This is a genomic window from Collinsella sp. AF11-11 (assembly GCF_003465485.1).
Classification (GTDB): Bacteria; Actinomycetota; Coriobacteriia; order Coriobacteriales; family Coriobacteriaceae; genus Collinsella.
Map to the genome: position 1 here is coordinate 1 of NZ_QSAS01000011.1, position 57,322 is coordinate 57,322.

The window sequence follows — 57,322 nt, forward strand, 5'->3', positions numbered from 1 at the left end:
CGCTGCATGAGCATGCCCTTCTGGCGCGAGGACCTCTAAGGTTTTCAGTTTCCGGTGCGGTTTCCCTACAGCCGCACCGGTTTCGCCCGTCAAACGGGCAACACTAATACTTACGTAATTCATTTCTTCGAAAGGAATCGAACCATGGGTGTTAACCTCTCCGGCCGTAGCTTCCTCAAGCTCCTCGACCTCACCACCGAGGAGATTGAGTACCTGCTCAAGCTCTCCAAGAACTTCAAGGACATGAAGCGTGCTGGCGTTCCGCACCGCTATCTCGAGGGCAAGAACATCGTCCTGCTCTTCCAGAAGACCTCCACTCGTACCCGCTGCGCCTTCGAGGTCGGCGGCATGGACCTGGGCATGGGCGTCACCTACCTCGATCCGGGTTCGTCGCAGATGGGCAAGAAGGAGTCCATCGAGGACACCGCCCGCGTTCTCGGCCGCATGTATGACGGCATCGAGTTCCGCGGCTTTGCCCAGGACGACGTCGAGGAGCTCGCCGCTAAGTCCGGCGTGCCCGTGTGGAACGGCCTGACCACCGAGTGGCACCCCACCCAGATGCTCGCCGACATCCTGACCGTCCAGGAGAACTTCAACTACGACATCAAGGGCAAGACCCTCGTCTTCATGGGCGACTGCAAGAACAACGTCGCTCGCTCCCTCATGGTTGTCTGCTCCAAGCTCGGCATGAACTTCGTGGCCTGCGGCCCCGAGGAGTGCATGCCCGCTGACGACGTCATCGAGGCCTGCAAGCCCATCGCCGAGGCCAACGGCTGCACCATCAAGCTGACCACCGACGTCAAGGACGGCGTCACCGGTGCCGACGTTCTCTACACCGACGTTTGGGTCTCCATGGGCGAGCCCGACGAGGTCTGGGCCGAGCGCATCGCTCAGCTCACCCCGTATCGCGTTACCTCCGAGGTCATGGCTATGGCCAACCCGGGTGCCATCTTCCTGCACTGCCTGCCCAGCTTCCACGACACTAACACCACGATTGGCGCCGAGAAGTGCGAGCAGTTCGGCATCACCGAGCAGGAGGTCACCGACGAGGTCTTCGAGAGCCCCGCTTCCAAGGTCTTCGACGAGGCCGAGAACCGCATGCACACCATCAAGGCTGTCATGTACGCTACGCTCAAGTAAGAGCATCTAGCATCTCGCTCGGGGTGCATTGCTGCGCACCCCGAGCACTTTTGTCTGGTAAAAATCTCGCACCGAACGACATGCACGGCACGGAAGAGCCGCTTCGGGCGAGATCAGTAAATGATTTATGAAGGGGGGATGAGAACTATGACTGAGACCGCTAAGAAAAAGCGCGGTATGCCTTCATCGTTCACCATTCTTCTTGCTCTGCTGGCAATCGTCGCGGTTGTTACCGTTATCGTCTCCGGTACGTCCGGTGGCGCGGTTGCCGCTGCCCGCTTGAGCGATTTCTGCACCGCCCCGGTCAAGGGCTTCGCTGACGCTCTGCCCGTCTGCCTCTTCGTTATGATCCTCGGCGGCTTCCTCGGCATGATGACCGAGACCGGCGCCCTGGACAACGGCATTGCCGTTCTGGTGCAGAAGCTTAAGGGCAATGAGATCATGCTCATTCCCGTGCTGATGCTCATCTTCTCCCTCGGTGGTACCACCTATGGTATGTGCGAGGAGACCGTTCCCTTCTACGCCCTGCTCGCCGCTACCATGATGGCTGCTGGCTTCGACCCCATGGTCGGCGCTGCAACCGTCCTGCTCGGCGCTGGCTGCGGCTGCCTCGGCTCCACGGTTAACCCGTTTGCCGTCGGCGCTGCCGTCGACGCTCTGACCGGCGTTGGCATTGAGGTCAACCAGTCCATCATCATCGGCCTCGGTGCCGTCCTGTGGATTGTTACCACCGCCATGTCCATCTTCTTCGTCATGAGCTATGCCAAGAAGGTCAAGGCTGACAAGGGTTCCACCATCCTTTCGATGCAGGAGCTCAAGGACGCCGAAGAGGCTCACGGCAAGGCTGCTTCCGAGGTTCACAAGGAGGTCAAGCTCACCGGTCGTCAGAAGGGTGTTCTGATCGCCTTTGCCTTCACCTTCGTCGTCATGATCGTCGGCTTCATCCCGCTGGCCGACCTTAACGAGGGCGTCGCCAACTTCTTCGATGCTGGCGCTGTCTATGACGCCGACGGTAACGCCATCGTTCAGGGCTGGTCTGCCCTGATCACCGGCCTGCCCATTGGTCAGTGGTACTTCGACGAGGCTTCCACCTGGTTCTTCCTCATGGCTGTCCTGATCGGTATTATCGGCGGCCTGTCCGAGAAGCAGATCGTCAACACCTTCATCACCGGCGCTGCCGACATGATGTCCGTTGTCCTCGTCATCGCCCTCGCCCGTGGTATCTCCGTCCTCATGGCTAGCACCGGCCTCGACGTCTACGTCCTCGACGCTGCCGCCAATGCTCTGGCTGGCCTGTCCGGCGTGATCTTCGCTCCCATGAGCTTCCTGGTCTACTTCGGCCTGTCCTTCCTGATCCCCTCGACCTCCGGTATGGCTACTGTCTCCATGCCCATCATGGGACCGCTGGCTGTTAAGCTCGGCTTCTCGCCCGAGGTCATGGTCATGATCTTCTCCGCCGCCATCGGCGTCGTGAACCTGTTCACCCCGACCTCCGGCGCCATCATGGGCGGTCTTGCCCTGGCCAAGATCGAGTGGACGACCTGGCTCAAGTTTGCTCTTAAGCTCATCGTCGCTCTCTCCGTCGTCTGCGCCATCATCCTGACCGTCGCTTGCGTGATGCTCTAAGTACCCCTTGGGTACCCCACGGAAACCATGACGATCCTATAACGGATCACCTGGTCATCGTCTGTCCGGTGGGGTAACCCCACCGGTAGACTCCTACCTTTGGCCCCCTCCCGTTCCGTGCGCGGGAGGGGGCGCACTTATGTTGCGCGGTTCTACGAACCACGCAACCAGTTGACGCTGCGCGCCGCCCAGGACGACAATTTGTCATTCAAAAGGCAAGGCATGACCAAAAGGTCTATGCCTTGCCTTTTTCATGCCAACTTGTACGTCCTGGACGGCGCTCGCTGACTTATGCTCAACCTGCGACGCTGTTATTGTTGGTGCAGGGGAACAGCTTGCCCGCTCTGGTGCCCGTTCGTTGACTTTGGCTCTGCCTGTGACGTTTCCATTGTTGGTGCGGAGTGACTTGGTTCCTGCTTCAAATTAGCTATCCCGGGTCCCCGGTGGTTGCGGTGGCGTGTTTGGTTGGTGCCTGTTGGTGGCCAGGCCCTTGCGAGAGGCAGGCTCCGTTATAATCGCCTAGAACATTAAATGGAAACGGGACGGGAGCCATACATGCGCCAGGGTTTCGACAACGCGAAGTATATCGAGCTGCAGGCTGCTCACATTAAGGAGCGCATCTCGCAGTTTGGCGGCAAGCTGTATTTGGAGTTTGGCGGCAAGCTGTTCGATGACTATCATGCCAGCCGCGTGCTACCGGGTTTTGAGCCGGACAGCAAGTTCCGCATGCTCAAAAGCATCGCCGACGATGTCGAGGTTATCATCGCGATCAACGCGAACCACATCGAGAAAAACAAGGCTCGTGGTGACCTTGGCATTACCTATGACGAGGATGTGCTGCGCCTGGTTGACCTGTTCCGCGGCAACGGCTTTGCTGTCGCGGCCGTGGTCATCACCCAGTACGCTGGACAGCCCGCTGCCGATGTGTTCCGCAACCGCCTGAACGCGCTCGGTATTCCCGCCAAGCTGCACTATCCCATCGAGGGGTATCCGCACGATGTCGATCTGATTGTGTCCGACGACGGCTATGGCAAGAACGAGTTTGTCGAGACCACCCGACCGCTCGTTGTCGTGACGGCGCCCGGCCCTGGCTCGGGCAAGCTAGCTACTTGCCTGTCTCAGCTCTATCACGAGCACAAGCATGGCACGGCCGCCGGCTATGCCAAATTCGAGACCTTCCCGGTTTGGAATCTGCCCCTTACGCATCCGGTCAATATTGCCTACGAGGCCGCCACGGCTGACCTCGACGATGCCAATATCATCGATTCGTTCCACCTTGAGGCCTACAACAAGACCACGGTCAACTACAACCGCGACGTCGAGGCCTTCCCGGTAGTCCGTGCCCTGATGGAAAAGATCCTGGGCAAGAGCCCCTACCAGAGCCCTACGGACATGGGCGTCAATATGGTCGGCTTTGCCATCACCGATGACGATGCCTGCCGCGACGCTTCCAAGATGGAGATCGTCCGCCGCTACTTTACCGCGGTCGAAAATGTGCGCCGTACCGGCGTGGGCGATGAGCAAGTCGACCGTCTCAAGATTATTATGAAGAAAGCCGGCATCGATAAGAACTACTCACCGGCGCGCTCAGCGGCCCTCACCAGGGAGCAGCTGACGGGTGGTCCCGTGGGTGCCATGGTCATGCCCGATGGCTCCGTGGTGACCGGTAAGACCTCCACGCGCCTGGGCGCCGCAAGTTCGCTCATTATGAACGCCCTAAAGCATGTCTCGGGCGTCGACCTTGAGCTCGAGGTCATTAGCGATGAGGCGATCGAGCCCATCAGCAAGCTCAAGACGCATTTCCTGGGCAGCAAAAACCCGCGCCTCCACACCGACGAGACGCTTATGGCGCTGTCGATCACCTCGGCCACGAGTGAGACGGCCGCTCGCGTCCTTTCGGGCCTGGAGCAGCTGCGCGGTTGCGATGCCTTCTTTAGCGTGATTATCTCGCCGACGGACGAGACGGTACTGCGCAAACTGGGTATCAACGTGTGCTGCGAGCCCAAGTTTGAGCGCCGCGGTTTCTTCCATCGCTAAGTTTGAAGCACCGCGGTAATTGCATTGCATTTTGGCCGTATCGGGTTAGCGCCCGGTACGGCTTTTTGATCAATAAAGCGCCTATTTCGGCGAAAAAATAGCCGTTTACCTGCCTATAAACAATTTGAGCGGTATACAATAACCGTAACTGTTTCATCCTTAGCGGGATGCCGCATGATGGATATTACCTGCCATCGTGAGGTGTGTCGGTCGCGCACGGCGCGTTAGATGCTCGTGCTCGGTTTGAGGAGGCTGCTATGGCGGGCAAGGGTCGTGCGAGTGTCAACGATATGAAGCGTGTCGAGGTGCTGGTGTTGATGGAGATCGACCAGCAAACCGAAGACAATGGCGGGCCGTATGGTTTCTCGCGCAAAACGCTTGCCGAGCGCGTGGGGGTTTCGCCGTATCGTGCCCGCGCCGCAATCGATCGCTTGGATTCCGAAGGCATGATTGATGTCGTCTCGCGTTATAGCGACGATGGCGGTCAGCTTGCAAATGGTATTTGCCTCACCGAACGTGGCGAGTGGTATCTTGAGGGCGTCCGGACCGGCATGCTCGTTCAGGAAATGCTCGAGGACGAGGTTGCTGATCGATAGCAGCATGTAACCCTTGCCATAGCGACGCCGTCTGGGAAACCGGGCGGCGTTTTGTTTCAAGATTGAGAAATGCAATCGCACGCGAGAAAAATTGCGAACGGTCCGCGGCACGAGTATTACAATGAAGACCCGTAAGATGTGGATAAACAACTTCTACGGGAAGCGCAGGTAACTCAATATGACCAAGCATGTGTTCGTAACCGGTGGCGTGGTTTCGTCCCTGGGCAAGGGTATTACCGCGGCCTCGCTGGGCCGTCTGCTCAAGTCGCGTGGCTACAAAGTAACGATGCAGAAGGCCGACCCGTATCTGAACGTCGACCCCGGTACCATGAGCCCCTTTCAGCATGGTGAGGTCTTTGTAACCGAGGATGGTTACGAGTCCGACCTGGACCTGGGTCATTACGAGCGTTTTATTGATGAGAACCTGACCCGCGATTCCAACTTTACGACCGGTGCCATCTACAAAAGCCTAATCGCCCGCGAGCGTCGCGGCGACTTTTTGGGCGGTACCGTGCAGGTGATTCCTCACGTCACCAATGCCATTAAGGACAAGTTTCGCCGCATCGAGGAGCAGACCGGCTCCGATGTAGTCATCACCGAGCTGGGCGGCACGATCGGCGACATCGAGTCCCAACCGTTTGTCGAGGCCATCCGTCAGTACCGCAAGGAGGCCGGCCCCGAGAACGTCTGCTACATCCACGTGTCGCTCGTTCCCTATATTGCCGCCGCCCACGAGGTCAAGACCAAGCCCACGCAGCATTCCGTCAAGGAGCTCCGCAGCTTTGGTATCCAGCCCGATATTATCGTTCTGCGTTCCGACCACCATATCGACGATGCCATCCGCGGAAAGATCGCAAGCTTCTGCGACGTCGACACCGATTGCGTCTTTACCAATGAGGACTGCGCGAGCATCTACGACGTGCCGCAGCTGCTTGCCGAGCAGGACTTTGACCTGCGTATTTGCGAGCGCCTGGGCCTGGACCCGCGTGAGCGCGACATGAGCGAGTGGAATGAGTTCCTGCGTAAGCAGAACCATGCCAACCATCACGCCGATAAGGTTAAGATTGCCGTCGTGGGTAAGTACACGCAGCTGCCCGATGCGTACCTGTCGGTTATTGAGGCCCTGCACCATGCGGGCGTCTTCTACGATCGCCATGTGGACGTCCAGCTGATCGACGGCGAGAGCCTCGACGAGCAGAATGTCTCCGAGGTTCTGGGCGACGCCTCGGGCATCCTGGTCCCCGGCGGCTTTGGCAAGCGCGCCCTGGAGGGCAAGATCCTCGCGGCCGAGTTTGCCCGTGAGCACAAGATTCCGTATCTGGGCATTTGCCTGGGTATGCAGGTCGCCGTGTGCGAGTTCGCCCGCAACGTCGTCGGCCTTGCCGGTGCCAGCTCCTCTGAGTTCGATCCGGACGGCCCGTTTAGCGTCATCGATCTGATGAGCTCGCAGGAGGACGTGACCGAGAAGGGCGGCACCATGCGCCTGGGCGCCTATCCGTGCAAGCTCGCCGCCGATACCCTTGCTCGCGAGGCATATGGCGAGGAACTCGTCTACGAGCGTCACCGTCACCGCTTTGAGTTCAACAACGCCTTCCGCGACCAGCTCGAGGATGCCGGCTTGGTTATCTCTGGCCTCTCGCCCGACGAGCGCCTGGTCGAGATGGTCGAGCTGCCGCGCGACGTGCATCCGTGGTATGTGGCAACCCAGGCTCACCCCGAGTTCAAGAGCCGTCCGACTAATCCGCAGCCGCTGTTCCGAGAGTTCGTGCGCGCTTCGATCGGCCAGCACGAGGGTGTCGACCGTCTGCAGGTGACGCCCATGAACCTCGCTACGGACTAAGGGTGCCGGCGAATAAGGAACATACCGAAGCTACTCCCTCGTCGCTCGCCGTGGCGGCGGGGGAGTATCTCGATTACCTCGCGGTCGAGCGGGGCTTGGCGCGCAACACGATTGTGGCCTATCGTCGTGACCTGACGACGTACTGCGCCTATCTGGAGCGGGCGGGTATTGTGTCTTTTGAAGAGGTGACCCGTCAGGTCGTGGAGGGCTTTGTCGCCGATCGCCGCGGCGGAGGCTATTCCGACGCCTCGGTGGAGCGTGCGCTTGCTGCCGTGAAGGGCCTGCATGCCTTTTTGGTGCGCGATGGGGCCGTGGCCCAAAACCCGACGGCGGCGTTGCGCCTGCCTAAAAAGGCTGAGCGTTTGCCGGAGTATCTATCAGTGGAGGATGTCTCGGCGCTGCTCGATCAAGATTTCCCCGAGGGCGAGATGGGCTTGCGCGACCATGCCATCTTGGAAGTGCTCTACGGATGCGGTTTGCGTGTGAGCGAGTTGGTGGGGCTCGATGTGGGCGATATCCATATCGACGATGGCTTTGTGCTCGTTCGCGGTAAGGGCTCAAAGGAACGCCTGTCCCCGCTGGTGGGAAGCGCGGCGCGAGCTCTGACGCTCTATGTAACTGAGGGGCGTTCTCGCTTGGCGGCCCATGCCCGCGGAACCGAGACCTCGGCGGTTTTTTTAAATAAGAACGGCCGCCGTCTGTCACGCCAGGGCATCCATGCCATCTGTGAGCGCTACGGGCGCCAGGTGGGACTGGTGGGACTCCATCCCCATACGCTGCGTCACTCCTTTGCCACCCATATGCTTGCGGGCGGCGCAGACCTCCGTGTGCTGCAGGAGATCTTGGGACATGCCGATATATCGACCACGCAGGTCTACATGCATGTCGATCGTACGCAACTGACCGAGGTCTATCTGGCGGCGCACCCGCTGGCGCATCGTTAGCACATCGCTGACCTGCAAATTTATAGGTATTTGAGGACGGGCCCCAGATTGCCGCGGCGTGCTTTTGCGCGCGCATGGGCAATCTGGGGCCTGTCCCATTTTTCGCCACTTGTCGTCGCGGTGGTGGGCCGTGTGTGCCGTGGGTGGGGGAGTTTGGGGGCGATGTGAACGGCGTGTAAAGGGACGTAAAAATCGCCTCAAGGTCAACTTGAAGGTTGAGGTTCGCGGGCGTGGTTCTACAGGTGGCATCCCGCCGTTGCTGCAAACACAACATATTGTGTTTTCGAACATATGCTCGGGGGTGTTTTACAACATATTGGGGGTGGAATGGTGGGGAGGGGTGGGGGAAGGTGTTGAAAAATGGGGCGATTCCCCATATTATTGATGACGTCGACAGGCGGGGTGGTTCCCCGCGTACGTGCCATCTGAGTAACCGAGGGGAGGGCGCACATGGGAATGACTGGTGCATACGAGCGCAATCTCGATGCAAAAGGTCGTCTGTCCCTGCCTGCACCCCTTCGCGAGGAGCTTGGAGAGCACGTTCGCGTGTTCAAAGCCCTGGATGTCGATGCTCTGTACGTGTTCTCTGCCGAGGCCTTCGATAAGTGGGTCGAAGGACTCTTCGCGGGTCGTGAGGGCCACGAGGGTTTTAACCCGCGCGACATCAACGACCAGAAGCTCATGAGGGCGATCAACAAGCGCACCACGTCGATGGATGTGGACAGCGCGGGTCGTATCGGTCTTTCTGAGTCTCTCCGCAAGCAGGCGAACCTCGACCGCGAGGTCACGGTTGTGGGCAACTACGACCACCTTGAGGTTTGGGATCGCGCCGCGGCCGATGAGGACGATGACGATGAGGCCCTGCTGGACCTCTTCTTCTCGTAAGGGCAAGGCACGGGTAACGGATGGAGCGTGGGATCTTGACACAAGAATATCGGCATGAACCTGTCATGCTCGGCGAAGTGCTTGAGTCGCTGCAGCTAAAGAGCGGCTCCGTTGTCTGCGATTGCACCCTTGGCGGTGCCGGCCATTCGGTAAAGATGGCCGCACAGGTGGGGGAGACGGGCCTTTTGCTCGGCGTCGATCAGGACGACATGGCCCTCGAGGCCGCTGGCGCCCGTCTGGACCGCGAGGTTCCCGGCGTTCCGCACCAGCTGCTGAAGGGCAACTTCGGCGACTTGGACGAGCTGCTTTGCTCGGCCGAGGTGCCCGGGGTCGATGGCTTCCTGTTCGATTTGGGCGTTTCGTCACCGCAACTCGATATCCCTGGCAGGGGCTTTTCGTATAACGAGGACGCCCCATTGGACATGCGGATGGATCCGGGCAATAACACCTTAAACGCAGCTGAGGTCATCAACACCTATAACGAACACGACCTCGCCCGGATTCTACGCGTCTACGGCGAAGAGAAGTTCGCCTCGCAGATCGCGCGCGAGATCGTGCGCCGCCGCGAGCAAGAATCGATCGAAACCACCGGCCAATTTGTCGAGATCATCAAGGCGGGTATCCCGGCTGCCGCTCGTCGGCATGGCGGACACCCGGCCAAGAAAAGTTTCCAGGCCATTCGCATCGAGGTCAATCACGAACTCGATGTGCTCGAACGAGGGCTTGATGCCGCCACCAGGTGGCTCAACCCGGGCGGACGTATCTGCGTCATCTCGTATCACTCGCTCGAGGACCGTATCGTAAAGAACCACTTTAAGGAGATGAGCCAGGGGTGCACGTGTCCGCCGGAGATTCCGGTGTGCGTGTGCGGCAACGTGCCGATACTCAAGGTCATCACCCGCAAACCCCTGGTTGCCCAGCCTGATGAGGTTGAGCGCAACCCTCGGGCGAGATCAGCCAAAATCCGCGTGGCGCAGCGTCTGTAGGCGCGACCGCGCGATATTGGACCTCCCGCTCGCACCATAAACGAAGCTTAAACACACTACCAACGTACTCGGGATGGGAGGCGGCATATCATGGGCTACAACACTTCAAGCGCAGCACTCGCCTATGATATGAACGCCATGCCCGCCTATCGTGAGACGCCGCAGGCCCCCGTTGCTCCCCGTGAGCAGCGCACGCCGCGCTTTGATGTCTACACGGGCGCGGGCCGTCAGGCAAACCAGGCGGTAAGCCCGGTTTTCATGAGCGTTCTTAAAACGTTTTGCATCATTGCGGCTATCTTCATGACGATCGGCGTCGCCCGCGTGGCGCTCGCCGGCGTTACGGCCCAGGTGCTCAACAGCAACGCCGAGCTTACCAACACGCTCGAAAAGGCGACCGATGAGAGCTCCGACCTAGAGGTCATGCATTCGGTCTATGGCGCCGACACGCGCATTCGCGACCTTGCGGGCGCTTATGGCATGGTGGAGCCCAGCGAGAGCGTTACACTTGACTTTACGCAGGATGCAGCCGCGGGCGCCAACGCGACCGCGACCGCTCAATAGCAAGACGGTAGCTGAGTATGACAAATGACTATCGCCGCGGTTCCGATGGGGGCCGCGGTTCTGGACGTCCCTCGTCGCGGGGACGTTCTGGTTATCAAGGAACGGGTCGGCAATCTTACAACGCCGGGCGGTCCCGTGGCAACGACCCGGCGTCGCGACTTCGCGGCTCGGGCGGCCCCCAAGTGCATAACACCAGGTCGCGCAAGAGTTCGTCGACCGAATGGCTCACAGGCACGCCTCTGCCTCGCCGCAAAGCCGTCATGGGCTTCATTGGGCTTGGCTTGGGCTTGGGCGTCTTTCGCCTTGCCGACTATCAAATTGTCGAAGCCGATAAACTGCGCGAGCGTGCCGATGCGCGCCGACTGCTTGCGCAGACCCTCTATGCCAAACGCGGTACCATCTACGACCGCAACGGTAACGTGCTGGCGTCGTCGGTCGAATGTCGCAACATCGCCGTGAACCCGCAGCTTGTCGAGGATGTTGACAAGACGGTGTCGGCGCTGGTCAAGGCAACTGGAATCGATAAAAAGACCTGCCGCAAGCTCGTTGAGTCCGATGGAACCTGGGTGTATATCAAGCGCCAGGTGGACGAAGACGATGCTGCGGCGCTGGAGAAGAAGAACCTGCCCGGCGTGCTTTTTGAGCAGGCTATGAAGCGCGTATATCCATACGGCAATCTGGCATCGCAGGTGCTGGGTGTAGTGAATGTAGACAACGACGGCTTGACGGGTCTCGAAAAGCAATACAACAAGCTTCTGACCGGTACGAACGGTTCTCTCGTACGCGAACGCGCGAGGGACGGCAGCTATATCGCGGGCGGTGCCTATAAAAAGGTGGCTGCGGTCGACGGCGTTGATATCGTGACGACGCTCGACGTCAATATCCAGCGTGCGGCCGAGGATGCCCTGGCAGAGGCTGTCGAGAAGACTAAGGCCAAGAACGGCTCGGCTTTGGTCACCGACCCCACGACCGGTGAAATTCTCGCTGCTTGCTCGTACCCGACTTACGACCAGACCGATCTGGAAAACGCCAAGACCGAGGATATGAACCTGCGCCTGGTCACCGACGCCTACGAGCCCGGCTCGGTCTTTAAGACGCTCGTGGCGGGCGCCGGCTTCGACTTGGGTGTCGTGCGGTCGAGTACGTCGTTTGAGGTGCCGGCGAGCATCAAGGTGGGCGACGATACCGTCACCGATGCCGACAAGCGCGACTATGCCATGACCATGGATGTGCGCGAGATGATGCGCCGTTCGTCCAACGTAGGCTTTGTCCTGGTGGGGCGCAAGATCGGTGCCGACGACTTTGCCGCCTATGTGGACAAGTGGGGCATCGGTCACAGCTCTGGTGTCGATTTTCCGGGCGAGAGCCTGGGCATCGTCAAGGAGCGTGACCAGTATGACGGCGCCACGCTGGGCTCGATGAGCTTTGGACAGGCGCTGTCTGTCTCGCCGATTGAGATCGCACGTGCCGTGGGCGGCATCGCCAACGGCGGCGTGATGATGACCCCGCACTTCTATAAGTCCAGCAAAGGTGACGAGAAGGACTGGGGCGAAGGCGAGCGCGCGATTTCGGAGGATGCCGCATCCCAGGTGACATCGTGCATGCAGACGGTCGTGTCGGAGGGAACGGGCGTTGGCGGCGCGGTTGACGGCTATGACGTGGCGGGTAAGACCGGTACGGCCGAACGTGCCGACGAGAACGGCGGCTACCTCAAGGAGAACTACATGTCGTCCTTTATGGGCTTTGCACCGGCACAATCGCCCAAGGTGCTGTGCTATATCACGCTCGACGGAACGCCGAGCGGCTCAGATGCCGCTGCGGTGCCGTTCCAGTCCATTATGGCCAACGCGCTCGACGTGCTGGGTATCCCACACACGAAGTAGGGGGTTACAATCTTTGGGGCGTGGTTTGTTGTCCCATATGAGGGGTGTTCACATGCCCTGCACCACGCATGCGCGGCGCTGGGATACAATACGCCGATAGCATTATTTAGGTTTACAGGGGAGCTGCAATGATAGAGATCGCCGTCAACAACCTCGCGGCCGCAACAGGGGCCCGAACCGTGACGGGAGAAGTCGATCGGGTATGCCGCGGGTGCGTTATCGACTCGCGCCAGGTCGAGGAAGGGACGATTTTCGTCGCCTTTCCCGGTGAAAACGTCGACGGCAATGATTTTGCTTCCCGTGCCGTCCAGTCGGGTGCCGGCGCCGTCGTGATGACGCGTGAGCCCGAGGCCGAGCTGGTCTCGCTGGCGCAGGACAAGGGCTGTGCCATCTTGCTGACCGATGATCCCGAGGAGTTTCTGCTGCGTTTGGCGCACGCGTATCGCCTGGAGCTTGGCTGCCTGGTCGTTGGCATTACCGGTTCCATCGGCAAGACGACGACCAAGGACGTTCTCGCCGCTGTGCTCGCCAAGCGCTATCGTGTCTGGGCCACCAAGGGCAATTTCAATAACCTGATCGGCATGCCGCTCACGGTGCTTTCCGCTCCGGCCGATACCGAGGTTCTGGTGCTCGAGATGGGCATGAACCATTTCCACGAGATCGAGCGCCTGTCCCAGTCCGCCAATCCCAACCTTGCCATCGTGAGCAAGATCGGCACCTCTCATATCGGCATTTTGGGCAGCCGCGAGAACATCGCCCGCGCTAAGGCCGAGATTGTCCAGGGCATGTGCGCCGCCGGCGACTATTTGCCGCTGCTGGTTTTGGGCGGCGAGGACGATTTTACGCCGTTCATTCGCGATACGTTCGCCCAGCCTGCTGGTATCGACGTGATGCTGGCCGGTGTCTCTGACGATGATGAGGTCCGCGCCCGCGACGTTCGTGTTGATGACGAGGGCCGTCCGGTCTTTACACTCGATTTTGGTCAGGGCGAGACAATCGATACCATGCTTGCCATCCCCGGCGTGCAGTCCGTTCCTAATGCCGTTAAGGCCGCCGCGGTTGCCTATCGCCTGGGCGTGACGCCCGAGCAGGTCGATGCTGCCTTTAGGGGTCTTACGATCACCGGGCACCGCCAGGAGATCAAGCGCGCCAAGAGCGGTGCACGCATCATCGACGATTCCTATAACGCCAGCGCCGAATCGATGGCAGCCGGCCTCGATCTGCTGTGCTCGCTTTCATGCACGGGGTCTCGCATGGCGATCCTGGGCGAGATGGGCGAGATGGGCGATGAGGCTCCTCGCATGCATGAGCTCGTGGGCGCCTATGCCGCCGCCAAGAAGCTCGACATGCTGGCGTGCGTGGGTGGTGAGCTGGCCCAGCTTATGGCCGATGCCGCGCGCATGATGGGCATGGACGAGGACCGCATCCAGGTGTTCTCCGATTATCAGCAGGTGCTCGACCGCATGGGCGGCGCGCTTGAAAAACATGATGTTGTACTGGTCAAGGGTTCCCGCTTTGTTGAGCTCGACCGCTTTGTGGAAGGTGTGTGCTAGCCCATGTTCGGCAATCCCTCGTATCCAACGTATCAGGCTTTTTTGGGGCTTGGCATCGCCGCAGCCATTGCGCTGCTGCTCATGCCGTGGTGGATCAAGCTGCTCAAGGTCGAGGGTATCGGCCAGCAGGTTCGTGCCGACGGCCCCAAGCGTCATTTGGTTAAGCAGGGAACGCCCACCATGGGTGGCGTTGTCATCCTCGTCGCGATCTCGCTGACCTGCCTGCTGATGGGCAAGCTCACCACCGAGCTCGTACTCGTACTGCTCGCCACGCTGGCGACCGGTGTGCTGGGCCTGATCGACGACCTGACCTCCGTTACGCATGGGCGCTCGCTCGGTCTGACGCCTCATGCCAAGATGATCGGCCTAACCATTATCTGTGTCACCTTTACGGTACTTGCCGTCAACTGGTGCGGCGTCGCCCCCGAGATTCGTTTTCCCGGTGGGTTGACGATTGACCTTGGCGTGCTTTCGACTACCATCTGCGGCTATTCGTTCCCGTGGCTCTATATTGTCTTTTGCTGGCTGATGATTGCCGGTCTTTCTAATGCCGTGAACTTGACCGATGGCCTTGACGGCCTTGCTGGCGGCACCTCCATGATCGCCATGCTCGCCATGGCTGCCATGGCGTTTTTGCACGGAGACGTGAACCTGTCCATCTTCTGCACCGCGTGTGCCGGTGCCTGCCTGGGCTTTCTGTGGTTCAACTGCTATCCGGCGAGCATCTTTATGGGTGATACCGGCTCGCTTGCTCTGGGCGCCGCGTTTGCCTGTACGTCCATCATGACTAACACCGAGGTCGTCTCCCTCATCATCGGTGGCCTGTTTATCGTTGAGACCCTGTCGGTCATGATTCAGGTTGTCTACTTCCACTTTACGCACAAGCGCGTCTTCCTTATGGCGCCCATCCATCATCATTTCGAAAAGAAGGGTTGGGCCGAGACCAAGGTCGTCATCCGTTTTTGGATTATCGCTGCGGCCTTTGGTGCCGTTGGCCTTGCTCTGTTCTTCCAGTTGGGATAGTGGTCTTTCATGCCTCTTGCTGATGTCTTTAGCCTGCTCGTTTTGGGTCAGGGCAAATCCGGTCTCGATGTCGCCCGCTGGGCGCTGGCACATCCAGAGCGCGTAAGCGCCGTTACCGTGTATGGCGGCGGCACCTCTGAGCCCAATGACGCCACGCGTGCGCTCGAGGCTGCCGGTGCGTCGTTTGTCTATGGGACCGAACAGGTCGAGGGCGCCTATGACGTATGCGTGACGTGCCCGGGCATCTCGGAGTTCTCGGGCTTCTTTAAGGCCGGGCGCGAGCATGCCGCCCAGATTATGGGTGAGCCCGAGTTTGCCTATCGCCTGTCGCCCGATAACTGGATTGCCATCACGGGCACCAACGGCAAGACGACCACCACGTCGCTGACCGATTATCTGCTCAAGGCTTCCGGTGAGGCCAGTGTAGCTGTCGGCAACATCGGTGAGCCGCCTATCAACGAGATTGACGGCCGAGCCCACAACGAGTGGTTTGTGGCTGAGCTCTCGAGCTATCAGATTGCTACGACCACCGAGCTCCACCCTCGCGTGGCAGTGCTGCTCAACATCACTCCCGACCACTTGGGCTGGCATAAGAGCCATAAGAACTATGCGCTTGCCAAGATCAAGCTGTTTGACAATATGGTCGATGACGATCTGGTGGTTGTCGACGTCGAAGACGCCGGCATTCACGAGTTCGATGAGTACATCTATACGCCGGGTCGCCGCATCTGCAAGGTCGCTTTTGACGAGCCCGAGGGTGCAGACGCCGCCTTTGTGCGCGACGGCAAAATGGTCGTGCGCCTGAAGGGCGTCGAGACTCAGCTTGTCGCCACGTCCGAACTCAAGATCTCGGGCCATCACAATGTTATCAATGCCCTGTGCGCTGCCACGGCTGCCCTGGCAGTCGGTGCCGATGTCGATGGTGTCTGCCGCGGTCTGGCCTCGTTCCAGCCGCTCGAGCACCGCGTGGAGCCGTGTGGCGAGATTGACGGCGTGCGCTACGTCAACGATTCCAAGGCGACCAACACCGATGCGGTCGAGAAGGCGCTGACGGCATTTCCCGATGACGACGTGATCTTGCTGCTCGGCGGCCACGATAAGGGCACGCCGCTCACGGACTTCGCGCGCGTTGTTATGGATAACGTACGCTCGGTCGTCTGCTTTGGCGATGCGCGCGAGCGTTTCACCGCCGCTATGGACGAGGCCGATGTCGATGGCGATGTGGATATTGCCCAGGCGGATGACCTGCGCGATGCCGTGGACGTCGCCCGTTCGCTGTCGAGCCGTGGCGACGTGATCTTACTTTCTCCTGCCTGCTCTTCGTTCGATGAGTTCTCGGGCTATGAGGAGCGCGGCCGCGTGTTTAAGGACTATGTGGCGCAGCTTGCCGCTGCGGCGAAATCGCAAATGGAATAGGGGTTGCCGGTGAGAGAGGAGAGCCCCCGACAAGGTATGAGGAGGCCCGACTCGGACCGTGCTTCCTCGCGGCGCAGCACACCGCGTTCCGGTCGCGGCGGGCAGTCGTTTAGCGAACGCTATATTGCCGGCGTTCCCGCCCGTATCATGCGCCCCCGTCTGATATTCATGGCCTGCCTGTTTACCTTGGTGTGCTTTGGCCTGCTGATGGTGTACTCGGCGTCTTCGGTCGAGGCGCTGCACGAGAATGGCTCGGCGACGTTTTTTCTGTTTCGACAAGCCGCGTTTGCCGGAGTTGGCGTGCTGGCTATGGTTGCCATCGTGCGCATCTTGCCGGACAGTTGGTTTGGGGAAGACGTGCTCAGGATCTTCCTCATAGGCATGATTGGGCTACTGTTTCTGGTGTTCTTGGTGGGCAGCGGCAGCCGTGGTGCCACGCGCTGGCTCAACATTGCCGGCATTCAGTTCCAGCCTTCCGAGTTTTTAAAGCCATTTGCCATTGCGTATTCGGCCATCATGCTCGACCGCTTCTTTTCGCCCGGTGGCAACATCAACGAATTCCTTCGCAAGATGGGCATCTACCTGGGCATTTCGCTCTTTCTGATCTTTATCCAGCCCGATTTCGGTACCGTCCTGATCATCCTGTTGACCCTCATGTGCATGGCGTTGTTTGCGGGTCTCGACCCCAGATTTATCATCGGCGTGCTAATCTTCGGCATTCTCGTGATCGTGATTGCGCTTGTCGCAGAGCCATACCGTATGGTGCGTATTCAGGTTGCCTTGAACCCTTGGGCCGACGAGTATGGTGACGGCTATCAGGCCACGCTTGCCATCATGGCCTTTGCCTCGGGCGGTCTGTTCGGCCGTGGCATCGGCAACTCAACCATGAAGTACTCGTATCTGCCCGAGGCGCACAATGACTACATCCTGGCCATTATTGGCGAGGAAGTCGGCTTTGTCGGAACCGTGCTGTTCTTCTTGGTGTTTGCGATGCTGATCTACTCGGCGTTTCGCATTGCCGAGCAGGCGACCGATCGTCGGGGCGCGCTTATGGCGTCTGGCTCCGCGGTCATTCTCGCTGTGCAGTTTTTGATTAACGCGTTGGGCATCCTCAACGTGTTTCCCATGACGGGCAAACCGTTGCCGTTTATTAGCTACGGCGGTTCGTCGATTATTGTGTCGCTTACGCTTGCCGGGTTGGTCCTGCGCGTTTCGTACGAGAGCGCCCGTCGCGATGAGTACGACCGTCGCCGCGAGAGCTTTGCCGTTATGGATGAGAGTACCGCCGGCGTGCCCCACGTGCGCGGTGAGCGATCTTCGCGTAACGGTTTTACCGTCCTGGATGGCTCTGCGACCGAGCCGGCAGCCCGCCCGCGTCAGCGAACGGCGCCGCAAGGTCGTCCGCAGCGCCCCAGCCCTCGCAACGCGGGCGGCGGATATAATCGAATCGATTTGAACTCGGACCCGTCGGCGCGTCTGCGCACCGACGACCAGGGACCGCGTGTACGAAGGGACTACCATGACCGATAAGATGACCGTTGCTATTGCAGCCGGCGGCACGGCAGGACACATCAACCCCGCGCTCGCCTTGGCCGAAGAACTGCGTGACCGTGGCCACCACGTTGTGTTCGTGGGCCAGTCGCGCAAGCTCGAGGGTCGTTTGGTCCCCGAGGCTGGGTTTGATTTTGTACCCATTACGGTCACGGGCTTCGACCGCTCCCGTCCTTGGACGGCGCTGACCTCCCTGTGGCGTGTCAATAAGGCCAAGCGTGCGCTCGCCAATCATTTCTCAAAGGTCGGCAAGCCCGATGCCGCCATCGGTTTTGGTGCCTATGTCGAGGTTCCGCTGCTTGGGTGGTGCAAGGGCGCAGGCGTTCCGTATCTGCTGCATGAGCAGAACTCTGTTCCGGGCCTGGCCAACAAGATGATGAACTCCCACGCCGCCCGCGTGTGCATCTCGGTGCCGGCAGCGCGTTCGGTCTTTGAGCGCGAAGGTGACCCTGACCACGTGCTCATGACCGGCAACCCCGTACGTCGCTCGGTGATCGAGGGCGATCGCGCTCGTGGCCGCAAGGCACTTGGCGTTCCCGAGGACGCTACGCTGCTGCTCGTCTTTGGCGGTTCACTTGGCGCCCAGCACCTCAACGAGCGCGTGACTTCGCTCAAAAACGAACTGCTTTCGCGCAAGAACCTCTATGTGTTGCATTCGACGGGTGCCGACGGCTTTGAGGAGACCGAGCACGCTTTGGCGCTGACGCCCGAGGAGGCGAAGCGTTACCGCGTCCAGCCTTACATCGACAACATGGGCGATATGCTGGCTGCTGCCGATTTGGTGCTCTCGCGTTCGGGTGCATCGAGCGTGGCCGAGATCGCTGCGCTCGCCGTGCCCTCGGTGCTCGTGCCGTATCCGCATGCGACGGCCGACCACCAAACCACCAATGCTCGTTATCTGGTCGACGCCGGGGCCGGCGTGCTCTGCGCCGATGCCGATATCGACGGTTCTGCCTTTGCCGATGAGCTGCTGCACCTGGTCGATGACGCGGCGGCGCGCGACGCCATGCGTCAGGCGGCGCGTGGTCTGGCTCAGGATAGAGCCGCCGCTCTTCTGGCGGATGCGGTAGAGGGTTTGCGTTAGTTAGACGGGATATCTTCGGTCGCCCTCGCGCTGATGCGGTAGGTGCGGTACAGTTAACGGGTTACAGGCAGTGTTTACGCAAGGAGTACACGAGCACATGGCTGATTCCCAGACTGCAACCTCCGCGCCCGAGTTTAAGAGCGCCCACTTTATCGGTATCGGCGGCGCCGGCATGAGCGGCATCGCCCTCGTTCTGCACGAGCGCGGTTATGCCGTTACCGGCTCCGACCTTAAGACGTCACGTTATATCCGCCAGCTTACCCGCGCTGGTGTGAAGGTGCATGTGGGCCATGAGGCCGCCACGATCGACGAGGTTAAGCCCGACGTGGTTGTTGTCTCCACCGCTATTCCGGAATCCAACCCTGAACTCGTGCGCGCTCGCGAGCTTGGTATTCCCGTGTGGCCCCGTGCCAAGATGCTCTCTGCTTTGGGCCACGGCTACACCACCGTCGCTGTTGCCGGCACGCATGGCAAGACCACCACGTCTTCGATGTGTGCCACCATGCTCGACCGCATGGGTCTGGATCCGAGCTTCCTGATCGGTGGCATCGTCGAGGGCTATGACACGAACGGCAAGAACGGCTCGGGCGACTACTTTGTCGCCGAGGCCGACGAGTCCGACAGCTCCTTCCTGTTCCTGAACCCCAACGTAGTCATTGTGACCAACGTCGAGGCCGACCACCTCGATCACTACTCGGGTATCGAGGAGATCGAGGCAACTTTCGCCAAATTCATGAGCCTGGTGGGCGAGGACGGCACCGTCATCGTCTGCGGTGAGGACCCGCATCTGGTCGAGCTCGCCAAGTCGACGGGCCGTCATGTGCTTTCCTACGGCTTTGCCGAGAGCAACGACATCGTCTGCATGCACCCGGATGTCAAGGGCATCCAGAGTGACTTTATCGTTCGCTTTGAGGACGGCACTGAGCGCGCTGTGGAGATCAAGAGCAATCCCGGTCGCCACAACATGCTCAACGCCACGGCGGTGCTCACCGTCGCCCATGTCCTGGGCCTTGACATCGACGCCGCCGCCAAGGCGCTCTCGAGCTTTGAGGGCGTCCGCCGTCGCTTTACCCACGTGGGCGATATCGATGGCATCACCGTGGTCGATGATTACGGCCATCACCCCACCGAGATCAAGGCTACGCTTGCTGCCGCTTCGTCGCTGGGCTACAAGCACGTCGACGTCGTGTTCCAGCCGCACCGCTATTCGCGCCTGCAGGCCCTGTGCGACGACTTTGCCGATGCATTTGCCAATGCCGATAAACTGCTGCTGATTGATGTGTTCTCGGCTGGCGAGATGCCCATTCCGGGTGTCACCTCTAAGATGCTCGCCGATACCGTGCGCGCCAAGCATCCTGGCAAGGAGGTCGTGTACTGCTCCAGCCGTCTTGAGCTCAATCAGGAGCTCGAGCAGATGGTGGGCGAGGGCGACCTGCTGCTCACCATGGGTGCCGGCGACGTTACGACCGTCGGTCCCGAGTTCATTGAGTATCTGACTGCCAAGAAAGACGCTTAAGTCTAATGGGTCTGTTTAACGCCGTCATGGCGCTCTCGGGCATGATCGACACGGATGTGATCGAGGACGAGCGCCTTGCGCGTCATACGAGCTATCGTATCGGCGGCAAGGCCGACCTCTTTGTGACGTGCCATAGCTATCATGCCCTCCGCCGCGCCGTGGCGGTGCTCGATCGCGAGCAGGTGCCGTGGGTCATCATCGGCAAGGGCTCCAATCTGCTGGTTGCCGATGGCGGTTATCGCGGTGCCGTCATTTCGCTCGGACGTGAGTTCCAGCGCACGGTTGTTGCCGATGACGGTTGTACGCTGACGGTCGGTGCGGGCGTGATGTTTGCGCGCCTGGTCAACGATGCCCTGTCGCGTAGCCTCTCGGGCCTTGAGTTTGCCGTTGGCATTCCTGGTTCGGTCGGCGGTGCGATATCTATGAATGCCGGCACGCGGACCGAGTGGATTGGCTCGCTGGTTGAGGATGTCGTAACGTTTGACCCGGCATCCGGTATCAAGCATTATGCGGGGTCCGAGATCACTTGGGGCTACCGCGAATGTGGCCTTCCCCGCAATGAGATCATCCTCGAGTGCGTGCTCAAGCTTAAACCGGCGCCCAAGGCCGACATTCGCGAGCGCATGGAGCGGTACCTGACGAGGCGCAAGCGTACGCAGCCCATGGGTCGCGCATCCTGCGGGTCTGTCTTTCGCAACCCGCCCGATGCGAGTGTGGGCAAGCTTATCGAGGATTGTGGATTAAAGGGTTTTTCGATTGGCGGCGCGGAAGTTTCGCCCGTTCACGCTAATTTTATCGTTAATAACGGAACTGCCTCGGCCGATGACGTTGCCGCGGTTATCAGACATGTGCACGGAAAGGTGAGGGAGGCGTATGGCATCGAGCTCAGACCGGAAGTTAAATTCCTCGGCTTCTAGAGCATCGAAACCCACCTTCCGCCGCGCCGGAGGGCGTTCCGGCGCGCCTGCCAAACCTCAACGCAATACCGTCGCGCACTCTAAGTCTGTCGGGCATGCTCGACAGACCAGTCGACCGGTCGTCGGCTCGCAGCTCGGTAATCGTCCGACCGCAAAAAAGTCCTCGCGTCCCTCGGTGACGTCAAAGCCTGTTATGGGCGCCAAGCCTGCCCGTCCCATAGCAACTCCCAAGCCCTCGACGGGGACTAAGGCGGCGCGTCCAGGTCGCACGCTGGGCGCATCGAAACCGCGCTCGCTGACATCGGTGCCGGCTACCGCTAAGAAGCCTTCGAGTAAAAAAGGTTTCAACCCGTTATCTTCACTTGGAGCGATGGCAAATAAAACATCAGACGCCGCTTCTGTCGTTACAGGCAAAGGCAAAATCGTGGGCGGCGTTCTGGCCGTCTTGGCCGTGCTCGTCGTCGTTGCCATCGTGGTGATCAACTCTGGATTGTTTACTGCCACTGATATTCAGATTCAAGGCAGCGAGCATGTGACGAAGCACGATGCTATCCAGCTGATCGACTTGCCCGAGGGAACGTCGCTTTTTAACGTCGATCCCGACCAGATTACCGAGGATCTCAAGCAGAACCCGTGGGTCTCGGGCGTGGATGTCCAGCGCCAGTTTCCCCATACGCTTATCATCACGCCGACGGAGCGTAAAGTTATCGCCATTGCATATATCAGCTCCGACGACCTTGCCTGGGCTATCGGAGACGATGACACCTGGATCGCCCCGCTGTCGACGTCGGTCGAAGTGGACGACCAGGGCAACGTCATCACGACAGGGCAGGGCTCAAATACCTTGACCGGAATCGATGCCGCGCTGGCGCTCGCCAAGCATTATGGCGCGGTGTTGTTGACTGATGTCTCGGCGGATGTCGCTCCGGTTTCCGGCCAGGCGGTGAACTCCAAAGCCGTTAAGGCCGGCCTGGATTATGTGCGTGGTTTTTCGAGCGAGTTCTTGGGACAAGTCAAGGATATTTCCACGCCTTCGGTCGAAGCCATCTCGGCAAACCTCAATAACGGCATTGAGGTGTCGCTGGGCGATTCGGACGATATCGCCAAGAAGGAACGCGTAGTCACCAAGTTGCTTTCGCAGGTAGAGGGCGTAACGTATATCAATGTGCGCTCTCCGGGCAACTACACATTTAGGAATGCTCCGACCTCGTAGCGCTGGTTGATGCTTTGTTGAGGGGCCATACCACGCCGTTTATCTGGTTTGTTTGGTTTTCACGGTCAATTATTTGACTGATACGTTCATAATGTGCAAACATAATACGGTTTACCTTTGCATTTACTTTCAACCTGAAGGTTAATGTGCGCAGGGGTCGACCCATGCTATGGCTATAACCTTTGTTCGGAGGACCGACATGCACGAGACAGAGATCAACAACTACCTTGCCGTCATTAAGGTGGTCGGCGTCGGCGGCGGCGGTACCAACGCGGTCAATCGAATGATCGAAGAGGGCATCCGCGGCGTCGAGTTTGTTGCCATCAACACCGATGCTCAGGCACTCGCGATCTCTGATGCCGATATCAAGGTGCACATCGGCACCGACCTCACCCGCGGCCTGGGCGCCGGCGCCAACCCCGAGGTTGGCCGCAAGGCTGCCGATGAGTCCCGCGACGACATTGCCGAGGCGCTCGCTGGCGCCGACATGGTGTTTATCACCTGCGGTGAGGGCGGTGGCACCGGTACCGGCGCTGCTCCCATCGTTGCCGATATCGCGATGAACGAGGTCGGCGCACTGACCGTCGCCGTCGTGACCAAGCCCTTCACCTTCGAGGGCCGCAAGCGTAAGAAGAGCGCCGAGGAGGGCATCAAGACCCTCTCCGATTGCGTCGACACCATGATCGTCATTCCTAACGATAAGCTGCTCGACATCGCCGAGAAGAAGACCACCATGCTCGAGGCCTTCGCGATTGCCGATGGCGTCCTTTCCCAGGGCACCCAGGGCATCACCGACCTCATCACCGTCCCCGGTATCATCAACCTGGACTTCGCCGATGTTAAGACCATCATGAAGCAGGCCGGTACCGCCATGATGGGTATCGGTACCTCTTCTGGGGATACTCGTGCCGTCGACGCTGCCCAGCAGGCCATCTCCAGCCCGCTGCTCGAGAGCTCCATCGATGGTGCCACGCGCGTGCTGCTCTCCATCGCCGGTTCCAAGGACCTGGGCATCCAGGAGATCAGCGACGCCGCCGACGTTGTCGCCAACGCCGTCGACCCCGAGGCCAACATCATCTTCGGTACCGTTGTCGACGAGTCCCTGGGCGATCAGGTGCGTATCACCGTCATCGCTACGGGCTTCTCCGACTCCAACGTCAACCGTCAGGATGAGCTCTTTGCTGCTCAGCAGTCTCAGAGCAAGGCCGCTGCCTCCGCTGAGCCGCAGCGCACCGCTCCGGCTGCGAGCCCGGCTCAGGCCGCTCCGACCCGCAACGTCGGTGGTACCGAGCTGCCCAACTTTGGCAACGACCAGTTCGAGCTTCCCGACTTCCTGAAGCGCGGTAGCTTCTAGTTCGTTTTTCTCAACGACCTGCACGGGGTGTGTCCATTTGGATGCACCCCGTTTTGTTTCTCGTTTGTAAACGAAAGCCTCCAATCTCCTTACGTTCCCTTTACGTTTGGTCCCTACCGCTGCGGGTATCCTTTTAAGGAAGTATGACAGCCGTATAAACGCGGACTGCGCGGCGACGCCGCGGTACTTGTGTTATTAGGAGGCTTTAGTATGGCAGCACGTGCGGACAACGTTTCGCGTGTCGACCATGATGGAGTTACGTTGGTGGAGGGCGCGACATCCGATGTCCGCTTTGCCTTTACCGAGCGCACCGGTGGCGTTTCTGAAGATGCGTACTCCTCGCTCAACCTGGGCTCGCATGTAGGCGATGACCCCTTTGCTGTTCAAGAAAATCGTCGTCGAGCGCTCGAAGCGATGGGCGCCACTGAGTGCGAGCATAATCTGCTCGTGCCCAATCAGGTACATGGTGACCATATCGTTACGGTGACTTCGAACGGCGCCGACGATCTTGAGGCTGTTCGCGAGCAGATTGCCGAGGGCTGCGATGCCATCGTCTGTACGGCCCATGACGTGCCCGTGCTGCTCTGCTTTGCCGACTGCGTTCCCGTGGTGCTGGTGGCCCCTGGCGGATTTGCCGTGGTGCACTCCGGTTGGAAGGGCACGATTGCACGTATTTCTGCCAAGGCGTGCCAGGCGCTTTGCGATGCTGCCGGCTGCGATGCGAGCGACGTTTCCGCCTATATCGGCCCCCATATCTTGGCTGACGAATATGAGGTATCCCAGGAACTCATGGATCGCTTTGCCGTCGAGTTCTCTTGCATCGATGCGAGCATCTCTCGCATGCTCGATCTTTCCGCTGCCATTTGTGAGGCGCTGGTAGATGCCGGTGTGGACGCGGATAATATCGTGGATACCCAGCTTTCGACTGTGCGTCAGAACGACCGCTTTTATTCCTACCGTAACGAGGACGGCACCTGTGGGCGCCATGCTGCGATCGGCGTGATGCTATGAGAAAGATCGTATCGGTCCTGAGCGCCGCTGTGCTTACGCTTACGCTGTGCGCCTGTTCTTCGGGATCTTCTACCTCTTCCATTACTGTGGCCGGCTCCACGACCTGCCTTCCTATCGCCGAAATTGCGGCAGAGGGCTTTAAGGAGGAGACCGGCATCGACGTGCTCGTTTCCGGTTTGGGCTCTTCCGCTGGCATCGAAGCCGTCAGCGCCGGCACGGCCGATATCGCCAGCTCCTCCCGTGGACTCAATGCCGACGAACAGGATCTGGGCCTGACTCCCATCGTCATTGCCCACGACGGTATCGCGGTCATCGTGAACGAAGACAACCCCGTCGATAACCTCTCGACCGAGCAGCTCCGCGATATCTATGCCGGCAAGATCACCAACTGGAAAGAAGTCGGTGGCGAGGACCTGAGGATTCAGGTTATCAACCGAGATGAGGCGTCTGGCACGCGTGAAGCCTTCCGCACCATCGTGATGGACGGCACCCCGTTCGATCGCCGCTCCGCCGTTCTTTCGGGCACGGGCCAGGTGCGCGACGTGGTATCTCGTTCGCGCGGGGCTATCGGCTACATTTCGCTGGGCTTCGTCGATAGCCTCAACGCCAAGACCTCGGTCAAGGCCGTCTCGGTCAATCATGTTGAGGCGTCCGAGAAGACGGTCGCGAGTGGCGGCTATCCCATCTCGCGCGACCTTTACTTCTTTGTGAAGGGTGCGCCTTCGCAGCGGGCGCAGGATTACATCGACTACGTGACGTCCGAAAAGATGGACAAGCAGATTCGCGAGGCGGGCTTTATTCCCGTCACCAACGACGAGAAGGGGAGTGAGTAGCATGGAAGCACAGGAAAACTCCCAGACTGAGCAGAATGCTCAGGCGCCCAAGAAGCGCGAGCTGGCGCTCGTATCGCGCAGCACCTATATCAAGGAGAAGGCGCTGCAGTGGATTTTCTTTGCCTGCGCGTTCTTGGCGGTTGTTACCGTCATCCTGATTTTTGTCTTTACCACGTACTCGGCGCTGCCCGTCTTTACCGACATCGGTCTGGCGGACTTCTTTAGCTTTACGTGGGCGCCCTCTGAGGGCCACTACGGCATCGTGTCGCTGCTTGCCGGCTCGGGTCTGGTGACCGTCGGTGCGCTCGCCATGGGTGTGCCCCTAGGCGTGGGCACGGCCGTGTATCTGGTCGAGATCGCCAGCAAGCGCGTGCGCAAGCTCATCAGCCCTGCCGTTGACCTGTTGGCCGGCATCCCTTCTATCATCTATGGCTTCTTTGGCATGATCATCATCCGTCCGTTTATCGCGCAACTGACCGGTGGTCTTGGTTTTGGTGCGCTGACGGCGTGGTTCGTGCTTGCCATCATGATCGTCCCTACCATCACCACGCTCACCATCGATGCCCTCAATTCCATTCCCATGGGTATTCGCGAGGCATCGTATGCCATGGGTGCTACTAAGTGGCAGACCATCTATAAGGTCGTGCTACCTGCCGCCAAGCTGGGTATCGTGGATGCCATCGTGCTGGGTATGGGCCGTGCCATCGGCGAGACCATGGCCGTGCTCATGGTCGTGGGTAACGCCCCGGTTATTCCCGACAGCATTGCGAGCCCCATCTCGACGCTCACGAGCCAGATTGCGCTCGACATGAGCTATTCCTCGGGTCTGCATCGCTCGGCGCTGTTCGGCATGGGCGTGGTCCTGTTTATCATTTCCGCCACGCTGGTGGGCATCGTCCGTCTGATTTCCAAGAAGAAGAGGGGGTAGGCTATGTCCGATTCCGTTGACACGACGGTCGATACGACCTCGTCGCGCGAGCGCATCAAGCGTGCCCTTTCCCACGGCAAGAAGGGCCGCATCAACAAGGACTTGTCCAACAAGATCATGCTCGGCGTATTCCGCGCGGCTGCCTACATCACCACGCTGGTGCTGGTCGCTATCATCGCCTATGTGGTCATTAACGGCCTGCCTCATATCTCGCTCGACTTTATCTTCGGTTGGCCCCAGGGCGTCAACGCCGAGGGCGGAATTTGGCCCACGATCGTCTCGACCGTCTATGTGACGGCGCTCGCCATGCTTATCTGCACGCCGATTGCTGTGCTGGCAGCCGTCTATCTGGCCGAGTACGCCAAGCAGGGCAAGGTCGTCGAGCTCATTCGCTACGCTGCTGACGCTTTGGCCTCGGTGCCCTCCATCGTTATGGGCCTGTTTGGCTACGCCTTGTTTGTCGAGGCCATGGGCCTGGGCCTTTCGATGGTCTCGGCCGCTCTGGCGCTCGCGCTCTTGATGCTTCCCATCGTCATGCGTACCACCGAAGAGGCCATTCGCGCCGTCCCGCGCTATATCCGTTGGGGCGCGTACGGCCTGGGCGCCACCAAGTGGCAGGTTGTCTCCAAGATTGTGCTTCCTTCTGCCTTTGGCCGTATTGCCACGGGCATCGTCCTCGCCATCGGCCGCGCCATTGGCGAGACCGCGGTGGTGCTCTACACCATGGGCCAAGCCATCAATCTACCTATTTCGCCGCTCGATTCCGGCCGCCCCATGACGGTTCACCTGTACCTGCTTGCCAACGACGGCATCAACATGAACGCAGCCTACGGCACCGCGCTCTTGCTGATGGTGATCATTCTTGCCTTCAACCTGTTTGCGCGCTTCCTGTCGCGCAAGCGTCGCTAGTTAAGGAGTCCCATGTCCGTTTATCAGTCCGCTCCCACGCTGGAGCAAGCGGCCATTACGGCCAAGGATTTCAACTTTTGGTACGGTGACTTTCATGCGCTGACGGGGCTTGACCTCAACATCGCCAAAAACGCCATCACCGCTTTCATTGGCCCTTCGGGCTGCGGCAAGTCGACGTTTTTGCGCTGCATCAACCGCATGAATGATCTGATCGAGGGTACGCGCGTCGAGGGCACCATGACGCTCGACGGCAATGATATCTATGCCGAGGGCGTCGACCCGGTCGACCTCCGTCGTCGCGTGGGCATGATCTTTCAGCAGCCCAACCCGTTTCCCAAATCCATCTACGAGAATGTCGCCTTTGGCCCTCGTCTACAGGGCGTGACTAGCAAAAGCGACCTCGATGACATCGTGGAAGAATCGCTCAAGCGCGCCAACCTCTGGAAAGAGGTATCCAATCAGCTCAACAAGGATGGTTTGGCGCTCTCGGGCGGTCAGCAGCAGCGTCTGTGCATCGCGCGCGTGCTTGCGGTGCAACCCGATGTTCTTCTGATGGACGAGCCCTGCTCCGCCATCGACCCCACGTCCGTCTCTAAGGTCGAGGATCTGATGGCCGAGCTGGCGCCCGAGATGACGATCATCATCGTCACGCATTCAATGCAGCAGGCAGCTCGTATCAGCGACTACACCGCATTCTTCTTGCAGGAAGTTGCCGGCGAGCCCGCCACGCTCATCGAGTATGGTCAAACCGACGCGATCTTCACCAGCCCGGTGGACTCGCGGACGGAAGACTATATCACCGGCCGCTTTGGCTGATCGGTGCGACTAGTCCCAAGCCGTCGGACCTGGTCCGGTGCGTATTCACTGTGCGGGCTGCATGACCGCACCCAACTGATTGGAGTGAACCATGCGCAAACTGTTTTCCCGTCAGCTCGTCGAGGCCCGTCACGAGATGCTGAGCATCTATGAGGCCGTCGATCTGGCTCTCCACGATGCCGTGAAGGCCTATGTGACCGACGACCGCAAGCTCGCCACCAAGACCAAGAAACGCACGCTTTCGATTGACGCGCGCTGCGCCAACCTGGAGGCCGTCTGCTACAACCTGATCGCCACGCAGTCACCGGTCGCCTCCGACTTCCGCCTGCTTCAGACGATCATCTACGTCGACTTTAACCTGCAGCGCATGACCGATAAGGTCCGTCAGATCTGCCGTGCCACGCGTCATATGATCAAGGCCGACATCTCGCTGCCCAAGGAGCTTGTCGGCACGGTTGAGGCCGAGGCTGAGGCCGTCTACCAGGTGCTGGGCTCTTCGCTTTCTGCGCTCGTCACCAATGACATGTCCATCATCTGCAACTTGGCCGTCGAGGACGAGCCGGTGCACGCCGCCTACGAGAAGTTCTTCCGCACCTTTAATCGTATGGATACGGGCGACTTTATGGACGACGACAGCAACTATGACGACCTGCGCCGCGCTATCATGGTTTCGCGCTACCTCGATCGCATCGCTTCGATTTCCATCGATGCCGCTTGCCGTCTGACCTTCCTGTTGACTGGTCAGCGTATGAGCGCCGGCGATATCGCCCGTGTGGACGAGGATGAGCTCGAGAGCATGCGCGTGCCTTCGGGCGAGGGTGTTATCATGAGGCCCGCCGTCGACGCTCGCTACGTTGCCAAGGTGCCCGCTAACGAGGTCAGCGAGGGTCTTCGCTACCTGCTCGATCATCTTGAGGACGAGGACGATGGCGAGGACGACGAGGAGTAAGTGACCCCGTTCGTCGAAAGATTGTAAATACCTAAGTGAGCGCGGCCTTGCACATGCGGGGCCGCGCTCTTGCGTTAGCATGGGACTACTTGTTTGGCTGTCAGCGGAGGCGATTGGCAATGGATAACTATTTGGACTTGATGCGCGCTCGCCGCGAGCAGATTCTGGAACGTTTTTATGCGGCGCTCGATCGCGCGGGCCGCCCCCACGACGCCGCGCGCCTCATTGCCGTGTCCAAGACCGTTGGTGTCGATGAGACCGTTGCCGCCATCCAGACGGGGTATCGCAATTTTGCCGAGAACCGCCCGCAGGAGCTGGTTCGCAAGCTCACGGGTCTGGCGGAGCATCCGGAGCTGCCCGAGGTGCGCTTCGATATGATCGGCAACCTGCAGACCAATAAGATCAATGCGGTGCTGGGCTCAGCCGAGCTGATTCACTCGGTGGGTTCGCTGCATCTGGCGCAGGCGATCTCGAGCCGTGCTGTCCGCAAGATTGAGGCAGGCGAGCTCGCCGGCCCCCAGTGTGTGCTCATCGAGGTCAACGTGAGCGGCGAGGAGTCCAAGGGCGGTTTTTCGCCCGATGAGATTCGCGCCGCCGCGGGTGAGCTTGCAGAGCTTGAGGGAATTTGCGTGCAGGGGCTTATGACTATGGCGCCCCGGGGGAATAAGGATGTGGCACGCCGCACCTTTGCGGGGCTTCGTGAGCTGAGGGATGAGCTGGAGGCAGCGCATCCCGATTTGAACCTGCCTGAGCTTTCCTGCGGCATGAGCGAGGACTTTGAGCCTGCCCTTGAGGAGGGCTCTACGCTCGTTCGCCTGGGCAGGGTAGTATTTAGCCCGGAGTTTGCAGTAAAATAGGGCTCTGAAGTGCGCACTGGTTTACAGAGCGCCTGCACTAAACCGTGAGAGGACACAACCATGGGCTTCCTTGACGAGATTAAAAATAAGATGCACCTGGGCGGCCAGCAGGGTTACGACCAGGGCTATAGCCAGGATGACGACTACGGCTACGATGACGGCTACGACGACGGCTATCAGGGCGGCGGCTACAGTGGTGCTTCGGGCGAGGGCTTCTATACCCAGGACGAGCCGAGCAACGGCCTGCTTGGTCAGACGCGACGTGGTGAGGCTGAGTCGGTTGCCGTGTATACGCGCTCCGGTCAGCTGGTCGGCGATGACTCGCGTCATGCAACGACGTACAATCCGCCGTCGCGTTCTCAGGATACGGTCGCCGGTGGCTATCGTCCCGGCGCCTACGACACGCCGTCGAGCTATGCCGAGAGCGCCCGTGCTCGCGCCGCGGCGCCTGCGCCCGCCCCTGCGCCGAGCGACGCCTCGGCCTATGCGAGCAACATCATCAACGCCACGCCGCAGCTGCCTGCCTATGTCCTGCGTCCCGAGAGCTATGATGACGTTGAGACCGTTGTCCGTCGTGTGCGTACCAAACAGCCCGTCGCGCTGATTTTTGTCGGCGTTCGCACCGAGGTCGCCAAGCGTGTCCTGGACTTTAGCTATGGCTTTGCCTGTGGCCTGGGCGCTACGGTCAAGGAGGTGGGCGACCGCGTGTTCATGGTGCTGCCCGCCGGCTGCGAGGTCAAGGATTCGGACCTCAAGAAGCTTCGTGCCGACGGCTACCTTAAGTAAACCCAAGACGAGGAGATTCTCATCAACATCTACACCATTGTCCAGCTGGTCAACACGCTGTTCAACTTCTACTCCACGCTCATCGTGGTCTATTGCTTTATGACGTGGATTCCCATGAAGCAGGGCGGCCTGCTGCAGGATATCGCTGCAGTGCTCGATAGCGTCTGCGGCCCGTGGCTCAACCTCTTTCGTCGGTTTATCCCGCCGATGGGCGGCGTTGATTTTTCGCCGGTCGTTGCGATTATTGCGTTGCAGTTGGTGCAGAGACTGGTTCTGCAGCTTCTTATAGGTATACTCGTATAGAACTGACTTAGTAACTTACGTCGGGCGTGTAGCGCCGAGGCGATGAAAAAGGAGACTTGTTATGGCTATTACCCCTGCAGACATCCAGGCTCAGACTTTCTCTGAGGCCAAGCGTGGCTACGATCCTGCCGAGGTCGACGTCTTCTTGGAGACGCTGTCTTCCGAGGTTGACGCTATGCTCGCTAAGATCGTCGACCTTAAGGGCCGTCTGACTGCTACTGAGCAGCAGCTTGCCGATGCACAGGCTCAGCTTGCCCAGGCTCAGGATACCGCCGCCCAGGCCGCCCCTGCCGCCCCCGTGGCCGCTCCCGCCCCTGACTTCTCCGCTCAGGAGCGCCAGATTTCCGCTGCCCTGATCGCTGCTCAGCAGACCGCTGAGACCATCGTCAACGATGCCAATGAGAACGCTGAGCGTATCCGCAACGAGGCTGACGCCAAGGCCCGCGAGGTTATCCGCCAGGCTCTGACCGAGAAGCAGGCCGAGCTCGAGGAAATCGACCGTCTGAAGGCTTCCCGCGAGGAGTTCAAGGCCGAGTACCTCAAGCTCATCCAGCACTTTATGGACGACGCCCAGAACTCCTTCCCGGCCGACCTCATGGCCTCCACGCCGGTTGGTTCTGCCGCTTCTCCTGCGGTGACTGTTCCCGCCGAGCCGCTGCCCGTCGCCGATCCGGTTGTCCCCGTGGCCGATCCCTTCGCCCCGATCGACAACTTCGCTGCCGACGACCTGGACTAACATTCGGTCTACAATTTAGTGCCTAGAAAGGACCCGCAGCTTGCGGGTCCTTTTTTATGACTGTGCAGGGTGTGCAGGGGTGCGCAACATAAAAAACCGAGCCCTGCACATAGTGGCGCAGAACTCGGTGAACGGGTGAGCGGTCAAGGGTAGGTTTGCGGCATGTCCCAAAAATCTACTTGAGGAGGAAGTCGGAGAGGGGAATGGTGCGGGCCTCTCGATGCTCGGGGTCGGTGATATGGTCGGCAGGATAGCCACAGACGAGCATGTGATAGGGATAGACACCCTCGGGCAGGTCGAACTGCTCACGGGCCACCTCAGGCTTAAAATGGCACACCCAGCACGTTCCCAGGCCCTGCTCGGTGGCCTCCATCATCATCTGATCACACACGATGGACGTATCGATTTCACTGGAATTCATCTGATCATACGGGCGCACCCAAGCATCATCGGTAACGCTGCAAATGAGGAAGACAAGCGGAGCCCCAAAGATAGACCCATCACGAGCAAACCGAGGCTGACAAGCAGCAGCCTTCTCCAACAGCTCGGGCGTATCCAGCACCATCACACGAGAAGGATGATTATTACAAGCAGAAGGAGCAATCCGTCCAGCTTCAACAACAGCATCCACCACCGACTGCTCCACAGCCCGATTCTCAAAAGAACGACAAGAATACCGACCACGAGCCAAATCCAAATAACCCATAACCAAGCCCTCCAAAGTCAACGAATCGATCCAAAGCAAAATAAAGGGTACCCAAAGCACCATCCAGTCAAACGTTTGAGGCGGTCCCAAAGTTCCCAACCGGGCCCAAAGGCCCTGCTAACAAAAGCCCCATCGCTTTCAAAGTATCAGCCAAAGTTCCCAATGGTGGTACGTAAGGCGAAGGGCCGGCCACGGTTTACTTTCGAACGACTCTGCAAAGCAGCCGGAGTGAGAAAGCAAGCCGTGGCCGGCCCTTCGCCGCCGGGACACGTACCCCCAATTAACTGTTCTTCATGACGATCGAATCCACGACATCGGCCACATTCTCACAGCAGTCGGCGCAGTACTCCAGGAAGGCATATACGTCACGCCAGGCGATGACCTCGAGCGGGTCCTTGCCGTTGACGTGCAGGTTGCGCATGGCGTTGATGTAGAGCTCGTCAGCCTCGGACTCGATGGTGTTGATCTGGATGACCAGTTCGCGCAGCGTTTTGGACTTGCGGTAGTTGGGCAGCTCGACCATCAGGTCCTTCATGGCGCGGCAAGCGTCGGTCACCTTGTGGGCGATGACGATGGCGTCGGGATGGATGCTCTGAATGTTGGTGAAGTAGACGCGCTGCACGACGCCCTCGATGCGGTCGAGCACGGTGTCGAGTGAGCAGCTCATCAGATTCAGATCCTCGCGCTCGAGCGGGGTGATAAAGGCGGTGAGCAGGGCGTCTTCAAGCTCGTGGTGCTTCTTGTCTGCCGCATGCTCAATGGCATGCATCTCCTCGAGCATATCGTGAATCTTCGCGGGATCGAAGTTCTCAAAAATCTGGGTAAGCAGCTCGGCGGCCTGGACGGCGAGGTCGGCGCAGGCGACGTAGTTGTCAAAGTAGAACGAATTGGGTTTCTTTGCCATGGGTGGGTCCTTTCGAGGCGAAGACGGGTAGGCGAAGTGTTGCGGTCCGGATGGACACTCGGTTTGACTAGAGGAACATCATGAACAGCTTGGCCATGAAAAAGCTGATGAGTCCGCAAGCGGGGAAGGTGAAGAACCAGGTGAACATCATGTCCTTGACGACGCCGAAGTTGATGGCTGAGAGGCGCTTGACGGCGCCGACGCCCATGATGGCGCAGGTTTTGATGTGCGTGGATGACACGGGGATGCCGGTAAGGGTGGCAAGTAGCAGGTTCGCGGCGCCCGCGAGGTCGGCAGAGAAACCCTGATACTTCTCGAGCTTAACCATGCTCTGGCCGACGGACTTGATGATGCGCTCGCCGCCCACGCTGGTGCCGATACCCATAGTGGCCGAGCACAGCAGCATAATCCAGATGGGGATGCCGGCATCGCCGACGCTCGTCTGGCCGTTGGCGAAGGCCACGCCTAAAAAGAGCACGCCGATGAACTTCTGTCCATCCTGCGCGCCGTGCATGAAGCTCATGGCCGCGGCACTCGCGATCTGAGCGTATTTAAAGAAGACGTTGGCACGTCGCCTGTTGGCGGCGGCAAAAAGAATCGAGACGAGCTTGCACAGGACCCAGCCCATGACAAAGCCCAGGCCGATGGAGAGCGCCAAGCCGTAGATGACCTTCATCCACTCGTGGACGTTGACGCTACTCGCGCCGCCGAGGGCGATAGCGGCACCGGTCAGGCCGGCGATAAGGCTGTGGCTTTGCGAGGTGGGGATGCCAAAACGCGACGCTGTGGCGCCGTAGACGACGATGGAGAACAGCGCCGCGCACAGGCACGCGAGCGCCATGGTGCTATTTCCGCCAAAGTCGACGATATGTGAGATGGTGTTGGCGACGCTCGCGTTAAAGTGCGTCATGATGAGCACGCCGAGGAAGTTGAATGCGGCGCTCATGAGAATGGCAGCGCGGGCGGGCATGCAACGCGTAGTGACGCAGGTCGCGATGGCGTTGGGCGCGTCGGTCCATCCGTTGACGAAGATGGCGCCGAGCGCGAGAATCACGGTGACGGCAAGGACTGGGTTCGACACAAGTTGGCCGAGGAAGGTTGAGAACGTTACGTCCATATATGGGCTTTCTCGAAGTTTGCAGAAACGTTACAAAAACATGATAAATCGTATCACCTCCTGCGGGTTTCTTTACCGAGTTCTGATGGGAGAAGTGAATTTTTGGGTACTAAAATTGAATATTAGCCCTGTTGACCTCCGGTGTTCTTTTTGCTAACACGTCGTGCGGACGTGCGCATGCGGTCCGACACGCCAAAACCACAGCCTGTTCGCTTTACAATATGCAAACATGCGTTCGATAATAGGGGCATGGAATATCGACAGACAGATGGCAAAACTCGGCGCGTGCACAAGCAGTATGTGGACGTCGTGGCTCGCATCCTCGCGGGCGGACAAGTCGTGCCGGTCACCGTCTGCTGGGTTGACGGTCGCTGCTTTACGATTGACGAGATTGTCTCGACCACTGGGTTTGGCCTGACGGTTCACGGCATTCGTACGGCAACCTATAAGGTTCGTTTTGGCGGTCATGCGACCGAGTTGTATCTGGAGGACCAGGCGCGCGAACGGCCGGACGGCTTGCAGACCCACGTGATGCGTTGGTGGGTCTGGGCGTTTGACTGCACGCTCGAGGGTGGGCGCCGCAGGTAAAACGTGTGGCATTTGGGTACAATGGCAGAAATCTTGTCGCTTAAGGCGCTGCTGTCGCGGCGCTATCTGAAAGGACGAAAGCATGAATGATATCCAGGGCTATCAGAACGGCCCCATCGAGACCGGTGCAAGCCGTGCCAAGGAGATGTCGCCGCGTGCGTACAACCTTGTCATGTCCGCCCTGATCTTTTTGGGTTTTTGCGCCATGGGTGCCGGCGCCTACTTTACGAGCACCATGGCGTTTGCCCGCATGATGATGAGCGGCGCCGCTTTGCCGCTGGTCTTTGGCTCGTTTATTTTGACCATCGTCGGCATTGTCATGATGTCGGCTGCCGCGGGCAAGCAGTCTGTGGGCCTGTCGCTCACGGGTTACGTGATCTTTGCGAGCACCTTTGGCCTGACCGCGTCGTTTGGCCTTGCCAACTACGACCTGCCCACCATCAACACCGCCTTTATCGCCACCGCCGCCATTACCTTTGTCTTTGGCGCGCTGGGCGTGACCTTCCCCAAGTTCTTCCAGCGTGTGTATGGCATCGGATTTGGTATTCTGCTTGCCATCATTATGGTTGAGATCGTGCTGATGTTTATGGGCGTTTCGCAAACCATCACCGACCTGATCGTGATTGTGGTGTTCGCCGGCTTTATTGGCTACGACACCTATGTGGCCACGACGGTGCCGCCCACGCTTCCCAATGCGGTGCTCATGGCGTCCAACCTGTTCGTGGATATCATCAACGTGTTCCTGCGCATCCTGAATATCCTTGGTCGTCGCGACTAGCGGCGAGTTGCAGCGGTGCTTGCCGCGCGCGTAAATCAATGCGAAAGGCGGTCCTTAAGCGCGGTGAGATAAGAAAACAAGCAAAAAGCCTTAAATCATCGCGTTTATGGACGGCGGGCAAACAGGTTACAACTGAATAACCGAGCAAAAGGGGCGTTATCAGACCGATAGCGTCCCTTTCTGCATATTGGCATACCGCAGCTTGAAAAGAGTTGCGGTTTTTTTATGCCCAAAAGCAGGCGGTAACGTGGAACGTTAGGCGCGAAAAAGCCCTTGCAATACAAGGCTTTTCAGACGCAAAAAACGGCAAAGGCATACTGCAATACCAAAACCGCCAAAAACGGCTTTCTAATATTCCACGCAAACCGAGAAAGGAAGTGATAAAAAATGGCAGTTTTCCGAGTTGAGAGAAATACGGGCTATACCGTTATGAGCAACCACCACTTGCGCAATAAGGAACTCACCTTAAAGGCAAAAGGCTTGCTTTCGCAAATGCTGTCCTTACCCGAAGATTGGGATTATACCCTTGCGGGCTTATCTCACATCAACCGCGAGAAGATCGACGCAATCCGCGAAGCGGTCAAAGAACTTGAAAAAGCCGGATATATCGTCCGCAGCCGGGAACGCGACGAGAAAGGACGTTTGCGCGGTGCGGATTATGTCATATATGAGCAGCCGCAGCCGCCTACATCGGATTTACCTACATTGGAAAATCCAACATTGGATAATCCAACGTTGGAAAAACCTACGCAGGAAAAACCTACGTTGGAAAATCCAACGCAATTAAATAAAGATATATCAAGTAAAGAACAATCAATTACTGATTTATCAAGTACCCATTCCATTCCTTTCCATTCCCTAAATCCCTTGCCTTATGAGCAGGACGAAGCGGCTACGCCGCCGGAAAGGAAAAGAACGGAAGCGAAAACAAACAGCGCAATAGAGATTTATCGGGAAATTATCAAAGACAACATCGACTATGACATTCTCATTCAAGACCCCAAAATGGATAAAGACCGTTTGGACGAGATTGTAGAAATCATGCTGGAAACCGTCTGCACAGCCCGAAAGACAATCCGTATCGCCGGGGACGACTACCCCGCCGAACTTGTCAAATCAAAGTTTATGAAGCTGAATAGCAGCCACGTTGAGTTTGTTTTGGATTGCATGAGGGAGAACACAACCAAAATCCGCAACATCAAGCAGTATCTTAAAGCGGTGCTGTTCAACGCGCCGAGTACCATTGACAGCTACTATACCGCCCTTGTCAATCACGACTTTTACGGCAGCAAATGAGCATAGCCGCAGTTTACCGGGAAAGGAGTTGATACCTTGCAGGAGGAAGTAACCCAAAAAACGATTGCCCTATCCGTCCCCTCTGTCCTGTCCCGGCACGACGACGGATAGCCCATGCTCTTTACATATCCTGTCGCTGGTGCGCCGGATATGATGATAGCTTTGTTTGTTGGAATGGTACTTTTTGTAGTCAACGAAGCTGACCGAGTTAAAAATCAAGTGATTGTGCAGATGGTCTTTATCGACGTGGGTTGTCAAAACAAACTCATATTTGCCGCCTAACACCGCTTGCGCAAGTTCCATTCCGATTTTGTGCGCTTCTTCCGGGGTGGTTTCTCCCACCGCGAAAGACTGTATCAAATGCCGCCCTAAATGTGTGCCGCGATCTCCGGCAGCTTCCCGCGTCCATGCAAACTCAATATCGGCGGTTTCCAGCCCGCAGCCGAAAGAGGACGCAAGCAGTTTCCCGTCTGTCTTTTCGGGATTTAAGATATAGTCTATCGCAGCCTTTAAGGTTGATTTAATAGGGTGCGTCTTTGTAACCGCCATATCTCGTCCACCGCCTTTTTAATGTCCTCTATATCCTGCCTGTAAACCGTCCCCGTTGCATTGGCGCGTTTTGCAATTTGGTTGATGTTCCGGCTCACCGCTTGCAGTTCCCGGATATATGCTTTCGTGTCGCTTCGGTCAACGACAAGAATATACCCGTCTATCGCCATTTTACGGAAGTATGCGCCGTACTGCCGGATAGGAAGCTGCTTCATCTTCTCGTCGATCAGCCGCTTTTCTTCTTCCGTAACGTAAAACTTCATCTGTATATTTCTCTTTCGGTTTTCCATTTCCGCGCCGCCTTTCGGTATAAGGGTTTGGGATTATCCCAACAAGCATTTTTCGCAAACGGGTACTCGTTTGCTGTGCTTGCTATCTACTCCATACCCCCACCGAAAGGCGGTATTTGTTGCGCGTTCCTTTGTTTTTGGACGCAAAAAAGATTGCAGCGCATAGCGTCTGCAATCTCCTGTTTCCCATATTGTGAGGTTAGTCCTCTGCTTTTTCGACTTCCGTTATCTCCCTTGCCGTTGCGGTTACAATCCGTATGCCTTTATCGCTCATACCGTCCAGCAGCGCGTCAAGCTGCCGCCGCCCGGTGGATTTCTCCGCATTGCCGTTCGGGAAGAAAAATTGATCTACCGAAATATGATACCGGGTTACAAGGTCATAGAATACCTGTAAACTCGGCTGTTGTCCCTTGTTCTCGATATTCGCAAGGTAGCGCGGGGAAATATATAACTCGTCGCTTACCTTTTTGCGGCTCTCGCCGTATTCATTTCTCGCGGCTTTTATAGCTGCCCCGAAAGCCTTAAAGTCGTACAATGGTACGGGTCTTTTTGCCATTTTCATTCACCCTGTTACATTTTACAGTTCACCTTTCTTTTTGGATATGTCCACACAATTCATATCATTAGGTTAAATACTTCCTGTTGTGTATTGACAGTAGACTGATTTTCTGATAAAATAAAATTTATGTAAAAGGAGGCGGCGTTTATGTTGCATAGCATGCGTATTAGATAAGCATTGAAAAAAAAGATTTTCCCATTTTCAACATGGGCTTTTTTGTCATGCTTATTTTGCGGATGCTATACAAAAAACTAACGACGTATAGATATAGTATAGACATAGTGCAAGCTATGCCTTAGTTTTGTTGTACTGCTCTGTGCATTATAAATGCAGGTCAATGCTCATGTTGAGGATTGACCTGCATTTTTTTGTGTAAAAAGGATGAGTGAAATATAATGCTTAAAAAATATTGGATAAAATGTCCGATTTGTAACGGAAAGACGAGAGTTCAAGTATTTCATAATACTGTATTAAAAGATTTTCCTCTTTTCTGCCCTAAATGCAAATTGACGCATATCATTGATGTAGAAAAATTAGAGATTGTAATCAAAAATACAGAAAAACAAACTTTTATTATTTAGAAGAAAGGATATAAAAATGAAACGTTTACCTAAATATACGCCTGCGGAAGTACGGAATGATCCATACGGATTTACTTACAAAGAAATGTCGGAAGTTATTGGCGAGAATGAAGCAAAAGCCTTATATGAAGAATTATATAAGCAATTACCACGCAAAAAAAATCTATCAATGTTGGTAAAAAATATTTACAAAAGCAGTGATACTGAAAAGTATGTTTACGAACTGAAAGACAACAAATACATTGAAACGGTTTTTATCAAGCGGCGAGATGGTGGAACTGTTTGCGTGAGCACACAAGTCGGTTGTCCTGTTGGTTGTATTTTTTGTGAGTCCGGGCGAAATGGCTTTGTTCGTAATCTAACATCGTCAGAAATCGTACAACAGATTATATTGTTGCGTCGAAAAGTAAACCGTATCGTTTTTATGGGTATGGGAGAGCCTTTATTCAATTATGACAACTTGATAAAAGCAATCCATATTCTCCGAGATAGATATGGGCTCAACTTTCCAACCGACGGCATTACCATATCAACAGTTGGTCCGGTCGATCAATTAAAAAAATTGCGCGAGGAACATCTTAAAATTCAGTTGACAATATCTTTACACGCAGCAACACAATCTGCAAGAAATCGTATTATTCCTCACATGCGCATATATGCTATTGAAGATGTTGTTAAGCAAGCCTTATCCTATTCTGAAAGGCATAATCGCAAAATTGTCTTTGCGTATTTGCTTTTACCGGGTATAAATGACCGGCCCTCAGATGTAAGACAACTTGCAAAATGGTTTCGGGGCAAAAAAGTTATGATTAACGTGTTACAATACAACCCAACAAGCAATTCAAGAATTAAAGCACCACAGAAACGGGAAATAGTTGCATTCAAACATCAATTAGAGCAAGCAGGACTTGAAGTTACTATGAGAGTTTCTCATGGCAGAGAGATTAACGCGGCTTGTGGACAGTTAGCTAACACATATAATAAATTCAAAAAAAATGATTAAAAGTGCCAGACGCATAGACGCAGAGCCGATAACGCATTAGGTCAAAAAACCTATGTGTTATCGGCTTTTTTATTTAATATTGCGCAAAAGCCGCTGTTCCCTATTATAGAATGGATTGCGGGTAGTGTATTAAAGTCGCCCTTTTTTAAGGATACGGCGGTATCTGGGAGGTATCGTCGTGTCTATTTTTATTTACTGTAACCCGCCTAATGCTTTGCGGTCAAAAAAAGCCATTACCCGCCAGCGGGATATTCCGGCTATGAATACGAACTGTCAGTACATCTAAATATTGCTCACAATTCCTTTGCGCTCGTCCGCGTCTTGCGGGCGGGCGCATTTTGTTTATTTCAATATATTTTTGGTATCAATGCCGAGCAACGAACTTCACCGAAGAACAGAAATATTTTATCTGTTCAACCTATCGGAAAGGCAAAGACTTGTGTACGACCCATTCAATCAAAAATGTTGTTCTGTATGAAATCGTTTTGAAAAACCTACGGGAAGCAATCGACTATGTAACAGAGTATGAAGCCGAGTTTGTGCAGGAAGCAGCAGACAGCCGTTTGCGAGAGCGCGACGCAGAGTTTTCCCGCAAGCGCGAAACACTTTCCAAAGCTGAAAACCGTATTGCCGAGTTGGATAATCTGTTTAAGCATTTATATGAGGACAATGTAACCGGGAAATTGTCTGACGAACGGTTTATCAAAATGTCCCATGATTACGAATTGGAGCAGAGCAATCTAAAAGCTATGGCAGAAGTGCTACGGGAAGAAATCAAGCAGCAGGAAAAACAAAAGACCAACGTTAAAGCGTTTATCAGCGCAGTAAAGAAGTACACCGATATGCAGCAGCTTGACGCTGCTATGCTACGGGAGTTTATAGATCGTATCGAAGTTTCCCATACCGACAAAAAATCCAAGACAAGGGAAATCACGATTGTATATAACTTCATCGGTGCATTTGATTTTGGACGGGCGAAAGAAAAAGCCCAAAATACAACTCAAAAACAGCAAAGAACGGCATAGCCGTTTAGCTACACCGTTCCTTGCTAAAATGTTTTCTTAATTCACCGCCCCATTCGGGGCCGTCTTTTTTTGTACGCGGCGGGGTATCATGGATGGGAAAAAGCCGATAACGGCAGCGACAGGAAAGGTGACCACTTATGGCAGACGTCGACAACAGGAACCGTAACCGCAGGACCGGCCGCGCAGGGCAGCCCAACCCCAAGCGCGAGGCCCGTGCCAAGGCCGCCGAGCGTCACGTGGCAACTGTGTCCGAGGCGTGTGCCAAGGATATCGAGCGCTCGCTTGCCGGCGTGCGCGAATTCGACGGTATGCCTGCCGGTTTTGTCGCGGCGATGAAGGCCAAGGCCCAGGCGGTTGCGGCTGCCGAGGAGCAGGTTGCCGAGGAGTCTGAGTCCGCCGAGGTCGAGGCCGCTGAGGTTGCGTCCGTCGAGACCGAGGTCACGGACGAGTCTGCGCCTGCCGAGGAACCCGCAGAGACCGAGTCCGCGCCTGCCGAGGAGCCCGCTCCGACTCTGCCCGAGGTCACCGTGCTTGATGCCTCCGCCACGCAGGCCATTCTGGACAACGGCCGCGGCTATGCGCAGTTCTGCGACATGGCAGTGCTCGCCTTTGCCTCGTTCACCAACCCGGGTGGCGGCTACATCCAGGGCTATCTGGGCCAGGAGGCTACGCTCTGCGCCGATTCGTATCTGTACAACGTGCTCGACAAGCAGCGCAAGTGGTATGGCGAGAACCGTCGCCGCAATATCAACTGCGAGCTCTACCGCAACCGTGCGCTGGTAGTGCCTGCGGTGCGTTTTGACCGCAACCATGTGCATGCGTATGCCGACGTGATCGTTGCCGCCGCGCCCAACGTTAAGCGCGCCCGCCAGGAGTATCGCGTGAGCGACGATGCTCTGCTGGATGCCCTGCGCGACCGTATCCGCTTTGTACTCGCCATCTGCGACGAGTTGGGTCGCGAGAAGCTCGTGCTGGGCGCATGGGGCTGCGACAACAACGGCTTTGACGCCGAGGCCGTGGCTGAGCTCTTCCGCAAGGAGCTCGCATCGGGCGACTTCAAGGTCAAGCAGGTCTTCTTTGCTGTGCCCTCTACGCGCTGGGACGAGGACTTCGCCAAGTTCGAGCACGTGTTGGCAAACTTCCCCGAGTGCAACGAGGAGTCCTATGCCCAGGTTGCCGCCCGCGCTGCGGCCGCCCGTGCCGCCGAGCAGGCTCGGGCCGCTGCCGAGGACGATGAGGATGACGACGACTGGCGCAAATACTTGTAAACTGTGCGCGTGATGCGACATGCCGAGCCGACGTGGGCTGCTCCCGTCGGCTTTTTATTGAGTGGGGAGCTTACGATGAAAAACGTTCTATGCTTTGGCGACAGCAACACCTATGGTTACGATCCGGCTGGTATGCGCGACGGCACCGCGGTGCGCTATGCGCAGGATGTGCGCTGGTGCGGCGTGGCGCAGCGTGACCTGGGCGAGGGCTGGCATGTGATCGAGGAGGGGCTCAACGGCCGCACGACGGTGCGCGACGATATGTGCCACCTGGACACTAACCTCAACGGCATTCGCGCGCTTCCGATGCTGCTCGAGGCCCATAAGCCGCTGGACGCCATTGTGATCATGCTGGGCACCAACGACTGCAAGACGGTCTTTAACGTGACGGCTTCCGATATAGCCCGTGGCGCCATGGCGCTGATTCGCGCCGTCCGCGCGTTTTCGTGGACCGACGCTGCGCCTTGTCCGCGCATTCTGCTGATGGCTCCCATCAAGATCAAGCCGCAAATCGCCGATGTGTATATGACCGATTTTGACGAGCATTCCGTCGAGGCCTCGGAGCATTTTGCCGAGTACTACGCGCACGTAGCCGAGCAGCTTGGCTGCGACTTTTTGAATGCCGCCGACTTTGCCGAGCCGGGCGATATCGACTATCTGCATATGATGCCCGAAAGCCACGAGAGCTTGGGACATGCCGTGGCAGCCAAGCTCCAAGAGATGCTCGGTGAGTAGCGCAGCCCCAAACCACCACAAAGGGGACAGGCACTTTTGTGGTGGTTTTGCCCGGGTAAACGAGCGACTTGGCTGCCACATGGGCATGGATGAGCTCATTGACCTGTTTGCCGAGGGGGATGAGCTTGTCTCAAATACCGCTTTTGAGGAGCTGGAGCTCGCCTATGACGTGGCGAACGGTGCGACCTTTGACGGCATCGTGTTCCGCTCCTGCGTATTCGATGGCGTCGACTGGAGTGGTTCGACGTTTCGTGACGTCGTATTTCGCGGTTGTCGCTTTATCCGCTGCAATATGGAAGGCTGCTGGCTCAACCGATGCGACTTTGTTGATTGCTCGGCGCCGGGGCTCAACTTGGTCAAGGCGCGCCTGTCGAACGTTTCGTTTGCATCATGCGACCTGAGCTACGCGAACCTTTCGGAGGGACGCATTGGCCCCATCACGGCGTGCGATGTGCGCCTGACCGAGGCGGCGCTCCAGGGGGCCAAGTTGGGGCAGCTGCGCCTGGATAGCTGCGACCTGACGCGAGTTGATGTGTTCAAGACACCGCTATGTGGTGTTGATGTATCGCGCTGCACGTTTGAGGCCCCCGTTGTTTCGGGTGACTACCGTGAGTTGCGTGGCCTGACAGTCAATGCCGAACAAGCGCTCGCACTTTCGGGCTTGCTCGGCATCCAACTCGCAGACGATTGGCCGTAACAAGAAAAACCACCACAAAGGTGCCTGTCCCCTTTGTGGTGGTTTTGCTGCAGGGCTAGTAATTCCACATGTGGTTGACGGGGCCGGAACCTTTGCCCATGTCAAAGTCGGCGGCGAGGGCGCCCGTTAGGTAGGCCTTGCCGGCGTTGACGGCGTCGGCAAGATCCATGCCCTGGGCCAGCGCGCAGGCGATAGCGGACGAGAGCGTGCAGCCGGTGCCATGCGTGTTGCCGGTCTCGATGCGCTTGTGACGGAACCATGTGGTGAGCGGATCGCCCAGGTGGTTGCCCTCGTCATCGAGCGGCGCGGGCTCCGCCAGCACGTCGTTGGCCTCGTTGACAAGATGTCCGCCTTTAACCAAAGACGCGCATCCAAAGCGGCGGGTGAGGAGCATGGCGGCATTTTGCTGCGTGCGCTCGGAATCGACCTCGTAGTCGAGCAGTGCCATGGCCTCGGGGATATTGGGTGTGATGACGGTCGCCAACGGGAACAGGCGACGCGTGAGCGCCTCGGCCGCGTCCTCGGCAATGAGTCGAGCGCCCGAGGTGGCTACCATGACGGGGTCCACGACCACGTTCGTTGCGTTCCAGGCGCTCAAGCGGTCGGCGATGACTTCGATAATCTCGACAGAAGAAACCATGCCGATCTTGACGGCGCTCGGGCGGATGTCGTCAAAGACGGCGTCGATCTGCGCGGCGACGATATCTGGCGAGATATTCTGCACGGCGGTGATGCCCAGGGTGTTTTGCGCCGTGATGGCGGTTATGGCCGTCTCGGCATACAGACGGTGCGCCGTAATGGTCTTGATGTCGGCCTGAATGCCGGCGCCACCGCTGGAATCGGATCCTGCGATGGACAGGACGGCAGGTACCTTGCTGCGATCCATGTTCGCTCCCTTGTTCGGTCGGAATCAAATGGGTCTTTAAGCTAGCATTATAAAGATGCCCGGGCCGACTCTATGTCGAACCCGGGCGGGCGGTGCAATCTTTACGCAAATGCAAGAAAATGTTCACACGTCAACAACGGTCGACGTCGCGGTGCTTCCAAAAGCAATCGTGGCGACGAGTTAGTCCTCCATGCCGAGGTCGATCGTCGTGCCTTCGAACACCTTGTTGACAGTGCGAACGGCGCACATCTTGCCGCACATGGTGCAGGTGCCCTCGGTGGCGGCGGGGGATTCCTCGTAGCGCTTCTTGCCGGTGACCGGGTCGAGGGCGCACTTCCACATGGCGTCCCAGTCGAGCTTGCGGCGTGCCTGACCCATCCTGTCGTCCATGTCACGGGCGTGCGGTACCTTCTTGGCGATGTCGGCGGCGTGTGCGGCAATCTTGGTGGCCATGAGGCCATCGAGCACATCCTGAGCGTTGGGCAGGCACAGGTGCTCGGCCGGCGTCACGTAGCACAAAAAGTCGGCACCCGAGCTCGCGGAGATGGCGCCACCGATGGCGGCGGTGATGTGGTCGTAGCCCACGCCGATATCGGTCACCAGCGGCCCCAGCACATAGAACGGGGCGTTGTGGCACAGGCGCTTCTGCAGCTTCATGTTGGCGGCGATCTCGTCGAGCGCCATGTGACCCGGACCCTCGACCATGACCTGGACGCCGGCGGCCCAGGCGCGCTTGCACAGCTTGCCCAGCTCGATCATCTCGGCGGTCTCGGTTGCGTCGTTGGAGTCGTAGAGACAGCCCGGGCGGCAGGAGTCGCCGAGCGAAATCGTCACGTCGTACTCGTGGCAGATCTCGAGCACCTCGTCGTAGAACTCGTAGAAGGGGTTCTCGTTACCGGTGACCTCCATCCAACCAAACAGCAGCGAGCCGCCGCGGCTGACGATGTTCATGAGGCGGCCAGTCTCCTTAAAGGTCTTGATGACCGACTTGTTGATGCCGCAGTGGATGGTCATAAAGTCCACGCCGTCCTCGGCATGCGCGCGCACGACCTCGAGTAGATCGTCCTTGGTCAGCTTGACCAGCGGCTTTTCCATGTAGCCGATGGCATCGTACATGGGGACGGTGCCCACCATGAGCGGTGTCTCGTCGATGAGCTGCTGGCGGAACTGGCGCGTCTTGCCCGAGTTGGAGAGGTCCATAATGGCGTCGGCGCCAAAGTCCTCGGCGATCTTGACCTTCTTCCACTCCTCGGCGGCATCGGCCTTATCGCCCGAGATGCCCAGGTTGACGTTGACCTTGGTGGACAGGCCCTCACCGACGCCAAAGGCGCGCATGCCTTTTTTGATATGCACGATGTTGGCGGGGATGGCGATGCGGCCGTCGGCCACGCGCTCGCGGATGTACTCGGGGTCGCGATGCTCGCGCTCGGCAACCTCCTTCATCTGCGGCGTGATCTGCCCGGCGCGGGCGAAGTCGATTTGCGTGACGAGCTTGGGCTCGGTCTGTGTGCTCATTGGCACGGCTCCCTTCGTTGGCATTACCCATATCAGGTTTGCGGGTCAGGGCGGACGCGCCCAATCTCAGCCTGCCGTCTTGTCCTGCAAGCCCCCCGTTATGTCATGGGCTCAAGTATAGCCTGAATGGGTACGATTGGGCCAACGAGCGTGCCTGCGGGGAGGCGAACATGGAAGACAAGCATCTATATCGAGAGACGCAATGGGATGTATCGGCCGAGGAAAGCCGTGCGCACCATGGCCTTGTCGCGATTGGTTTTGCGGTGCTTGCCGTGCTGGTGATTGCCTTTTGTATTTGGACGTTTGGCGGTCGCGGCGGCGCTGGCTGGGAGTTCGAGGTTGATGATAGCCTACCGATTATGACGGTGAGGAGTACTGGCGGTAATGCCAATACGCTCGCCGTTCCGGGCGATTATTGGTACCCGCGCGATGAGTTTGTGCAGCTGCAGCTGAGTGGTGGGTCCATTCCAGGTGAAGAAATCGAACGCGTGACGTTTGATGCGGCGCTCAAAACGCTGACGGTGAAGCTCAAAAATCAAGGAGACGTGCCCACGACGATGGATATCGCGCTGACGGAATGGCGCCTGGAGCCCCCGTCGGGCGTCAAAGTGTCCGAGGTGGAGCACGTCAAGATTACCTATCAGGACGGCTCGACAAATGAAATTGCCAAAGCTGACGGCTTGGCGGAATAGACGCCGTGCCTAGGTAGCACATTCAAAGTAGCGGTGGTCCTACAAGGCCTGTTCGTTCAGGAAGACCAAAGTGTTTTTATTTGAAAGCTCGGGAAAGTGACGATAACCAACGTCGAACGCGGTGAGCCCGCTTACATCCTCGAGCTTGTTTTCTGCCATCCACCGCACCATGGAGCCGCGCGCCTTTTTGCTGGCGGTCGACCGTTGGATGGGCTTCCCGTTGCGGATACCCTCGCCAAAGAGGCATGTGACGGCCGTGGCGTCGCCCGCGAGGTGGGGCAGAACGGCTTTGGCATACTCTACGCTGGCGAGGTTGACGATCGTGGTGTTTGAGTCCGCCGGGGCGATAGCCCGCGCGAGCTTGTCGCTCCAAAACGCGTAGAGGTCTCGGGCATCGTCAACGGCGAGCTTCGCGCCCATCTCCAGCCGATACGGTTCGACGGCATGAAAGGGACGAACGCACCCGTAGAGGCCGGAGAGGATCCATAGATGGTCTTGTAGCCATGCGAGCTGCGCGGAATCCATCACCTCGGGCGCCATGCTCTGGTATTGAATGCCGTGGTAGGACATGACGGCAGGGGAGAGGTGACGGGCGAGTTCGGGATTGTCGAGATCGCCGTTTTTCAGGATGGGCCCGAACTCATGCAGGGTGTTGAGGCAAGGCCCCAGCAGTTTGTCACTCACGTTCCATAGCGCTTGCAGGCCGCCGCTGCCTTCATTTCGTTCGATATCTAGCAGTGCGCAGTGGAGGCGAGCCGTCTCGTGCGCAAAGGGTGGAATGCCCAGGACTTCAAAAGCATCTTGGGCCGCGCGCATCTGCTTGGCGGGCGAAATGACGACCTGCAGCATGGACTCTCCTCTGCCAAAAAGGAAGTTGCGGTGGAATACGGTCTGTTTTGGCCGTTTATGGGCCAGTTTAGTCTGTATTTCACCGCAACTGATGAAGGGTTGGTTACGCGCGCTCGATGAAGGCCTTGTAGCCGCGATAGGCCTCGTAGATATCGGCCTTGTTAGCGACCTCCCACAGGGCGTGCATGGACAGGACGGCAACGCCAGAGTCGATGACGTTCATGCCGTACTTAGCCATGATGTATGCGATGGTGCCGCCGCCGCCCGCGTTGACGCGACCGAGCTCGCAGGTCTGGAAGTCCACGCCGGCCTCGTCCATGATGTCGCGGATGAGGGCCACATACTCGGCGTCGGCGTCGTTAGAGCCGCCCTTGCCGCGGCTGCCCGTGTACTTGTTAAAGCACAGGCCGCGACCCATAAAGGCTGCGTTCTTGGTTTCGAACTTGCCGGCGTAGCCCGGGTCGAAGCCGGCGGACACGTCGGAGGAGAGCATGCGGCTGCGGGCGAGCGCGCGGCGCAGGGCCAGCGGGCTATCCTCGCCGGCGAGCGTCATGATCTCGGCGACGGTGTTCTCGAAGAAGCGGCTCGTCATGCCGGTGGCACCCACGGAACCGATCTCCTCCTTGTCGACGATGAGTGTGATGCTCGTGCGCTCGACGTCTGCCACGTTGATCTGAGCGAGCATGGAGGGGTAGGCGCAGACGCGGTCGTCGTGGCCATAGCCCAAGATCATGGAGCGGTCGAGACCCATGTCGCGGGCGGGGCCGGCGGGCACGACCTCGATCTCGGCAGAGAGGAAGTCCTCCTCCTCGACGTCGTACTGTTCCTTGAGGATGTCCAGGAACATCTGTTTGACGGGCTCCTTGGGGGCGTCCTTGTCGTCCTCGTCAAACTTGACGGGGCGGCCGCCCACGATCACGTCGAGGATCTCGGCGTCGACGGCGTCCTTGGCGGGCTTGGACATCTGCTCGCTCGAGAGGTGGATCAGCAGGTCGGAGATGGTAAAGACCGGGTCGTCCGCCTTGTCGCCGATGTTGATGTCGACGGTGGTGCCGTCCTTTTTGCAGATGACGCCCACAAGCGCGAGCGGGGAGGCTACCCAGTGGTAGCTCTTGACGCCGCCGTAGTAGTGCGTGTCGAGGTAGGCCATGTCGCCGGCCTCGAAGGCGGGATTCTGCTTGAGGTCCAGGCGCGGCGAGTCCACGTGGGCACCCAGGATGTTAAAGCCCTGCTCGAGCGGGGCGGTACCCAGGTTGACGAGCATGAGGTCTTTGCCGTGGTTGGCGGCGTACACCTTGTCGCCGGCCTTGAGCGCGCGGCCCTCGGCGATCACGGTCTCCAGGTTGACGTAGCCCGCCTCCTCGGCCATCTTGATACCGGTCTTGACGCACAGACGCTCGGTCTTATTCTCGCTCAAAAACTGCTTATAGCCGCGGCAAAGCTCCTCGAGCTCCTCGACTTGCTGTGGCGTGTACTTTTTCCATGCGCAGGGACGCTCCATGACGCAGGCTCCTTTCGGATCGATCGTGCTGGTTGATGTACCGTGAGCCATCGTATCACGCGCGGGCTCACGGTGGCGGGGGAGCTTGATGTGCGGTGGCCGCGGGGCAGGGAGCGTGTAAACTGGTGTGAGCAAACCGTGCCCAGCCCAAAGCGAGGTATTCAATATGTCTGACAAGCGCCGCACTTTTGCCGTTATCGACGGCAACTCGCTCATGCACCGCGCCTTCCACGCCGTGCCGCCGACCATGAACGCGCCGGACGGTCGCCCCACCAACGCGATCTTTGGCTTTCTGAACATGTTTCTCAAGATGATCGATGCCTTTAACCCCGACGGTGTGGTCGTGGCGTTTGATAAGGGCAAGCCGCGCGTGCGCATGGAGATGCTGCCGCAGTATAAGGCGCAGCGCCCGCCCATGGACCCCGATCTGCACGTGCAGTTTCCGATGATTAAAGAGCTGCTCGCCGCGCTCAACGTGCCGATTCTGCAGTCCGAGGGCTGGGAAGGCGACGATATCCTGGGAACCATGGCGCGCCTGGGTGAGGAGGCAGGCTGCGACATGCTGCTGGTGACCGGCGACCGCGACATGTATCAGCTTGTGACCGAGCACGTCAACGTGGTCTCGACCCGCAAGGGCCTGTCCGACGTAGCGATTATGACGCCCGAGAGCGTGGATGACCTGTATCACGGCATTACGCCGGCGCTCGTGCCCGATTTTTACGGCCTGAAGGGCGACACGTCGGACAACATTCCCGGCGTACCGGGCATCGGTCCCAAAAAGGCGAGCGCGCTCATCGCACAGTACGGCAGCTTGGACGAGGTCATCGCGCATGCCGACGAGGTCAAGGGCAAGATGGGCGAGAACCTGCGTGCGCACATCGACGATGCCCTGCTGAGCCGCAAGGTCGCAACCATTCGCACCGATGCGCCTGTCGAGCTCGACTTTGACGAAACGTCCTTCCCGGCGTTTTCTGCCGACGAAGTGTCCGCGGCGCTGGGCACGCTCGGCATTACAGCCATGCAGAACCGTTTCTTGTCACTAATCGGTGGCGAGGGTGGGGCTACGGCCGCTGCAAGCACGTTTGAGATACCCGCGGTTTCGCGTGCCGCCGCTGGCGATGCTGGGGCGCTTGCTGCCGTTGCGTCCGAGGTTTCGCGTGCGATCAAGGCAGGCGAGTGGATTGCCGCCGTGGTGGACGATGACAAGGAGGAGGGCGCGCTTTTTGGCCTGACGCGCACGCTGTGGCTGGCGACGTCCAGGGGGCTGCTTGCGCTTGAGGAGGGCGACGGCGGTACCACTGCCGTGGTTGATGGCTTCAATTTCGCCCACGGCGTGATTGTCGGTGTGCTTGCGCGCCTGTTTATGGAGGGCCGCGTGGCGAGCCCGGATACGAAGGCTCTACTGCATGAGCTTTCGCCCGTCGATTCTTCCGAGCGCGAGCTTATGGATCCGCTGGCAGTCGATTCCACGCGCATCTTCGACACCGTGGTCGCCGCCTACCTGTTGGATTCCGACCGCTCCGAGTTCGATGAGGCGTATCTGGCCGATACCTATCTGCAGATGGCGCTGCCTGCGGCGCGCGGTGCGGAGGGTGCCGGCGAGGACGCTCCTGCGCCCGCCGCTCGCACGGCGGCCTTGACGCTGGCGCTGGTTGCACCGCTGCGTGACCGCATGGCCCGCGAGAACGCCGCCAACGTGTTCGATGGGATCGAGATGCCGCTCGTGCCGGTGCTTGCCAAGATGGAGCGCGCGGGCATGCTCGTGGACCCCGACCGCCTGCACAGTCTGTCCGAGGGCCTGGCGACCCAGATTGCCGATGTCGAGCGCAGCATTCGCGACCTGGCCGGCGACGAGACCTTTAACATCGGCAGCCCCATGCAACTCTCGCACGTGCTGTTTGATGTTATGGGACTTCCGACCAAGGGCCTCAAAAAGACCAAGCGCGGCTACTATTCGACCAACGCCAAGGTGCTGAGCGACCTTGCCCGCGACCACGAGATCGTGCGCCTGATTTTGGACTGGCGTGAGAAGTCCAAGATTAAGTCGACCTATCTGGACACGCTGGGCCCGCTGCGCCGTGGTGACGGGCGTGTGCACACCACGTACAACCAGACCATCACCGCGACGGGGCGTTTGTCTTCGAGCGACCCCAATCTGCAAAACATTCCGACGCGCTCGGAGCTGGGGCGTACCGTCAAGACGGCGTTCTCGGCGGGCGAGGGCAGCGTCTTTTTGGCGGTGGACTACTCGCAGATCGAGCTGCGCCTGCTCGCGCATCTTTCGGGTGACGAGCACCTGGTGCGCGCCTTCAACGAGGGCGAGGACTTCCATGCCGAGACGGCCGCGCGCGTATTTGGCGTGCCGGTGTCCGAGGTGACACCCGACCTGCGTAGCCGCGCCAAGGCCGTGAACTTTGGCATCGTGTACGGCCAGCAGGCCTATGGACTGTCGCAGTCGCTGCACATCTCGATGGCCGAGGCGCGCGACATGATTGATCGCTACTACGAGGCCTACCCGGGCGTGCGCACGTTCCTCGACAATGTGGTGGCGCGAGCCAAGCAGACGGGCTATGCCGAGACCATGTATGGCCGCAGACGCCATATTCCCGAGCTCAAGGCCAAAAACCCACAGCTCCGCGGCTTTGGTGAGCGCACGGCCATGAACCACCCCATGCAGGGCACCGCCGCCGACATCATCAAGATCGCCATGGCCCGCGTAAGCCGCCGCCTGGAAGAAGAGGGTTTTGCCGCCCACATGATCTTGCAGGTACACGACGAACTGGATTTTGAGTGCCCCGTCAACGAAGTCGAGCGCCTAACCACCATGGTCCGCGACGTCATGGAACACGTCGTAGACCTCCGAGTACCCCTAATCGCCGAAGCTTCGACTGGAGTGACCTGGGCAGACGCCAAGTAAGGGCACGACCACAATTCCAAAGTAATACAAAACCAGAAGGACGCCCCTCATCAACAAGGAGCGTCCTTCGTTCAATAAAAATCAGTCAAAGTATCTAGGCGCCAAGATGCCATCCAGGCGGCAAGCAAGTCAACGTAGCCATGCCCGGGGCCGACCGTTTGATTTTTGTAGATTCCGCACGAGCCGAAGAGCACTTAATGTGCTCTTCGAGCGAGCCCAGGACCTGACCGAACAAAAATCAAACGGCCGGCCCCGGGCATGGCGTCGAGTTTAACGAGCCGCCAGGATGGCGTCGATGAGCGTCAGTACGCCCCCGTCGTTGTTGCTCGGAATGCGCCACTTGGCGTGCGCGTTCATATGCTCTTCGGCATTGTCCACGATATAGCTATGCCCGACGCGCTCCAACATGGGGATGTCGTTGTAGGTATCGCCCACGGCGGCGGCATCGGCGATATCGATGCCGAGTTGCTCGCACAGGTGCGCGACGCCCGAACCCTTGTCGACGCCCAGGTTCATAAAGTCGATCCACTCGCGGCCGGCATTGGTGACGTAGAGCTGGTCCGAGAACGCGGGGTTATAGTCCTCGCGAAATGCGGGCTCGGCATCGTAGGCGGGGAAGAAGATCGAGATCTTGTTGGAGTCGACGTCGAGGCCCTCAAAGGTATCGACGTAGTTGATCGTGTTGTAGTAAACGCTGAGCTCGTCGTGGTATTGGTGGTCGCGAGCAAGCACGTAAAACTCGTCGAAGCAGCACAGGACGGGGACAGCGCGCGGATCCTCCGAGGCGCGGCTCAAGACCTGCTGATACAGCGCCACATCGATAGTGCTCTTATAGATATAGTTGCCGCGGTAGATCACGCAGGCTCCGTTATCGGGGCAGAAAGCAAGGCGGTTTTTGATGCCCTCGAACATCTCCTCGAGCTTGGGGGCGGGACGTCCGCTGGCGGGGCAGAACACGATGCCAGCCTCGGCGAGCTTTTCCAGGCGCTCATCGAGGCCCTGGGGCAGTACGCGCTCGTCGGTCAGCAATGTCTTGTCCATATCGACGGCAAGGATCTTGATGTTGCCGATAGCGGCGTCCGATTCGTAAGTTTGCATAAAAGCGCCTTTCCGTTTCTAAATTGTTTCGGGCGGAATAACCCTCCGGTTGGTAATCGAGCGTATTTTCGCAGGAACGAAGCCTGTTTGCATCACGATTCACAAAGTAATGAAAAAACTTTTCAGAAATTTGAATTTGTCGCTTGTACTGCGGGCACTTTAGCGTAATATAGCGAGCATCGAAAACGGAGACGGATAAACAACCGCTTACCGAGGAAAAGGTACCGTTTGCGATATTTGAATTGCGCCCGGCGATATGTGAAAGGAGAGGCAGATGCAGTTCGTAAAGATCATCACCACTGCAGACAATGCCATCCGACGCCAGCGCGCAATTTCCCGACGACGATAACAATCGTCTCTGTCCGCATGGGGCGAATTGCCTCAACAGAGTCATTTTGAGGTCGTTGGGTTTAAGTACGACATAGCCGCATGTTTCTAGGGCATGTCTGTGATGCATTCTGCTGAATAACCTGATATTGCACGGTTTTTGACCTCAAGGTGACTTGCAACTGACCGATGTTCTAACTAGCTACCAAGGGCGAAAGGAAACAGCCATGAGCAAGGAAAAAGTCGTTCTCGCATATTCCGGTGGCCTTGATACATCCGTATGTGTCAAGTGGCTCCAAGACGAGAAGAATCTCGATGTCGTTTGCGTCTGCGGCAACGTGGGCCAGGAAGAGACCGGACTGGATGCCAAGAAGCAGAAGGCGCTCGACCTGGGCGTTCTCGATTGCCAGGTGCTCGACCTGCGCGACGAGTTCTCCGATGAGTTCCTGACTAAGGCCATCGCCGCCAACTCCATGTATGAGAACAAGTACCCGCTGCTCTCCGCCCTGTCTCGTCCGCTGCTCGCCAAGAAGCTCGTCGAGGTCGCTCACGAGTTTGGTGCGACCTACGTCGCCCACGGCTGCACCGGCAAGGGTAACGACCAGGTTCGTTTTGAGGCTGCCGTCAAGGCCCTCGATCCCGAGCTTAAGGTTATCGCTCCGGTTCGTGAGTGGGATCTGAAGTGCCGCCCCGACGAGGTCGCCTATGCCCACGCCCACAACGTGCCTGTTCCCGAGGGTGCCAACGACAACCCCTACTCCATCGACGACAACCTGTGGGGTCGTGCCATTGAGTGCGGTCACCTGGAGGACCCCTGGAACGAGCCGCTCGACGACGCTTGGGTTATGACCAAGAACCCCGAGGACACGCCGGACACCCCGACCTACACCGAGATTGAGTTTGAGGCCGGCAAGCCCGTCGCCGTCGACGGCAAGAAGATGAAGCTCTCCGAGATCGTCATCGCCCTCAACAAGATTTCGGGCGACAACGGCTTTGGCCGTCTCGACCTGGTCGAGGACCGTCTGGTGGGCCTCAAGAGCCGCGAGTGCTACGAGGTTCCCGGCGCCCTGACGCTTATCACCGCCCATAAGGCGCTCGAGGACATTTGCGTTGAGGGTGATCTGCTCAAGACCAAGATCAAGCTCGAGCAGGATTGGGCTACCGCCGTGTACAACGGCCAGTGGTATAGCCCGCTCAAAAACGCGCTCGACGCCTTTATGGCTGACACCCAGAAGTTCGTGACCGGCACCGTCCGTCTGAAGTTCTTTAAGGGCAACTGCCACGTTGTCGGCCGCAAGAGCCCCTTCAGCCTCTACGACTACGGTCTGGCTACCTACGACCGCGACACCACGTTTGACGAGAAGGCCAGCGCCGGCTTTATCGAGATCGATACGCTGTCGCTCAAGACGTGGGCAAAGGTCCAGGGCCCCAGCTCTGCTGCCGCCCAGGCCTAGCGCCTCCTTCCCTCGGTATCCGCGCGGCCCATCCGCGTGATACATAACGGGCGCACGGGGTCCCTACCTTTCGTTATGCTTGCTGACACTTCTTAACATCGGTGGCCCCTACGTTCCGCCCGCATATATGATGCCGCGTCTGCGGCTGAGTCCGAGCCCCGCCGGGGTTGTCCGGCGGGGCTCCTTCTATCAATTTGGCGGCTCTGCGCCTATATATATGAGGAGTATCCATTATGTTCAATGCTATCGCGCATGCTTTACTTGCCCTCGCGCCCGAGTTCGATGCTGCAAGGGTCGAGGACGTCCCTATGAGCCTGAAGGCCTGGATCGATGGTTCGCAGGGCAACATCCGGAGGGAGACGTTGGGCGCCAAGTGCATGGCGCGTCACTTCTTTGCAAATTAGCTACATGGCTCCGCACACGGTGGGGAATGTGTAAAACTAGCGGTTGAAAAATCGCTTTAGCGATATGGCGCATTGCTTTGGGCGCTTGTTTTGGTATTTGGAGAAAGGGGACGGTTCCATGGCTCTTTGGGGCGGTCGTTTTGAGGCAGGCGTGGCCGAGGTCACGCAGGAGTTTGGCGCGTCGCTGCCGGTCGACAAACATCTCTATAAGCAGGATATCGCTGGCTCTAAGGCACATGCCAAGATGCTGGCGGCCCAGGGCATTATCAGCGCCGAGGACGAGCAGGCGATTGCCGAGGGCCTGACCGGAATCGAACAGGATATCGATGCCGGCAACTTTACCTTCGATATCAACGACGAGGACATCCATATGTCCATCGAGAGCGAGCTGACGCGTCGCATCGGCGAGGCCGGTAAGCGCTTGCATACCGGACGTTCGCGCAACGACCAGGTGGCGACCGACACACGCCTGGGCGTCAAGGCGCTGGCCAGGGAGCTCATGGAGGCCAATCTTGAGCTGCGCCATGTGCTGGTGGATGCGGCTAAGAAGTACGACAAGGTGATTCTGCCGGGCTACACGCACATGCAGCATGCTCAGCCCGTGCTGCTGTCGCATCATCTGCTGGCGTATTCCTGGATGTTCGCGCGCGACTTTACACGGCTAAAGGCCGCCTTTGATGCCGCTGACAACTGCCCGCTGGGTGCTGCCGCTCTTGCCGGTACGAGCTATCCGCTCGATCGCCAGATGACGGCTGCCGAGCTTGGCTTTGCGGGTGTGATTCCCAACTCGCTCGATGCGGTTTCCGACCGTGATTTCCTGCTCGATCTGCATTACGCCGGCTCCGTCATGGCCATGCACCTGTCGCGTCTTTCCGAGGAGATTGTGCTGTGGTCGAGCTCCGAATTCGGCTTTATCACGCTTTCCGACTCCTATTCCACCGGCTCGTCCATCATGCCGCAGAAGAAGAACCCCGACTTTGCCGAGCTTATCCGCGGCAAGAGTGGCCGAGTCTATGGCAACCTGGTGCAGCTGCTTGTAACCATGAAGGGCCTGCCGCTTGCTTATAACAAGGACTTGCAGGAGGACAAGGAGGGTGCGCTCGATACCGCTCACACGCTCATGCAGTGCCTGTCCGTTATGGCCGGCATGATTTCGACTTGGACCGTCAACGAGGATGCCATGGCGCGCGAGTGCGGCGTGGGGCACCTTGCCGCCACCGACGTTGCCGACTACCTGGCTAAGCGCGGCTTGCCATTCCGCGAGGCGCACGCTGTGGTGGGGCACCTGGTCCTGATGTGTGAGAAGCGCGGCTGCAATCTTGAGGACCTG

The 57,322-nt window shown here is 58.3% G+C and carries 53 protein-coding genes, 1 pseudogene and 1 riboswitch (1 of these 55 cut by a window edge); of the genes and pseudogenes, 43 read left to right on the forward strand and 11 right to left on the reverse strand.

Annotated elements, in window-relative coordinates:
- Positions 1-144: 144 nt before the first annotated feature.
- The 29 genes from argF (at position 145) to DWV58_RS07445 (ending at position 32,253) form a co-directional block, all read left to right on the forward strand.
- Complete coding sequence (argF, locus tag DWV58_RS07305; protein WP_117584234.1) at positions 145-1,140, forward strand: ornithine carbamoyltransferase; 996 nt, start codon at positions 145-147, stop codon at positions 1,138-1,140.
- Between the two features lie 138 nt (positions 1,141-1,278).
- Entirely contained in the window at positions 1,279-2,766 is a 1,488-nt protein-coding gene (locus DWV58_RS07310) for a YfcC family protein (RefSeq protein ID WP_370448362.1), read from the forward strand.
- A gap of 555 nt (positions 2,767-3,321) precedes the next feature.
- Positions 3,322-4,803, forward strand: coding sequence for a DUF1846 domain-containing protein (locus DWV58_RS07315; RefSeq protein WP_006234276.1), 1,482 nt, complete (start codon positions 3,322-3,324; stop codon positions 4,801-4,803).
- A gap of 257 nt (positions 4,804-5,060) precedes the next feature.
- Entirely contained in the window at positions 5,061-5,399 is a 339-nt protein-coding gene (locus DWV58_RS07320; RefSeq protein WP_040358312.1) for a hypothetical protein, read from the forward strand.
- 178 nt (positions 5,400-5,577) lie between these two features.
- Positions 5,578-7,239 (forward strand): CTP synthase, encoded by a 1,662-nt coding sequence (locus DWV58_RS07325; protein ID WP_117776681.1) that lies wholly within the window; start codon positions 5,578-5,580, stop codon positions 7,237-7,239.
- Between the two features lie 2 nt (positions 7,240-7,241).
- The gene (locus tag DWV58_RS07330) at positions 7,242-8,183 is read left to right on the forward strand and encodes a site-specific tyrosine recombinase (protein ID WP_199586038.1); all 942 of its coding nucleotides are present in this window, start codon (positions 7,242-7,244) and stop codon (positions 8,181-8,183) included.
- Positions 8,184-8,633: 450 nt separating this feature from the next.
- On the forward strand, positions 8,634-9,068 hold the full coding sequence (locus DWV58_RS07335) for a division/cell wall cluster transcriptional repressor MraZ (protein ID WP_006234269.1): 435 nt from the start codon (positions 8,634-8,636) through the stop codon (positions 9,066-9,068).
- 20 nt (positions 9,069-9,088) lie between these two features.
- A complete protein-coding gene (rsmH, locus tag DWV58_RS07340) occupies positions 9,089-10,054 on the forward strand; it encodes a 16S rRNA (cytosine(1402)-N(4))-methyltransferase RsmH (RefSeq protein ID WP_117776683.1) in 966 nt (321 codons plus the stop codon).
- A 90-nt stretch (positions 10,055-10,144) separates the two neighbouring features.
- Positions 10,145-10,615 (forward strand): hypothetical protein, encoded by a 471-nt coding sequence (locus tag DWV58_RS07345; RefSeq protein WP_117776684.1) that lies wholly within the window; start codon positions 10,145-10,147, stop codon positions 10,613-10,615.
- Between the two features lie 182 nt (positions 10,616-10,797).
- Positions 10,798-12,498, forward strand: coding sequence for a penicillin-binding protein 2 (locus tag DWV58_RS07350; protein ID WP_316242506.1), 1,701 nt, complete (start codon positions 10,798-10,800; stop codon positions 12,496-12,498).
- Positions 12,499-12,626: 128 nt separating this feature from the next.
- On the forward strand, positions 12,627-14,051 hold the full coding sequence (gene murF / locus DWV58_RS07355; RefSeq protein ID WP_117776685.1) for a UDP-N-acetylmuramoyl-tripeptide--D-alanyl-D-alanine ligase: 1,425 nt from the start codon (positions 12,627-12,629) through the stop codon (positions 14,049-14,051).
- Positions 14,052-14,054: 3 nt separating this feature from the next.
- Complete coding sequence (gene mraY / locus DWV58_RS07360) at positions 14,055-15,074, forward strand: phospho-N-acetylmuramoyl-pentapeptide-transferase (RefSeq protein WP_089571579.1); 1,020 nt, start codon at positions 14,055-14,057, stop codon at positions 15,072-15,074.
- 9 nt (positions 15,075-15,083) lie between these two features.
- Positions 15,084-16,490, forward strand: a complete 1,407-nt coding sequence (gene murD / locus DWV58_RS07365) for a UDP-N-acetylmuramoyl-L-alanine--D-glutamate ligase (protein ID WP_117765911.1) — start codon at positions 15,084-15,086, stop codon at positions 16,488-16,490.
- A 36-nt stretch (positions 16,491-16,526) separates the two neighbouring features.
- Positions 16,527-18,020, forward strand: coding sequence for a putative lipid II flippase FtsW (gene ftsW, locus DWV58_RS07370; protein ID WP_117776686.1), 1,494 nt, complete (start codon positions 16,527-16,529; stop codon positions 18,018-18,020).
- The gene (murG, locus tag DWV58_RS07375; protein WP_117776687.1) at positions 18,010-19,125 is read left to right on the forward strand and encodes an undecaprenyldiphospho-muramoylpentapeptide beta-N-acetylglucosaminyltransferase; all 1,116 of its coding nucleotides are present in this window, start codon (positions 18,010-18,012) and stop codon (positions 19,123-19,125) included. Before ftsW ends, murG begins: the two co-directional genes overlap by 11 nt.
- A 97-nt stretch (positions 19,126-19,222) precedes the next feature.
- Positions 19,223-20,641, forward strand: a complete 1,419-nt coding sequence (murC, locus tag DWV58_RS07380; RefSeq protein WP_117636008.1) for a UDP-N-acetylmuramate--L-alanine ligase — start codon at positions 19,223-19,225, stop codon at positions 20,639-20,641.
- A gap of 5 nt (positions 20,642-20,646) precedes the next feature.
- Complete coding sequence (gene murB / locus DWV58_RS07385; RefSeq protein ID WP_117776688.1) at positions 20,647-21,558, forward strand: UDP-N-acetylmuramate dehydrogenase; 912 nt, start codon at positions 20,647-20,649, stop codon at positions 21,556-21,558.
- Positions 21,559-21,982: 424 nt separating this feature from the next.
- The gene (locus DWV58_RS07390; RefSeq protein WP_231501570.1) at positions 21,983-22,771 is read left to right on the forward strand and encodes a cell division protein FtsQ/DivIB; all 789 of its coding nucleotides are present in this window, start codon (positions 21,983-21,985) and stop codon (positions 22,769-22,771) included.
- A gap of 199 nt (positions 22,772-22,970) precedes the next feature.
- Positions 22,971-24,125, forward strand: coding sequence for a cell division protein FtsZ (gene ftsZ / locus DWV58_RS07395; RefSeq protein ID WP_055251674.1), 1,155 nt, complete (start codon positions 22,971-22,973; stop codon positions 24,123-24,125).
- A gap of 210 nt (positions 24,126-24,335) precedes the next feature.
- Positions 24,336-25,136, forward strand: coding sequence for a polyphenol oxidase family protein (locus DWV58_RS07400; RefSeq protein WP_117776689.1), 801 nt, complete (start codon positions 24,336-24,338; stop codon positions 25,134-25,136).
- Entirely contained in the window at positions 25,133-25,969 is an 837-nt protein-coding gene (locus DWV58_RS07405) for a phosphate ABC transporter substrate-binding protein (RefSeq protein WP_117637522.1), read from the forward strand. The genes DWV58_RS07400 and DWV58_RS07405 overlap by 4 nt, the downstream gene beginning before the upstream one ends.
- Position 25,970: 1 nt before the next feature.
- Positions 25,971-26,897, forward strand: a complete 927-nt coding sequence (gene pstC / locus DWV58_RS07410) for a phosphate ABC transporter permease subunit PstC (protein ID WP_117776690.1) — start codon at positions 25,971-25,973, stop codon at positions 26,895-26,897.
- Positions 26,898-26,900: 3 nt separating this feature from the next.
- Positions 26,901-27,806: a phosphate ABC transporter permease PstA gene (gene pstA, locus DWV58_RS07415; protein WP_006234250.1), complete on the forward strand. Its 906-nt coding sequence runs from the start codon at positions 26,901-26,903 to the stop codon at positions 27,804-27,806.
- Between the two features lie 12 nt (positions 27,807-27,818).
- Positions 27,819-28,622 (forward strand): phosphate ABC transporter ATP-binding protein PstB, encoded by an 804-nt coding sequence (gene pstB, locus DWV58_RS07420; RefSeq protein WP_117776691.1) that lies wholly within the window; start codon positions 27,819-27,821, stop codon positions 28,620-28,622.
- A 91-nt stretch (positions 28,623-28,713) separates the two neighbouring features.
- Positions 28,714-29,571, forward strand: a complete 858-nt coding sequence (locus DWV58_RS07425) for a PhoU domain-containing protein (protein WP_117776692.1) — start codon at positions 28,714-28,716, stop codon at positions 29,569-29,571.
- Positions 29,572-29,690: 119 nt separating this feature from the next.
- Positions 29,691-30,428 (forward strand): YggS family pyridoxal phosphate-dependent enzyme, encoded by a 738-nt coding sequence (locus DWV58_RS07430; protein ID WP_055251689.1) that lies wholly within the window; start codon positions 29,691-29,693, stop codon positions 30,426-30,428.
- A gap of 60 nt (positions 30,429-30,488) precedes the next feature.
- Positions 30,489-31,214, forward strand: a complete 726-nt coding sequence (locus DWV58_RS07435; RefSeq protein ID WP_117776693.1) for a cell division protein SepF — start codon at positions 30,489-30,491, stop codon at positions 31,212-31,214.
- A 57-nt stretch (positions 31,215-31,271) separates the two neighbouring features.
- Positions 31,272-31,517, forward strand: a complete 246-nt coding sequence (locus DWV58_RS07440; protein WP_199406628.1) for a YggT family protein — start codon at positions 31,272-31,274, stop codon at positions 31,515-31,517.
- Positions 31,518-31,578: 61 nt separating this feature from the next.
- A complete protein-coding gene (locus DWV58_RS07445) occupies positions 31,579-32,253 on the forward strand; it encodes a DivIVA domain-containing protein (protein WP_117734960.1) in 675 nt (224 codons plus the stop codon).
- Between the two features lie 175 nt (positions 32,254-32,428).
- Here DWV58_RS07445 and DWV58_RS07450 read toward each other — a convergent pair whose 3' ends face one another.
- From DWV58_RS07450 to DWV58_RS07460, 3 genes are all read right to left on the reverse strand, one after another.
- A complete protein-coding gene (locus DWV58_RS07450) occupies positions 32,429-32,959 on the reverse strand; it encodes a nitroreductase family protein (protein ID WP_117735098.1) in 531 nt (176 codons plus the stop codon).
- Positions 32,960-33,239: 280 nt separating this feature from the next.
- Entirely contained in the window at positions 33,240-33,863 is a 624-nt protein-coding gene (locus DWV58_RS07455) for a DUF47 domain-containing protein (RefSeq protein ID WP_117734961.1), read from the reverse strand.
- Positions 33,864-33,930: 67 nt separating this feature from the next.
- Entirely contained in the window at positions 33,931-34,980 is a 1,050-nt protein-coding gene (locus DWV58_RS07460) for an inorganic phosphate transporter (protein WP_117734962.1), read from the reverse strand.
- A gap of 285 nt (positions 34,981-35,265) precedes the next feature.
- Between DWV58_RS07460 and DWV58_RS07465 the strand changes: the two genes are divergently transcribed.
- From DWV58_RS07465 to DWV58_RS07475, 3 genes are all read left to right on the forward strand, one after another.
- Entirely contained in the window at positions 35,266-35,568 is a 303-nt protein-coding gene (locus tag DWV58_RS07465; protein ID WP_117734963.1) for a hypothetical protein, read from the forward strand.
- Positions 35,569-35,650: 82 nt separating this feature from the next.
- Positions 35,651-36,346 (forward strand): Bax inhibitor-1 family protein, encoded by a 696-nt coding sequence (locus DWV58_RS07470; protein ID WP_117776694.1) that lies wholly within the window; start codon positions 35,651-35,653, stop codon positions 36,344-36,346.
- Positions 36,347-36,733: 387 nt separating this feature from the next.
- Positions 36,734-37,642 carry a DUF6017 domain-containing protein gene (locus DWV58_RS07475; protein WP_117776695.1) on the forward strand — a complete coding sequence of 303 codons (909 nt, stop codon included), beginning with the start codon at positions 36,734-36,736 and terminating at the stop codon, positions 37,640-37,642.
- Between the two features lie 87 nt (positions 37,643-37,729).
- Here DWV58_RS07475 and DWV58_RS07480 read toward each other — a convergent pair.
- The 3 genes and pseudogenes from DWV58_RS07480 to DWV58_RS07490 all read right to left on the reverse strand — a co-directional run.
- A pseudogene (locus DWV58_RS07480) lies at positions 37,730-38,191 on the reverse strand (relaxase/mobilization nuclease domain-containing protein); the annotation flags it as partial.
- Entirely contained in the window at positions 38,152-38,481 is a 330-nt protein-coding gene (gene mobC, locus DWV58_RS07485; RefSeq protein ID WP_055219606.1) for a plasmid mobilization relaxosome protein MobC, read from the reverse strand. The gene mobC and the pseudogene DWV58_RS07480, both read right to left, overlap by 40 nt.
- A gap of 199 nt (positions 38,482-38,680) precedes the next feature.
- Positions 38,681-39,037 (reverse strand): helix-turn-helix transcriptional regulator, encoded by a 357-nt coding sequence (locus DWV58_RS07490; RefSeq protein WP_117776709.1) that lies wholly within the window; start codon positions 39,035-39,037, stop codon positions 38,681-38,683.
- A 398-nt stretch (positions 39,038-39,435) separates the two neighbouring features.
- On the opposite strand from DWV58_RS07490, the gene DWV58_RS07495 reads away from it, so the two are divergent.
- The 6 genes from DWV58_RS07495 to DWV58_RS07520 all read left to right on the forward strand — a co-directional run bounded on the left by DWV58_RS07495 (position 39,436) and on the right by DWV58_RS07520 (position 44,349).
- Positions 39,436-39,621, forward strand: a complete 186-nt coding sequence (locus DWV58_RS07495) for a cysteine-rich KTR domain-containing protein (RefSeq protein WP_003431289.1) — start codon at positions 39,436-39,438, stop codon at positions 39,619-39,621.
- Positions 39,622-39,637: 16 nt separating this feature from the next.
- Positions 39,638-40,624, forward strand: a complete 987-nt coding sequence (rlmN, locus tag DWV58_RS07500; RefSeq protein WP_117776696.1) for a 23S rRNA (adenine(2503)-C(2))-methyltransferase RlmN — start codon at positions 39,638-39,640, stop codon at positions 40,622-40,624.
- A gap of 437 nt (positions 40,625-41,061) precedes the next feature.
- Positions 41,062-41,649, forward strand: coding sequence for a DUF4368 domain-containing protein (locus DWV58_RS07505; protein ID WP_117776697.1), 588 nt, complete (start codon positions 41,062-41,064; stop codon positions 41,647-41,649).
- A 137-nt stretch (positions 41,650-41,786) separates the two neighbouring features.
- Complete coding sequence (locus DWV58_RS07510; RefSeq protein WP_117776698.1) at positions 41,787-42,917, forward strand: TIGR02452 family protein; 1,131 nt, start codon at positions 41,787-41,789, stop codon at positions 42,915-42,917.
- 75 nt (positions 42,918-42,992) lie between these two features.
- Positions 42,993-43,652 carry an SGNH/GDSL hydrolase family protein gene (locus DWV58_RS07515; protein WP_158550217.1) on the forward strand — a complete coding sequence of 220 codons (660 nt, stop codon included), beginning with the start codon at positions 42,993-42,995 and terminating at the stop codon, positions 43,650-43,652.
- Positions 43,653-43,737: 85 nt separating this feature from the next.
- A complete protein-coding gene (locus DWV58_RS07520) occupies positions 43,738-44,349 on the forward strand; it encodes a pentapeptide repeat-containing protein (RefSeq protein ID WP_233540537.1) in 612 nt (203 codons plus the stop codon).
- A gap of 55 nt (positions 44,350-44,404) precedes the next feature.
- On the opposite strand, the gene thiD is transcribed toward DWV58_RS07520, so the two are convergent.
- Positions 44,405-45,235, reverse strand: coding sequence for a bifunctional hydroxymethylpyrimidine kinase/phosphomethylpyrimidine kinase (thiD, locus tag DWV58_RS07525; protein ID WP_117776700.1), 831 nt, complete (start codon positions 45,233-45,235; stop codon positions 44,405-44,407).
- A gap of 180 nt (positions 45,236-45,415) precedes the next feature.
- Complete coding sequence (thiC, locus tag DWV58_RS07530; RefSeq protein ID WP_117734969.1) at positions 45,416-46,750, reverse strand: phosphomethylpyrimidine synthase ThiC; 1,335 nt, start codon at positions 46,748-46,750, stop codon at positions 45,416-45,418.
- Positions 46,742-46,858: riboswitch (TPP riboswitch) on the reverse strand. (Overlaps the previous gene by 9 nt.)
- A 62-nt stretch (positions 46,859-46,920) precedes the next feature.
- Between thiC and DWV58_RS07535 the strand changes: the two genes are divergently transcribed.
- Positions 46,921-47,442 (forward strand): hypothetical protein, encoded by a 522-nt coding sequence (locus DWV58_RS07535; protein WP_117776701.1) that lies wholly within the window; start codon positions 46,921-46,923, stop codon positions 47,440-47,442.
- A gap of 39 nt (positions 47,443-47,481) precedes the next feature.
- Here DWV58_RS07535 and DWV58_RS07540 read toward each other — a convergent pair whose 3' ends face one another.
- The gene (locus DWV58_RS07540; RefSeq protein ID WP_117776702.1) at positions 47,482-48,291 is read right to left on the reverse strand and encodes a YaaA family protein; all 810 of its coding nucleotides are present in this window, start codon (positions 48,289-48,291) and stop codon (positions 47,482-47,484) included.
- 103 nt (positions 48,292-48,394) lie between these two features.
- On the reverse strand, positions 48,395-49,792 hold the full coding sequence (locus DWV58_RS07545; RefSeq protein WP_117776703.1) for an aminopeptidase: 1,398 nt from the start codon (positions 49,790-49,792) through the stop codon (positions 48,395-48,397).
- A gap of 166 nt (positions 49,793-49,958) precedes the next feature.
- On the opposite strand from DWV58_RS07545, the gene polA reads away from it, so the two are divergent.
- Positions 49,959-52,709, forward strand: coding sequence for a DNA polymerase I (polA, locus tag DWV58_RS07550; protein WP_117776704.1), 2,751 nt, complete (start codon positions 49,959-49,961; stop codon positions 52,707-52,709).
- Positions 52,710-52,979: 270 nt separating this feature from the next.
- Here the strand turns inward: polA and DWV58_RS07555 are convergent, their stop codons facing one another.
- Positions 52,980-53,807 carry a Cof-type HAD-IIB family hydrolase gene (locus tag DWV58_RS07555; protein WP_117776705.1) on the reverse strand — a complete coding sequence of 276 codons (828 nt, stop codon included), beginning with the start codon at positions 53,805-53,807 and terminating at the stop codon, positions 52,980-52,982.
- A 554-nt stretch (positions 53,808-54,361) separates the two neighbouring features.
- On the opposite strand from DWV58_RS07555, the gene DWV58_RS07560 reads away from it, so the two are divergent.
- The 3 genes from DWV58_RS07560 to argH form a co-directional block, all read left to right on the forward strand.
- The gene (locus DWV58_RS07560; protein WP_035138001.1) at positions 54,362-55,588 is read left to right on the forward strand and encodes an argininosuccinate synthase; all 1,227 of its coding nucleotides are present in this window, start codon (positions 54,362-54,364) and stop codon (positions 55,586-55,588) included.
- 233 nt (positions 55,589-55,821) lie between these two features.
- Positions 55,822-55,992, forward strand: a complete 171-nt coding sequence (locus DWV58_RS09880; RefSeq protein WP_158550218.1) for a hypothetical protein — start codon at positions 55,822-55,824, stop codon at positions 55,990-55,992.
- 118 nt (positions 55,993-56,110) lie between these two features.
- On the forward strand, positions 56,111-57,322 hold the 5' portion of the coding sequence (gene argH / locus DWV58_RS07565) for an argininosuccinate lyase (RefSeq protein WP_117776706.1). 219 nt of this gene lie beyond the right edge of the window; 1,212 of the gene's 1,431 nt are visible here — the first part of the coding sequence; it begins with the start codon at positions 56,111-56,113; the stop codon falls past the right edge of the window.

What these genes read in the sequence shown, in the direction of transcription:
- rsmH (WP_117776683.1), top strand. Translation starts at nt 9,089, where the DNA reads ATGGAGCGTGGGATCTTGACACAAGAATATCGGCATGAACCTGTCATG.
- DWV58_RS07560 (WP_035138001.1), top strand. Translation starts at nt 54,362, where the DNA reads ATGAGCAAGGAAAAAGTCGTTCTCGCATATTCCGGTGGCCTTGATACA.
- DWV58_RS07520 (WP_233540537.1), top strand. Translation starts at nt 43,738, where the DNA reads ATGGATGAGCTCATTGACCTGTTTGCCGAGGGGGATGAGCTTGTCTCA.
- DWV58_RS07495 (WP_003431289.1), top strand. Translation starts at nt 39,436, where the DNA reads ATGCTTAAAAAATATTGGATAAAATGTCCGATTTGTAACGGAAAGACG.
- DWV58_RS07510 (WP_117776698.1), top strand. Translation starts at nt 41,787, where the DNA reads ATGGCAGACGTCGACAACAGGAACCGTAACCGCAGGACCGGCCGCGCA.
- DWV58_RS07435 (WP_117776693.1), top strand. Translation starts at nt 30,489, where the DNA reads ATGGGCTTCCTTGACGAGATTAAAAATAAGATGCACCTGGGCGGCCAG.
- DWV58_RS07555 (WP_117776705.1), bottom strand. Translation starts at nt 53,807, where the DNA reads ATGCAAACTTACGAATCGGACGCCGCTATCGGCAACATCAAGATCCTT.
- DWV58_RS07535 (WP_117776701.1), top strand. Translation starts at nt 46,921, where the DNA reads ATGGAAGACAAGCATCTATATCGAGAGACGCAATGGGATGTATCGGCC.
- pstB (WP_117776691.1), top strand. Translation starts at nt 27,819, where the DNA reads ATGTCCGTTTATCAGTCCGCTCCCACGCTGGAGCAAGCGGCCATTACG.
- DWV58_RS07475 (WP_117776695.1), top strand. Translation starts at nt 36,734, where the DNA reads ATGGCAGTTTTCCGAGTTGAGAGAAATACGGGCTATACCGTTATGAGC.
- polA (WP_117776704.1), top strand. Translation starts at nt 49,959, where the DNA reads ATGTCTGACAAGCGCCGCACTTTTGCCGTTATCGACGGCAACTCGCTC.
- DWV58_RS07315 (WP_006234276.1), top strand. Translation starts at nt 3,322, where the DNA reads ATGCGCCAGGGTTTCGACAACGCGAAGTATATCGAGCTGCAGGCTGCT.
- DWV58_RS07545 (WP_117776703.1), bottom strand. Translation starts at nt 49,792, where the DNA reads ATGGAGCGTCCCTGCGCATGGAAAAAGTACACGCCACAGCAAGTCGAG.
- DWV58_RS07540 (WP_117776702.1), bottom strand. Translation starts at nt 48,291, where the DNA reads ATGCTGCAGGTCGTCATTTCGCCCGCCAAGCAGATGCGCGCGGCCCAA.
- murB (WP_117776688.1), top strand. Translation starts at nt 20,647, where the DNA reads ATGGGTCTGTTTAACGCCGTCATGGCGCTCTCGGGCATGATCGACACG.
- murF (WP_117776685.1), top strand. Translation starts at nt 12,627, where the DNA reads ATGATAGAGATCGCCGTCAACAACCTCGCGGCCGCAACAGGGGCCCGA.
- DWV58_RS07460 (WP_117734962.1), bottom strand. Translation starts at nt 34,980, where the DNA reads ATGGACGTAACGTTCTCAACCTTCCTCGGCCAACTTGTGTCGAACCCA.
- DWV58_RS07405 (WP_117637522.1), top strand. Translation starts at nt 25,133, where the DNA reads ATGAGAAAGATCGTATCGGTCCTGAGCGCCGCTGTGCTTACGCTTACG.
- DWV58_RS07430 (WP_055251689.1), top strand. Translation starts at nt 29,691, where the DNA reads ATGGATAACTATTTGGACTTGATGCGCGCTCGCCGCGAGCAGATTCTG.
- murD (WP_117765911.1), top strand. Translation starts at nt 15,084, where the DNA reads ATGCCTCTTGCTGATGTCTTTAGCCTGCTCGTTTTGGGTCAGGGCAAA.
- murG (WP_117776687.1), top strand. Translation starts at nt 18,010, where the DNA reads ATGACCGATAAGATGACCGTTGCTATTGCAGCCGGCGGCACGGCAGGA.
- DWV58_RS07470 (WP_117776694.1), top strand. Translation starts at nt 35,651, where the DNA reads ATGAATGATATCCAGGGCTATCAGAACGGCCCCATCGAGACCGGTGCA.
- DWV58_RS07335 (WP_006234269.1), top strand. Translation starts at nt 8,634, where the DNA reads ATGGGAATGACTGGTGCATACGAGCGCAATCTCGATGCAAAAGGTCGT.
- DWV58_RS07325 (WP_117776681.1), top strand. Translation starts at nt 5,578, where the DNA reads ATGACCAAGCATGTGTTCGTAACCGGTGGCGTGGTTTCGTCCCTGGGC.
- DWV58_RS09880 (WP_158550218.1), top strand. Translation starts at nt 55,822, where the DNA reads ATGTTCAATGCTATCGCGCATGCTTTACTTGCCCTCGCGCCCGAGTTC.
- argF (WP_117584234.1), top strand. Translation starts at nt 145, where the DNA reads ATGGGTGTTAACCTCTCCGGCCGTAGCTTCCTCAAGCTCCTCGACCTC.
- ftsW (WP_117776686.1), top strand. Translation starts at nt 16,527, where the DNA reads ATGAGGAGGCCCGACTCGGACCGTGCTTCCTCGCGGCGCAGCACACCG.
- DWV58_RS07445 (WP_117734960.1), top strand. Translation starts at nt 31,579, where the DNA reads ATGGCTATTACCCCTGCAGACATCCAGGCTCAGACTTTCTCTGAGGCC.
- DWV58_RS07455 (WP_117734961.1), bottom strand. Translation starts at nt 33,863, where the DNA reads ATGGCAAAGAAACCCAATTCGTTCTACTTTGACAACTACGTCGCCTGC.
- DWV58_RS07400 (WP_117776689.1), top strand. Translation starts at nt 24,336, where the DNA reads ATGGCAGCACGTGCGGACAACGTTTCGCGTGTCGACCATGATGGAGTT.
- DWV58_RS07425 (WP_117776692.1), top strand. Translation starts at nt 28,714, where the DNA reads ATGCGCAAACTGTTTTCCCGTCAGCTCGTCGAGGCCCGTCACGAGATG.
- DWV58_RS07490 (WP_117776709.1), bottom strand. Translation starts at nt 39,037, where the DNA reads ATGGCAAAAAGACCCGTACCATTGTACGACTTTAAGGCTTTCGGGGCA.
- DWV58_RS07310 (WP_370448362.1), top strand. Translation starts at nt 1,279, where the DNA reads ATGAGAACTATGACTGAGACCGCTAAGAAAAAGCGCGGTATGCCTTCA.
- mraY (WP_089571579.1), top strand. Translation starts at nt 14,055, where the DNA reads ATGTTCGGCAATCCCTCGTATCCAACGTATCAGGCTTTTTTGGGGCTT.
- thiC (WP_117734969.1), bottom strand. Translation starts at nt 46,750, where the DNA reads ATGAGCACACAGACCGAGCCCAAGCTCGTCACGCAAATCGACTTCGCC.
- rlmN (WP_117776696.1), top strand. Translation starts at nt 39,638, where the DNA reads ATGAAACGTTTACCTAAATATACGCCTGCGGAAGTACGGAATGATCCA.
- DWV58_RS07345 (WP_117776684.1), top strand. Translation starts at nt 10,145, where the DNA reads ATGGGCTACAACACTTCAAGCGCAGCACTCGCCTATGATATGAACGCC.
- murC (WP_117636008.1), top strand. Translation starts at nt 19,223, where the DNA reads ATGGCTGATTCCCAGACTGCAACCTCCGCGCCCGAGTTTAAGAGCGCC.
- DWV58_RS07515 (WP_158550217.1), top strand. Translation starts at nt 42,993, where the DNA reads ATGAAAAACGTTCTATGCTTTGGCGACAGCAACACCTATGGTTACGAT.
- thiD (WP_117776700.1), bottom strand. Translation starts at nt 45,235, where the DNA reads ATGGATCGCAGCAAGGTACCTGCCGTCCTGTCCATCGCAGGATCCGAT.
- pstA (WP_006234250.1), top strand. Translation starts at nt 26,901, where the DNA reads ATGTCCGATTCCGTTGACACGACGGTCGATACGACCTCGTCGCGCGAG.
- ftsZ (WP_055251674.1), top strand. Translation starts at nt 22,971, where the DNA reads ATGCACGAGACAGAGATCAACAACTACCTTGCCGTCATTAAGGTGGTC.
- DWV58_RS07320 (WP_040358312.1), top strand. Translation starts at nt 5,061, where the DNA reads ATGGCGGGCAAGGGTCGTGCGAGTGTCAACGATATGAAGCGTGTCGAG.
- pstC (WP_117776690.1), top strand. Translation starts at nt 25,971, where the DNA reads ATGGAAGCACAGGAAAACTCCCAGACTGAGCAGAATGCTCAGGCGCCC.
- mobC (WP_055219606.1), bottom strand. Translation starts at nt 38,481, where the DNA reads ATGGAAAACCGAAAGAGAAATATACAGATGAAGTTTTACGTTACGGAA.
- DWV58_RS07450 (WP_117735098.1), bottom strand. Translation starts at nt 32,959, where the DNA reads ATGGGTTATTTGGATTTGGCTCGTGGTCGGTATTCTTGTCGTTCTTTT.